The sequence below is a fragment of the Amycolatopsis sp. NPDC043887 genome (assembly GCF_056435665.1).
In genome coordinates this window covers 1-55,990 of the sequence record NZ_JBWKEB010000024.1, presented here as the reverse complement: position 1 = coordinate 55,990, position 55,990 = coordinate 1, and the positions used below count along the sequence as shown (strand labels likewise).

The following is a 55,990-nucleotide window of genomic DNA, read 5'->3' as shown; positions in this document are numbered from 1 at the left end:
CGGACCCTGGCGAGCAGCTCGCCGAGCCGGATGGGTTTGGTGAGGTAGTCGTCGGCGCCGGCCTCCAGGCCGACGACGACGTCCATCTCCTCCTGCCGCGCGGTCAGGATGACCAGGACGGCGCCGGGAAGCTCCGCCCTCAGCCGACGGCAGACCTCGACCCCGTCCAGATCCGGCAGGCCGAGATCGAGCAGGACGAAGTCGATGCCGCCGTCCGCCGCGGCCGCGAGCGCGGTGCGGCCGTCCCGCTGCCAGGAAACCTCGTAGCCGTGCAGGCGGAGAGTCGATTCGAGGACACCGCCGATCGCGTCGTCGTCTTCCACCACCAGCAGTTTCGGCATGCGGGGGAGCTTAACCGTTGAACACTGTTCTTTTCGGGTATGACGTTAGGAACACCACGCATTCCGTAACGGGGCGCTAACGGTTCCTTCGATATGTCCATAAAGGACAGAGCGCGGCCGCGACGAGGCACAGCCAGGCGAACACGTCACCGACACGGCTGTACACGGTCTGTGTTCTCGGCTGCACCGGCAGATCGGCGACGAGCGTCTGCTGATCCGTGCGGTAGTAGTCGGCGTGCCCGAGTACCCGGCCCTGGCTGTCCACAGCTGTGGAATTCCCGTGGGTGGAGTGCCGGAAGAGGGAGTAACCGTTTTCCACCGCGCGGAAGCCCGCCTTCTCAGCGTGCAACGAGCCGAAACCCGGCCAGTCGTTGGCGGGGACGAGCATCAGCGAGGTCCCCTTGTCCGCGGCTTGGCGCATCAGGCCGGGAAAGTCGGCGTCGTAACAGATCACCGCCGCGAGCCGTCCGTACGGCGAATCCGAGGTCGGGACGTTCCCCGGGCCAGGGGTCATCGGCTCCATCGGCGTCGGATGCGTCTTGTCGTAGGTCCACAGCACCTCGCCGGACGGCCCGACGAGCACGGCCACGTTGCGGATGTAGGGAGCCTGCGACGTGTAGAGCGCGTACGCGAGCCCGACGTGGATACCGGCTTGTTTCGCTTGGTCGCCGACCCGCTTCAGCAGCGCCGCCTGATCCCGTTCCAGGACGCGAGCATGAGTTTCCGGCCAGAGCACGATCTTCGCCCCCGCCGACGCCTGCTGCCCAGTCCTCGTCACGAGATCGTCGGTGACCGGCGCGAACGCCGTACCTACCGCGACCGGGTCGGCGGCGGCGACTTCCTCGGCACGCCAATACTTCACGCCGATGCGCTCCAGCGCGTCGGAACTCGACCGGTCCGCCTCGGACGACGGGCTGATCCCCGCGATCCGCACGGTCTCCGTCGTGGGAGCGTCGAACAGCAACCGCGCGCCACCGGCGGCGAACACCACGCTGAGCAGGCACACGTGGACGAGGACCGTGCGCTTGACCGGCTGCCATCCCTCCGACCAGACGGTGTTCGCCACCGAGGCGAACCACGCGAGGACGAAGGTGAGTCCGTACACGCCGGTCACTGACGCCGTCTGGAGCAGGGGCAGGTTCGTGGCCTGGGTGCTGCCGAGCGCGCCGAAGTCCCCGAAGCCGGTGATCACCGTGAAGAGGTACTCGCCCGCGACGAGTGTCACCGGGAAAACCAGTGTCCTCACCGGCCCGGCACGGTCGGCGAGCAGCCGATCGGCCAGGAACGCCGTCGTCTGAAGTACCGCGAGCACGGTGAAGGCGAGCAGCGCGGAGAGCACGAACAGCAGGCCGGTGACCCCGAGCCAGAACAGTTGCCCGATCAGCAGGGACAGGCCGACCATCAGGATCGCGCGCCGGAGCGGGACCAGACGGGCGTAGTGGAGAAGGAAGACCGGGAACACCCATGCCGCGAGCGGGACGTTCCAGTCGGTGTGGACGGCGAGCAGGAGCAGCGCTGTGCCCAGCCACCAGAGCAGCCGTGGTTTCATACCGCGAACGCTAGGAAACCACGGCCGCCCGGACAGCGGACCAAGGGCAGCGAGGGACCCTTACTTTCGTCAGGAGACGTGGTCCCGGTAGGCCTGGACGGTCTCCGCGAGCACCTCGCCACCGGGGCGGCGCCAAAGGTCGGCGTCGAACACCTCGACCTCGATCGGCCCGGTGTACCCGGCGGCCTCGACACACGCCTTCAGATGCCGATGGTCGATCGGGCCGTCACCGGGCAGCGCCCTGCCGAGCAGGGTGTCGGTCAGGGGCACCTTCTGGTCGCAGACGTGGAATCCGGCGATCCGGCCCGCCGCCGCGGCGATCGACTCCTCGATCCGCGGGTCCCACCACACGTGGAACTCGTCGACGATCACGCCGACCTGGTCGGCCGGATGTTCCCGCGCGACCGCCAGTGCCTGGTCCACTGTGGACAGGACCGAGCGTTCGGCGCACTGCATGGGGTGCAGCGGTTCCAGGCCGAGGCGGACCCCGCGCTCACCGGCGTATGGCGCCAGCTCGCCGACCGCGTCCGCGACCCGCTGCCTCGACGACGCCAGGTCGCCGTTCACCCCGCCGACGACCAGGACGAGGACGTCCGCGCCCAGTGCGGCGGCTTCGTCGATCGCCTCCCTGGTCTGCGCGACACCGTCCACAGGGGACCCTTCCGGGGTGATCCCGGTGAAGAAACCACCGCGGCACAACGACGACACGCCGACGTCGTACTCCTTGAGCAGCCGGGCGGTCTCCTCGACACCGGTCTCGGCGACCTTGTCCCGCCACAGGCCGATCCAGCGGACGCCCGCTTCGGCGCAGCCCGCCACGGCTTCCGGCAGCGACCAGGCCTTGGTGGTGATCTGGTTCAGGCTCAACCGGTCCATCAGAGCACCCCCGCCGCGGCCAGCAGCGGCCGCATCCGCGCGACGGCGAGATCCGGGTCGGTGAGCACCCCCGCGGCGTCCGCCAGGCGCAGCAGCTCGGCCAGATGCGTGATGGAGCGGGCCGACTCGCGGCCGGCGACCATGCGGAAGTGGTCCTGGTGCCCGTTGAGATAGGCGAGGAAGACGACACCGGTCTTGTAGTTCCTGGTGGGCGCCCGGAAGATGGCCCGGCTCAGCGCCACCGTCGGATCCAGCAGGCCGTGGAAGCCGTCTTTGTCGCCTTCGTCGAGCCGGGCGAGCGCGGCGCCGGCGACCTGCGCGACAGCGTCGAAGATGCCCAGGAGCGCCTCGCTGTGCCCCTGGTCGTCCCCGGCGATGAGCTCCGGGTAGTTGAAGTCGTCGCCGGTGTAGCACTTGACGCCGTCGGGCAGCGCGCGGCGGAATTCGGTCTCGATCGAGGCGTCGAGCACCGACACCTTGACCCCGGCGATCACGCCGGGGTGCCCGGCGCAGAGCCTGCCCAGTTCCTTCGCGGCCGCGCGGACGTCGCCGTGGCCCCAGTAGCCCGCCAGCGCCGGGTCGAACTGCTCGCCCAGCCAGTGCAGCAGGACCGGGCGGTCCGCGCCGGAGAGCAGTTTCCCGTACGCGGCATGGTAGTCCGCGGGCCCGGAGGCCGACGCGGCGAGCGCCCGGCTGGCCATCACGACCGGGATCGCGCCCGCCTCGCCGACCAGGTCCAGCTGCTCGCGCCAGGCGTCCACAATGGACCCCGCGGTCGCTTCGCCGTCGGGAAGCTGGTCGGTGCCGACGCCCGCCACCCACGGCCGTCCGGCGGCGAGTGCCCCGGTGCGCCGGATGAGGTCCTTGGTGGTGGCCCAGTCCAGGCCCATCCCGCGCTGCGCGGTGTCCATCGCTTCGGCGACACCGAGACCGCAGGACCACAAGTGCTCGCGGAAGGCGAGCGTGGTGTCCCAGTCCAGCGCCGCGCCTTCTTCGGGATCGGCGAGGGCGAGCGGGTCGGCGACCACGTGCGCGGCCGCGTAAGCGATCCGGGAGTTCGGCGGCGTCGCCGGTTTCGCGGGCGTTTCCGCCCCTCGGGGCGTCCACTCCGCCAGTCCGCCGTCGGCGGTGGGCAGGGCGATCAAGGTCATCGGGTCTCCGTGGCGCGGGGGTGAGAAAGCGCTTTCTCGGGCCACGGTAAGTCACCTCGTGGGCCGCACACAAGGGTTTCAGCGAGCGGGGGCGGCGGTGCTGCGGCGCAGGACGACCTCGCCGGACATCCGCACCATCCGCGGCCGGGTGCCGGGGGAGGCCTTGAGTGCCAGGTCCATGGCCCGTTCGCCCAGCTTCTCCAGCGGTAGCGCGACCGTGCTCAGCGCGGGCGTGAGATCGCGCACTACCGGGATGTCGTCGAAACCGGCGATCGACATCTCGCCGGGTACGGAGACGCCGGCGTCGCGCAGCGCCGACATCGCGCCGATGGCCATCACGTCGGTCACCGCGAACACACACGTCGGCCACTGCTTCCGCGGCCGGGAGAGGACCTTCTCCATCGCCTCGTAGCCGCCGTCGCGGGTGAACGCCGCCTCGAAGACGTCGTCCTCGGCCAGCTCGACACCGTGCTCCAGCAGTTCCGCCGCGAAACCGTCGAGACGGTCCACGACGGTCGTCAGGCCCTTCGGCCCGGCGAGCACGGCGAATCGCCGGTGCCCCAGGTCCAGCATGGCCTTCGCCAGTTCGGCGCCCCCACCGCGGTTGTCGGGCTGGACGGTGTCCACCTTGAGCCCGCGATGCCTGCTTACCGCGGCGACGTGCCCGCCGCCGCGCCGGTACGGCTCGAGTTCGGCGGCCATCGCCTTTTCCCACGCCTTGTCCTCGAACGCGGAACCGATCAGCAGAATGGCCGACGCGCGCTGGGCGCGCAGCGTCGAAACGTAGGCGACCTCCTTGGCCGGATCGCGGAACGTGCTCGCGAGCATCACCAGAAGATCGTTTTCACTCGCCACGCGCATGACCCCGCCGGCGATCGCGGCGAAATACGGATCGCCGACGTCGTGGCAGATCACCCCGACGGTGGGCTGTGAGCCACCGGCCAATGCCTGAGCGTGAGCATTGGGGGTATAGGACAGGTCGGCCGCCGCGGCGATCACTCGTTCGCGGAGATCTCCCCGGACGGTGGCGGTGCCGTTGAGTACGCGGGACGCGGTCGCGAGCGACACGTCCGCGGTGCGCGCCACATCTTCCAGCGTCACGTGGGGGCGGGCCTTCATCGATCCTCCAAGCTGGCGTTTGGGGCATAGTGGCGGGCATGCTCGGCCTTTATCCGGAAATCGAACCTTACGTCCAAGGGATGTTGCCTGTCGGTGACGGCAACGAGATCTATTGGGAGGAGTGCGGCGATCCCGAGGGCAAGCCGGTGATCTTCCTCCATGGTGGCCCCGGTGGCGGTTCGACTCCGAGACATCGCAGACTGTTCGACCCCGACCGATACCGGATCGTCCTTTTCGATCAACGCGGTTGCGGGCGCAGCACGCCGAACTGCGCCACCCCGGAGGCCGATCTTTCGGTCAACACGACGTGGCATCTGGTCGCCGACATCGAGCGCTTGCGCGAGCATCTGGACATCGAACACTGGATGGTCTTCGGCGGCTCGTGGGGGAGTGTGCTCGGGCTGACCTACGCGGAAACCCACCCCGGCCACGTCACGGAACTCGTTCTCCGCGGCGTCGCCACTTTGCGGGTGAAGGAACTGCAATGGCTCTACGGCGGGGGAGCGGCGTTCCTCTTCCCCGAGGCGTGGTCGCGTTTCCTCGCCCCGGTGCCGTATTCGCGCCGCCAGGAGAACCTGATCGAGGTCTACCACGAACTGCTGAGCCATCCGGATCCCGCCGTGCACGGCCCCGCCGCGATCGCGTGGAGCCGCTGGGAGGGGGAGACGGTCAAACTGCGCCCTCAGGACGAAGTGATCGACGCGTTCAGCGATCCTTCGTTCGCCCTCGCGATCGCACGGATCGAGAACCACTACTTCCGGCATGGCGGCTGGCTGGCCGAAGATCAGCTGCTGCGCGACGCCGGGAAGCTCCGGGACATCCCGTGCGTTCTGGTCCAGGGACGCTACGACGTGGTCACCCCGGCCATCACCGCGTGGGAGCTCAGCCAGGTGCTGCCCACCGCGGAACTGAAGATCGCGGGCGACTCGGGTCACGCGTTCGACGAACCCGGCATCCTGCACGAGTTGATCAGCGCGACCGACCGGTTCGCGTCAGACTGGCAGGACGCCGGTATACGCCAGGACGAGAGGAACTCAGACATGCTTTTCGGTGACGAGCACGTCCGTCGCTACGAAGAGACCGACGGCGAGGTGGGCCACGACTGGGAGAAGGGCGCCCCTTGCCTCATCCTCACCACCAAGGGCCGCAAGACCGGCGAGGACCGCAAGTTCGCGCTGATCTACCAGTTCGACGACGACAACAACCCGGTGATCGTGGCGTCCAAGGGCGGCGCGCCGGAGGACCCGGGCTGGTACAAGAACCTGCAGGCCAACCCCGAGGTCAAGGCCCAGGTCAAGGCGGACAAGTTCACCGCGCGGGCCCGGACGCTGGAGGGCGAGGAGCGCGCGAAGCTGTGGGAGAAGCTCGCCGCCGTCTGGCCGGACTACAACGAGTACGCGAAGAAGACCGACCGTGAGATCCCCGTGGTGGTGCTCGAGCGCGTGTGATCCGCGCCGCGTTCGCGCGTGGTTTCAGCCGAACCCGGGCGGGTTCGGCTACGAATTACGTCCATGGTGCTGAGACCCCGTGAACGCTGGACCGCGCTGAGCCCCGCTTCGGGTGACCTGCTGACGTTCCGCCAGATGATCGCCTTCGGCCGGCGCTTCGCCCGCGCCGGCCGGGGCGCCTGGTTCGCCTTCGCGATCAACGTCGTGTGGCCGTTCCTGGTGCTGTTCACCCGGTTCAGGGTGCGCGGCGGGGAGCACCTGCCCTCGTCGGGCGGTTTCCTGGTGGCGTCGAACCACCTCTCGTTCGCCGACCCGACGACGGTGACCGCGTACTGCCTGGCCCACGGGCGCGTGCCGCGGTACCTGGCGAAGGCGAGCCTGTGGGACGCGCCCGTCATCGGCTCGGTGATGCGTTCGGGCAAGCACATCCCCGTCTACCGCGGCGCGGTCACGGCGTCCGACGCGTACCGCGACGCCGTCAGCGCCGTCCGTGAGGGTGAATGCGTCGTCATCTTCCCGGAGGCGACCTTCACGGATCACCCGGACGGGTGGCCCATGCGCGGCAAGACCGGGATCGCGCGGATCGCGCTGGAGACCGGTGTCCCGGTGATCCCGCTGGCGAACTGGGGCACGCACCACCTGCTGCCGTCCGACGCCGTGCTTCCGCGCGCCTTCCCGCGCAAGACGGTGAACCTGGTCGCCGGTCCGCCGGTGGACCTCTCGGACCTCATGACGCCCTCGCCGTCCCGTGAGGTGCTGGAGGAGGCCACGAAGCGGATCATGACCGCGGTGACCGACCTGCTGATCGAGATCCGCGGCTCGCGCCCCGAGTAGGCAGTCTCACCCTTCGGACCGTCCCGGTGAGGGGTAGGTTTCGGGGTATGAGTGCACACTATGACGTCGTTGTCCTGGGGGCCGGAGTCGGCGGTTACGTGGCGGCGATCCGGGCGTCGCAACTGGGGCTGAGCGCGGCGGTCGTGGAGGAGAAATACTGGGGCGGCGTTTGCCTCAACGTCGGCTGTATCCCGTCGAAGGCGCTGCTGCGCAACGCCGAACTCGCGCACATCGTGACCAAAGAGGCGAAGTCGTTCGGGATCCAGGTCGAAGGGAAGGTCAGCTTCGACTACCAGGCCGCCTTCGACCGCAGCCGCAAGGTCGCGGACGGGCGCGTCAAGGGCGTGCACTTCCTGATGAAGAAGAACAAGATCACCGAATACGACGGGCACGGCACCTTCCTCGACGCCAACACCATCGAGGTCAACGGCGAACGGGTCACCTTCGACCACTGCGTGATCGCCACGGGCGCCACCGCGCGCCTGCTGCCGGGCACCACGCGCAGCGACCGCGTGGTCACCTACGAACAGCAGATCATGGAAAACGAGCTGCCGGAGAGCATCATCATCGCCGGCGCGGGCGCGATCGGCGTCGAGTTCGCCTATGTGCTGCACAACTACGGCGTGAAGGTGACCATCGTCGAGTACCTCGACCGGATGGTCCCGCTCGAGGACGCCGAGGTCTCCGCGGAACTCGCGCGCCGCTACCGGAAGCTCGGCATCGAGGTGCTGACCTCCACCAAGGTCGAGTCGATCGACGACACCGGCTCCGGCGTGCGCGTGACCGTGTCGAAGAACGGCGAATCCCGCGTTCTCGAAGCGGGCAAGGTGTTGCAGGCCATCGGTTTCCAGCCGCGGGTCGAGGGATACGGCCTGGACAAGACCGGCGTGGAACTGACCGAGCGCGGCGCCATCGCCGTCGACTCGCGCGGCCGCACCAACGTCCCGCACATCTTCGCGATCGGCGACGTCACCGCGAAACTGATGCTCGCGCACGCGTCCGAGTCCATGGGCGTCGTCGCCGCCGAAACCATCGCGGGCGCCGAGACCATGGAGCTCGACTTCGTGATGATCCCGCGCGCGACCTACTGCCAGCCGCAGATCGCCAGCTTCGGCTGGACCGAAGAACAGGCCCGCGAAATGGGCTTCGACGTCCAGGTGGCGAAGTTCCCCTTCACCGCCAACGGAAAAGCGCACGGCCTCGGCGAGGCGGTCGGCTTCGTGAAGATCCTGAGCGACGCTACGCACGGCGAGCTCTTGGGCGCGCACCTGATCGGCCCCGAGGTGACCGAACTGCTGCCGGAGCTGACTTTGGCGCAGCAGTGGGACCTGACGGTGCATGAGATCTCGCGGAACGTGCACGCTCACCCGACTTTGGGTGAGGCGGTCAAGGAAGCCGTGCACGGACTCGCGGGCCACATGATCAACATGTAAGCGTGAACCTGCCCTGACCTGCGGGTTCGCCGGTCAGGGCAGGTGTCAGGCCGTGGCCAGGCCGTCATGCAGCCTGGTCGCCGAGCGTGTCGTCGAAGAAGCCGTCGACGGCCTTCCGCGTCCGAGCGTGGCTGCTCGGCAGGAGATGCGTGTACACCCGGAGCGTGAAGCCGGGGTCGGTGTGACCGAGGTACTGAGACAGCGCCTTGATCGACTCGCCAGCATCGAGCAGGACCGAGGCGTAGAGGTGCCGCAGCGCGTGCACGCCGTCCGCCCTGGTCGGCTTCTCCACCCCGGCGTCCTTGAGCGCGGGCAGCCAGAAGTTCACCCGGAACCGCTCAGCTATGAGCACCTTCCCGTATCCGGTCACCATGAGCAGGCGGACCGTGGTGGGTTCGCCGCCTGGATGCGACCAGGGGAGCGTGACTTCGGTCGCCGGGAACTCCTCGGCGTACTCGTCGAGGAGGCCGAGCAGCTTCCGCCCGATCGGCACCTCACGCGACTTACCGCCCTTCGGCGGAGCGAACACCGGTTTCCCGGCGACCACTCGAACCTGCCGGGTGATGTACGCCAGGTCCTTGGTGCGGTCGACGTCATCGAGCGAGAACCCGAACAGCTCACCCTTCCGCAGGCCCAGACCGGCCGGGACGTCGACAGCGGGCTTGTACCGCCTTGGGAGGTTGTCCCGCACCGCCCGAGCCCGTTCGCGGGACCAGGGCACGACCTGATTCCGGCTCGCCCTCGGCCGCGAGATCACCTTGGACAGCGCCGGATTCTCCGCGATCTTCTTGTCCGCCATCGCGAAGTTCAGGATCGACACCAGGTGCCCGAAGTAGAGCGCCCGCGAGGTCTCCGAGGCTTCATCGTCCTGGAGCTTCCGTAACCACGTCTGGAAATGACTCGGCCGGATCGACCCGACCGCCTTCTTGCCGAAGTACGGAAGCAGGTGGACATTGACGCGCGTCGCGAAGCGCTCCCGGCTGGTGTAGTCGACCGTCTGGGAGTCCAGCCAGCTCTGTGCGACGACCTCGAACAGCACCAGGCCCGCGCGCGGGTCGATGTACTTGCCCTCGCGCTTGTCTGACTCCATTTCGATGAGGAAGTCTTCGGCGCGCTTCTTTTGCTTGTCCGGAAAGGACTTCGACCGCTCGCTACCGTCCGGGTCGAGGTAGCGAACCTTGTACCGCATTCCGACGCCGTACAGCTCGGTCTTCTCCAGAACGGGTTTCCCGCGAGCGTTGAGCCGCAGGTTCCCCTTGGCGTCCTTGGCGGGTTTGTACCAGCGATCTTGGATGTGTCCCATCAGGCGGCCTCCTCGGCAACCCAGGCCCGGACCTTGGTCGGGTCATAGCGGAGGTGACGGCCGATCTTCCGTACCGGCGGCCCCTCACCGAGCCATTTCCATTGGTAGAGCGTCTTCACTGGCACGCGGAGGTAGTCCGCGACGTCTTCGACCGACCACAGCCGATCCGTGCTGTCCATGTCGTCCCCCTTAGGCCGCGAGCGGAGTTGCCGAAAGATTCGGTGGACTCTGCGCGGCTAGTAGTGCCTTGTCGTACTCGGCTTTCCACGTGATCCGTTCCGAGATCGCGTGCATCACCAGGTGGTCCCGAGGCGGCACGGAGGGGTCGCCGGAGTCGACCTTGCGCCAGACCAGACGGGCCGGATCGGGTGCCGGTTTCTCGATGCCCACGGCCGCCAGCGCTTGCAGGACGAACGCCTTCCGGTCCGCTTTGTGGTCGACGAGCGTCTTCCCGGACCACTTGCGCGACACCAGCACCCGACGCCCCGGCAGGCCGAGCGTGGTACGGCGGTGAGCCCGTCCCTTGCAGTGCCCTGGTGTGGTCTTTCCGTTGGCGCCCTTGGGGTTGATGCCGTAGAGCAGCCACACGGCGCAGCGAGGCGAGCAGGGTGTCACCGACAGTTCCGCGTGCAATCGGTCGTGGTGGTCCTTCTGTCGCGCCGTGTCGGCCTCGACCACCTCACCCGTAGACTTGGTGAGGTACTTGGTCAGGTAGCCGATGTGCCGCCCGGCCTCTTCCGTCCCGCCGAGGATGCCCTTCGAGTGGACCTGCCGCCCGAACGTGACCACGTGCGCCGGGTCCTCCACGGCCTCTACCGCGTCGTCCCACTCGGTCAGCGGTTCGCGGGTGTCCGGGTCAACGAACACCCTGGCGTCGCCGTCCCACAGCGGCATCCGGTCGACGTAGACCACTTCGTCGTGGTTGGGCCACCACACCTGGTGATAGGTCGCTTCGGTGACCTGCCGGATCACGTCGTGCGGCACCGATCCCCGGATAGCCGCGTGCAGGTGCGGGGCGGCCCGTCGTTGGGGTTCGACGGTGGCGAAGTACTGTGCGTCCCAGCCGACGACCCGCCGAAGGTTCTGCCACCACCTGTCCACTAGCGCCGAGAAGTGCACCGCGTCCCGAGCGGCCCGCCGGTAGTCATAGGTCGACGGGTCGACCGGTGCGCCGTCGGAGCGGACCGGGCCGTAGGTGTCGCAGGTGAGCGTGACGAACATCGAGGGCCGGAACCGTCCCGCGTACTCCCGGCCCACGGTGGTCTTGGCGACCTTCCGTCGAGGAAGGTTCGGCGCGTCCTGCCGCCGTTTCGTCGAGCGCTTCACCACCTTCTTTGTGGGCAGGTCGATCGACGGGAGACGGCCCCGCATCCCGAGTTGCCGAAGTTCTTCATCGACACTCTGGATCTCCTCCCGCAGCTCATCCGCTTCGGCCTGGTTCGTCTCTTGCCGGTAGGCCGCGACGAGGTCAGCCCGGAACGCCAACAGCTCCGTCTGGACCTCGGACGGCGGCTCCGGGGTGAAGTCCGGTTCGGTGTCCATGTGCCAGCCCTCACGGCACTGGACCTGCCGCAGCGCCTTCGCTTTCCGAGCACACGGCAGGCACACCGATTCGACGGTGGAGCCGCAGGGGACGGGGACGTAGCGGAGTTCGCCGGTATCGGTGTCGCCGACTTCCATCGTGAACGGCCGGACACAGACCCCGTGCTTCTCAGCGGTCGCCTTGACCACGTCCGAGACGAGGGGTTCCCGCATCCGGGCGGCCCGAGTTTTGGCCGGCGGGGTCACCGCGGCTTCCTTGGTGCTCGTCACGCTGCCACCTCCCCAGGTGTGTCCCACTGCCGCAGCACGAACACCGGCATCTCCTGCCGCATACCGGAAGGCAGGTCCGGGAACGTGGCTTCGTCGAACCAGACGCCGCCGTAGACGACCACGGGGATGCCGCAGGGAGTCCGGCCGCTGAGTTCCAGGTGCACCGAGGCGCCGCCCTCGGGACGCCACAGCGACGTCTTTACATCCTCCAGGGAGTCAGCCCAGGCGAGCAGGCCACGCGCGACGTCCTCAAGCCGACGCGAATCGAGCTGCACAGTGATCGGATCAGGACCCACCCCAACCCGCACGGACGCGGCCGGAGGAAGCGCGAACGAATCAAGGTGATCGCGGATCGCATCGAGGAACACCAAAACGCGATTCACGCCGCCACCCCCTCAGGACCGCGACGGGTAGCCAGGTCGACGACATGAGCACCGCCGTTGGTCACGTAGGTCTCCAGCGCCTTGACCGTCTCGTCCGGCACCCAGCCAGCCCGGACCCGCAGCGGTTCGCGGATGCCTTCACCCCAGATGTAGCCAATCCCCGCAGCCGACTCGTCGATGCGATTCGCCCACGCCCCGCGCTCATAGGCACCGTCACCGAGGACCATCCCGACATGCGTCTTCGACGTGACGCGCAGACACACCCGGCGCGGGAACAGTTCCCGCACGGGAACGGTGTCCTTGGTGGGTTCCTGGACATACCCGCGCACCGTGTAGCCGAGTGCCCGACCTTGTGTCGTCAGGATGGCGACCCGTTCCACGATGGCTTCGCGGGTCTTGCGGTCGGTGTACTTGGTCAGTGCTCCGATCTCGTCGAACTCCAAGATCTCCAAGGGGTGATCGGTGGAGATCGGGACGTTGCGGGTGTGCCCGGCGAACTCGCGTTTGCGGGATTCGAGGCCGTCGAGCAGGTCGTCCAGGACCTCGATGGCTTCCTTACCCGCAACCCCGTAGCGGGCAAAGATCCCGCGTCCGTAGGCGAGTTCCATCCCCTTCGGGTCGATCCCCGAGACCCGCACGGTCCCGGCCCGGATCGCCGACGCCGCCGACACGAGCGGGCACCACATGACAGAGTTCTTTCCGGCTCCGGTGGCGCCGGCGACGAGCATGTGCGCGCCCGGACCGGTCAGCGGCAGCCGCCAGTCCTGGCCGTACTCGGTACGTCCGGCGAACACCCGCCGCAGATCTACCGCGTCGACGGCTGCTAGGTCGGACAGCTCTGCGCAGTCCACCGACGCGGTGAGCAGGTCGCGGCGCTGAAAGTCCAGCGAAACGACGTTGGGGTTCCAGCTCCCGCACCTGGCACCGGGTGACCTTGCGGGCAACGGCCAGCGCACGGGCGGCGTCGTCGAAGTCCTCCGGCTTCTGACCTGGCACGAGCCGAACCCGGACCTCATCCCACGAGGGCCCCGACTTCACCCCGAGCACCTTCGGCACCTGCACCGCAGCACCACCAGTAGCGCGAGAGACCGCCTTCCGGCGACGGCCGACCAGGTTGACTGTCACTTCCACCGGCACGGTGCCGTCAGAGATGGACAGGCCGCAGGCGTGCAGCCAGCCCGGCAGTTTCCGGGCGTAGGTGAACCAGCGCAGCCACCACGCCCGCAGGAACCGGCCACAGCACCGGTCGAACGACACCACGTCGAGCAGCCGCCACCCCACCAGCACCACGCCGACCGAACCCGTCGTGATCGCGAGCGACGGCCAGTCGAGCCACTGCCACCAGGCCACCGCAGCGAGCACGCCGAGGCTGGTCCGCCAGTGTTGGAAGACCTGCTTTCCCAGCCACCCCAACAACTTCACCGCCGACCACAGGGCGATGAAGACGACCATAGCGGCGGCGAGGACTTCCGCGATCGTGGCCAGGGCGCGGCCGAGCTTGTGCAGCAGCCACACCACCACACCCAGCACCCCGCCGCCGATGAGGAGAAGACCGATCCCGTTCGCGTTCATCGACGACCACCGCCGGTCAGATCCAGCGGCAGCATTCCCCGGCAAGGAGCACATTCCGTCTCGCCGGGCAGAAGCTTCGCGAACCGCTTACAGACTGTGCAGCGCGTTCGGGTGACCCCGTCTAGCGGACGCTTGTTGCCATCGTTTAGCGTTGTCATTGTTCACTTCCAAAGGTTGTGGACAGCGCAGAACCGGCGAGGTTCCTAGGCCAGTTACCGGTTCTGCGCCTTACGAGACGAGGGAAGCGTGCGAGGACGTGTTTGTACGCCGCACGTCCCCACGCGCGTTTTTCGCTCTGTCATTCAGTTTCTAGCTGGCTTCCGACTTCCCCTTCTGGATCTGCGCGGCCACCTCCTCGGCCTTCCGCTCCTCATAGCCCACCCAGTAACGAAGTTCGTGATGATGCCCTCGGTCCACATCGGACACCGCGCGATACATGCGCGCGTTGGCCTGATGGAACGTCAGCCACGCCGACAGATTCGACCCCGGCTTCGGCCGACGAGCCGAGGCAACGGCGTGCGCATCCTTGAGAGTCTGCGGCTCATTCCGGTCGAGAGTGGTCATCCCGCACCGCCTTGTGCTTGTCGAGGAACACCGCCAGTTCGTCCGAGCCGTCGCGGATTTGGCGAAGGAGCCGGATGAACTCCGGCCACTCGGCCGGATCGGACGGCGGCAGAATCGCCAGACTGTCCGGATCCAGGTAGATCACCAGGGCCGGGTTCGCCGAACCATTGCCCTGCATCCCCGCGACCGCCTGCCGTCCCGGCTTCCACATCGCGTTGAACGCCACGACCCTGCCCCTCCTCGCTGTAAGCGCGTATCTCCCACGACTGCGCGTTGTCCTCGAACCCCTCAGCCGCCGCCGTCACGGCCGCGAGCACCCACCAGGGCAACCGGCTTTGAGTCGCCAGCTCTCGCCAGGCGGCCGCCACCGCCAGGGATGCCACGGCCATGTCATGCGCCGCCAAAGCATCTGCGCCGCGCGCGGCCTGTTGCGTCATGGCGCTGTAGTGGCGATACGCCGCCTCCCACGCCTGGACCAGGTGCGGGGAAACCACAGCAACCCGTTGGCTCCCCGGCGCCCCGCCCGTCATCACGCAGCCTTGGGCGTGGACTCAGCAGCGGCCGAGGCCCGGCCAGACTTCGACCCGCCACCGGATGCCGCAGCCTTGAAGCCGGTCGCGCGGAACGTGTAGGACTGGTACTTGAACTCGCCCTGACCAGCCACCTTCGGCTCAGCCGTCAGGCCCTCCAGCTCGATCGGCCGCATACCCGGCAGCACCTCCGACGTAGTCGGCACCGGCTGCACATCGGCCAGCAACGTGATCTCGAACGACGCGCGCTTGGCCTTCGTCTCGTCCGGGTCGGTCACGGTGACCTTCCATTGACGCTTGCCCGTCACCTCATCGACCCGCTGCCGAGCCGGACGACCCGCAGCCCGGTCCTCACGTGACTGGTACTCGTTGTCCGGCGAGACTTCGCCGACCATCACGAGGCCCTGCGCGAACGCTTCGTCGAAGTCGATGGCGAAGCGGTGTCCTTTGTAGATAGCCATGTCGTTAGTTCCCTTGCTTGTCTGTGTCTGTCGGCACTTGGTCGCCGTCTTTGCCCCTTGCGGCAGCCGCGCTCAGTGCGGCCTGGACCTCTGCGAGTTCTCTCCCCAGCACCGCTATCGCGTCGGAATCGACGAGCAGGACCACGGGGAACGCCTTGCCGAAACGGATCTCCGCCCGGTTGGCGTAGGTGAGCGCGCGGACGCGGATCGGCAGGTCTGCCGTGACGTGGATCTGGACCGTGTCGCGCATCGGGCGCTCAGATCACGAACCGGCGAGCTGTCCACGTTCCCGAGCCGCGTGCGGACGCTGCCTGACCGGCGATTGGAGTCGTCATGCCTGCCTCCCTCTTGGTGTCGAGGTGCTGGGGCGAGTCCCCGGCAACCTGGCACCTAATCTCCGCCAAAACGCGGGACGTGATCACCACGTGGCGGGACATCTAGGGACGTCCCTGGTACGGTCGAAGACGTCCCTACAAGTCCCTAGGAGGGCGGATGCCGAACGAACGCCTGCGGGACGCCCTGCTACGCAACGGCCTCACGCCGAAGCAGGTCGCCGACGCCACCGGGGTCGATCAGAAGACCGTGGAACGGTGGATCACCAAGGGGCGGACGCCGTACCCGAAGCATCGTCACAAGATCGCCGCGATGGCGCGCGAGTCCGAGACCTACCTATGGCCGGACTCGGTGGCCCCGGAGCGCAAGGCCGAGACGGCCGCCGCCGAGGTCGTGCGCGTGTTCCCGCACCGCAACGCCATCCCCGTCGAGTTGTGGGACCGGCTGATCAAGGAAGCGTCGGACTCCGTCGAGGTGCTGGTCCACGCCGCGCTGTTCCTGGTGGAGCGCCCGCGGTTCATCAAGGACCTGGCAGCAAAAGCTCAGGCCGGGGCCAAGATTCGGCTGATTTTCGGAGATCCCGACGGGGAGAGTGTCGCTCTGCGCGGCGACGAGGAGCAGCTAGGCGACGGGACGCTTGCGGCGCGCATCCGCAACGCGCTGGCGTTCTACCGGCCGCTGATCGGGGTAGACGGGGTGGAGATGCGCTTCCACAACACGACGCTCTACAACTCGATCTTCCGCTTCGACGACGAAATGATCATCAACACGCACGTCTACGGCTTCCAGGGAGCCCACGCCCCATCCCTGCACCTCCGCCGGCTATCCGCCGGGGATCTCTTCGAGACCTACTCGGAGAGCTTCGAAGCAGTCTGGAACCTCGCCAAGCCCGCCACCTTCTAGGAGGCCACACATGGCACGCGTCGACTACTACAACGACCCGAACGCCCCCAAGGCGAACAGCATCGCGGTCGCCGTGTCCGCGTTCATCCAGGACGACGAAGGCCGCATCCTCATGATCCGGCGCACCGACAACGACCTCTACTCGATCCCCGGCGGACAGCTCGAACTCGGCGAGACGTTGTCGCAGGCCGCTGTGAGGGAGGTTCGTGAAGAGACCGGGATTGAGTGCGAGGTGACCGAGGTGATCGGGCTGTACTCGAACCCCAACCACGTCATCGCGTATGACGATGGCGAGGTGCGGCAAGAGTTCTCGATCTGCTTCCGGGCTCGACCCGTTGGAGGGGGCGTGCGTACAAGTAGTGAAAGTCGAGAAGTGGTCTGGGTTAGTCGGGAGGATCTTGGCACGCTGACGATCCATCCCTCAATACTTCTTCGTATCAACGATGCACTCCAAGGCCGAGAAGCGGCGACTTTTAGTTAGATAAGTTCGGCCCCTTCCACTTTGAGCGTCTTTCCTCTTGCTTTGCCTTGCTGGTTCGACGAAGTGCATCGTTCGATAACTTCAGTACATCCGGGATTCCCAGCGCGCGGGCGGCTTCGCGCAGCTTGCTTCTGTGAAGCCGTTCGTCGTCGATAAAATCTAAGGCGCGTCCTGCCCAAACGAGCGAATATGCAAGGAAATGGACCCACATGTTGGCATCCATCTGTTCGGGTTCCTGTCGTAAGGAATCTACTTTTGTCATATCTTCGCTCGGTTGAATATATAGATCAATAAGACGTGCAGTTGGATGTGTGTACCAACTCATAAGTCGGTAGTAAGCATAGGCGTCAGCGCCAGCGGGCTCCAGGTCGTTGCACAGCTGCTCAAAGTGCTTCGCCTGAGTCTGCGATGACGTCTTCAAGAATTCCCTGTCTGCGCCCGGAAAATTCTGTGCACCTGAGCGCAATATCTCAGATCGTGTCTTGGCTAGAGTTGTCACGGCCGCTTTCCTGCCTTGAACATCTTTATTTAGCAGTGCTTCGGCGCCGTCTGAGTTCTGTGCTAGCCAGTGTGCGGTTAGTGCTGACTCGTAGCACATGCGCAAGAGGGGGAAAGCTTCGATCACGAGGCCTGATTCGTACATTTCTAGAGCATGTGATCCAATTCTATAAGTATGCGCGACGAGTCCGTATACAGAAAGAAACTTCATAAAGTTGGGGCGAGACCCGCGCTCTCGAAACTGTGTTTCTCCATCTTGTCGACTTTTCCAAAGTTCGATCAAATCGTGACATATCTCAACGGCGCTTTTTGCGCTCAAATTTCCCGTCATGTCCTATGCGCCTACCTGTCGAGCCACAACCTCCGCCAGTGTCTTCGTGAGAATTTCTTTCGTCGCTCCTCCCAATGTCTCACCAAGCCGTTTCAGTCGACTTTTGGTTTCTGGGTCAGAAGCCCGATCTGCGGCTTCATTGATCGTCTCAATCACTCTCTCGGTGAGGTTCTCGGGTGTTGGCCATTGGCCCACTGCGCGACGCGCCGGTCCGTGGACACGCTGTACCCATAAGGAGGTTGGTTCGTCGCCTCCAGTTCGACGTATGTCGATGTACTCGCCGTCGAGTGCGAGCAACGCCTTGGCGATATCAGCAAATTCCAGTCCAGTCATGGCAATTAAGTCTCCGCCGTCTGGCAGAAGATCTCGATCGTGCTCCTCAAAGAATCGCACTACTGCTTCCAGGACTGGTAGGTCCCGAGAGAACCAAGTGTCTTCCACGTTCGAACTTCCTTACAGCATCGCAGTGTCCTGGCCGTTGGTCGACTCGCTAGTGAGTCGTTGCGACAGTGCCTGCCGAATTTGGCTCTATGGGATCAAGGCGCGCCGCCGTCGGCGGCGCGCTGGTCACCTTGCGTCCGCGTCTCGCCTGCGGGCGCACCTTGCCCGACACGGCGGGCTGCCGCTCCGCTCCGCCCACCGGCCGGGCGGTGCGCCCGCTGCCGCCGTGGACAGGTGTTGCCGCCGCCAGCGGCGCGCAGGTACGCCAAAGAGCACGTCGGCCTCCTCGTTGAGACATTCGTGCCACCGATGTCGCAGACGGACCAACGGCTGTTACGCGGAGCCATCGCCCCGATGCCAGATCGTCACAACGGCCGTCACGCCGCGTCAAGGCGGGAATGCGTGCCTTGACCCGACGAGACGGCCGCGTGGATGGCTTCGTATCGGGGAGATGGGGGAGGAGTGGTCAGGCCGTCTCCAGGCCGTCAGACGTCGGGTAGGGGTGAGAACACGCGAGAAGTGTCCAGCCCCGTCCGCGCAGGTCAGCGGCCAAGAACGGTGATCATCCCGAGGTCAGTGAAACCCCGGCATCAAAAGATCAACATGTAGCTGGCCTCGTGAGTGGTAAGGATGGTTCTAACCGTCCTTACCACTCACGAGCACCTGTACCGCACCGGCGGTCTCACGTGCTTGTTGGGACGACACGTGTGATCCGGGGGGCGACGCGCGTGACTGGATGGACGACACGCGCGCGACGGGTGTTTCGCCGCGAGTCGTCCGCCTGAACACGCGTGTCGTCCCGTCAATCACGTGTGTCGTCCGTCCAATCACACGAAACGGCCACCCGCGCACTCGCGAGACGCAGGCGACCAGCGTTGCGAAAGCCACAGCGCAACACCCGGGGCAGCAGGGACCAAGATCGGCCAGGTGGGTCGTGAGTGGCAATCAGGGTTAGAACCCGAATCGCCACTCACGACCCACCGGACCCAGCGCCCACCGCAGTCCGGCCCAAACAAGTAGGTGACTGCTTAGAGCGTGTGGGTGGCGATCAGTTGCCCGATGGCCCGGATGTCCGAGCCCCGGAACTCCAGCCGCACGTTCCCCAGCCCGCTGAACCAAAGGTCCAGCTCGGCATCGAGGTCGAAGGTGCCCGCGGTTTCGATCGAGAAGGCCTGGATCCTGTTGTAAGGCAGCGAAGTGAAGTCCTTCTTCTTGCCTGTCATGCCCTGGACGTTCACCGCGATCAGCCGCTTGTTCGTGAACACCACGAAGTCGCGCACCGCCTTGAACGACGAGATGATCTCCTCTCCGGGGATGATGATCGGCTGCACCGTCGGCGCGATGTCCTTCGGCTTGCACGGCGTGAGTTTGAAGACGGTGTCCTTGGAGAAGTCAATCATGTAGTCCAACATACGGACGAACGCGACATCGGGACCCGTCCCCGGCGGCGTCCCTCATAATGCCGGGCAACAGGAGGAGGCACGATGAAGCGGCTCACGACGACGCACGAGAGCCTGGCGCTCGGCGTGCCGCCGTCGGCTCCCGGCGCGGTGTTCGCGCTCACGCTCGCGGGCGGCGTGTCCGTCGACCCCGGCGAAGGCGGCGAGATCACTTTCGGACGCAATCGGCCGCAGGTCGACGTCTGTGTGGGGGAAAACGACCTGCAGGTCAGCCGCAGGCACGGGCTGCTGAACTTCACCGACGGGCAATGGTGGGTCAGCAACACCGGCCAGCTGCCCATCCGCTTGCCGAATTCCCGCTGGCTGTCCCGCGGCGAGGAGCCGATCCCCCTGTCGGACGGCTATACACCGCTGTTCGTGCGCGGTTCGGGCAGGCGGGAGCACCTGCTCGAGTTGTACGTCGCGGGGCCCGAGGGAGGGCAGCCTGTCACTCGGCACGACGACGTCACCGTGCCGCCCCGCCGCTGGCGCCTCAGCGCGGATGAACGCCTGGTCCTGGTCGTCTTCGGGCAACGGTATCTGCTGCACGACCTCAATCCGCAGCCGTTGTCCCGTCAGCAGACGGCCGAGGTGCTCGCCGAACTCCGGCCCGGCGAGACGTGGACCGCCCGCCGCGTCGAGCACGTCGTCATCGACGTCCGGGCGCGGCTGTCCGCCGGCGGCGTTTTCGGGCTGCGGCGGGAAGAAGTCGGCGAGCCGGTCGGCAACGCGTTGAACGACAACCTATTGCGAGAGCTCGTGCTGTCCACGACCCTCGTCCCGCCGGATCTCGCCCTGCTCGAGGCGCTCGACTGAATGTGTCCATAAAGGACAGTCAGCTCACGCCTTCCATCGCCGCCTTCGCGACGTCGCTTCCCCTGTCCGCCTCGCCCGCGACCTTCACCAGCGCCGCCGTCGCCTGATCCCGGCTCTCTTCGGCCTTCACGCGTCCCGCCGAGGCCGCGTTCACGCCGAAGAAGGCGCCCACCACGGTGCCGATCACCGTTCCCGCCGCGGTGATCACCGCCGTGACGTCGGAGGTGTTCGGGTACCGCCAGACCGCCGCGACCGCGATCACCGCGAGCGCGCTCAGCCCCGCCAGCACCGTCATGAATCCGTAGTTCTTGCTCATGGCCCGCTCCCTTCAGGCTCTTTGGCGGCTGCTTCGCCCGAACGGCGCCCATCGTTACGGCGAAAGGCCGGACTGTTATCCGCCGATGCCGAAACGGACGTCGTGTGCCGAGCCCGGCGCTACGAATTCCAGGAGCCGTGTGCCCTCTTCGGCGATCGAATCCTGATCTCGCAACGGCTTCCGCGATTCGATCGTCAGGGTCGCCCCTTTGATCGCCCAAATGGCCAGGAATTCACCATCGACGAGCAGGGTGCCCCGTCGGCCGCCGTTACCCGGTGGCAAGGGCACGCGACGGCCATCGGGGATCACTCGGACGCGGTCGGCGTGGGAGAGCAGGACGTTGTCGTACTCGGGAAGAAACCGAGTCGGCGCCGGGGTTTCCGGGTCTGGCCGCGGGGCGTCGGGAAGGTCGAACAGTTCCTTTCCCTCGGTGTCGCGGAAGGTGATCAGCCGTGGCCGGAGTCGCTCGAAGACCTCCTTGAGCCTGGTGAGCCCCGACCAGACCTGCGCGTCGCGGACGGTCGCCGGGCCGAACGCCTTCAGGTAACGCAGCACCAGGTCGTCGAGGGAGATCCCGGACGTGACCGGCTCACCGACCCACTCTTCGAGCAAGGCGAACGCGGCCGGGCCGGTCTGGCCCCACAGGCCACGCGGGGTCACGTGCGCGAGCGGGAGCAGGCTGTTGACCGCGTACGCGAGAGTCTGCGGGTCGGCGTCGGGCCATCGAGGCGCCAGCGCGGTCCGGATTTCGGCGCGTGTGCGGGGCCGTCCGGCCAGCAGTGCCCGTCCGGCTTCGGCGATCGCGGCGAGGTCGAGTCCGGCGATCTCCCGCGAGTAGTGGCCGAGGAAACCGCGCTCGACCACTGATCTGACGGTCGGCCACAGGGCGAGGCCGTCTGCGGCCGTGACCAGGTGGACCGTGCCGCGCATCAGCGTCGACCGGACGACCTCGCGGGCGGCCAGCGGTTTCGCCAGCTCGTCCACCTGGAAATCCCGCAGTCGTGACCACAGCCCGACATAGGACGAGTCGGGGGCCTGCGCCTGGAGGCCGGCCAGCCGCTCGATCGCGGTCACGGCGGGCAGATCGGCGCGATCGAGCAGGAGCTGCCTGGCCAGTGTCGCGCGGTTGAGGGCCCGTGGGCTCAGCTGGTCCATGGTCAGACGCACTTTCTCAGGAAGGAACGGAGGTCTTCGGCGAACAGACCGGGGACCTCCATCGCCGGGAAGTGGCCGCCGGTGTCGTACTCGGACCAGTGTTCCACCGGGCCGTCCTGCAGGCTCCGGATCGTGGTGTCCCCGGCGAAGACGGCGATCCCACGCGGCGGACCGGCGGGCGCCTCGCCCCAGCCGCCTTGCGACATCTGCCGGTAGACCTCCATGCCTTCGTACACGGCGTGCGCGGAGGAGGCGCCCGCGCCGGTGAACCAGTACAGGCTGACCGCGGTCAGCAGGTGGTCGCGGTCGACGGCGTCGTCCGGCAGTTCCTTGGCCGGATCGGTCCATTCGGCGAACTTCTCCACGATCCAGGCGAGCTGGCCGGTGGGGGAGTCGTTCAGCGAATAGGCAAGCGTCTGCGGCCGGGTGGCCTGCAAGTGCAGGTAGCCGAGGCCGTCGGACTGGAACCGGTTGAAGCGTTCGCCGCGCTCGCGGTCCTTGTCGTCGAGGCCGTCCAGGTCGACCGCGGGTCCGAAGGGCATCCCCGCGCTCGTCCCGGTGAGGTGCACGCCGACCACACGGTGCGGGGCAATCATCGACAGGATGCCTGCGACCCCGGCGCCCGCGTCCGTGCCGTGGACGCCGAAGCGCTCGTAGCCGAGGCGGTCCATCAGCGTGGTCCATGCCTGGGCGACGCGGAACAGGTTGCCCCAGCCGGGGCCGCTCACCGGGTTCGAGAACCCGTAACCGGGCAGGGACGGGATGACCAGGTGGAACTCCTCGGTGAGCTCCTCGACGACCCGCCGGAATTCGAACGGCGAGCTGGGCCAGCCGTGCGTGAGGAGCACCGGCAGCGCGTCCGGGGCGGTCGAGCGGATGTGCAGGAAGTGGATGGTCTGGCCGTCGATCTCGGTGGTGAACTGCGGGAACTCGTTCAGCTCGGCTTCCTGGGCGCGCCAGTCGAAGCCGTCGGCCCAGTACTCGGCCAATCCCTTGAGGTAGGCGACCGGGACGCCTCTGCTCCAGTCGCCGGTGACCTCGCGGGGCCAGCGGGTGCGGTGCAGGCGGTCCTTGAGGTCGTCGAGTTCGGCCTGGTCGATGGCGAGGCGGAAGGGCTTGATTTCGGTCATGGGGCTAGATTAGGAACGATTGCGGAAAGGTTCGTTCCGCGATTGCGGACAAGGTGGAATCCATGGCGGAAACTTCGGCGAGACTGCTGCGACTCCTGTCGTTGCTGCAGGCCAGGCGTAATTGGACGGGGCCGGAACTGGCGGACCGGCTCGACGTCACCACCAGGACCATCCGGAACGACATCGAGCGGCTTCGCGGCCTGGGCTATCCGGTCGACGCCACTCCCGGCGTCTCCGGTGGCTACAGCCTGGGCGCCGGCGCGGCGATGCCCCCACTGCTGCTCGACGACGAAGAGGCCGTCGCGGTGGCGATGGGCCTGCGCACGGCCGCGGGCGGCACGATCGCTGGGATCGAGGAGACGTCGGTGCGCGCGCTGGCGAAACTGGAGCAGGTGCTGCCGTCGCGGCTACGGCACCGAGTCGCGGCGCTGAATTCCGCGACGCTCGCGGTGCAGGGCGGAGGGCCCACGGTCGACGCCGAGGTGCTCGCGGCCATCGCTGCCGCCTGTCGTGACCGCGAGACCCTGCGCTTCGACTACGTGGGGCACAGCGGATCCGAGACACGAAGGCAGATCGAGCCGCACCGCGTCGTGCACATGAGCCGCCGGTGGTACCTCGTCGGCTGGGATGTCGACAAGCAGGACTGGCGCACGTTCCGCGCCGATCGGGTGCGGCCGCGGATGCCCAACGGCCGACGGTTCGAGGAACGCGAACCACCCGAAGGCGGCGTGGTCGCCTACCTCCAACGTGGCGTCGGCGCCGCGTTGTGGCGGCACCACGCGACGATCCGGCTGCACGCCCCGGCCGCCGAGGCCGCGGCGAAGGTGCCGCCCGCCGTCGTCGTCGAAGCCGTCGACGAGCGGACCTGCTTGCTCAAAGCCGGCGCGGACACGCTGGAGTACCTGGCGCTCTACCTGGGCCTGCTCGACAGCGACTTCGAGGTCGTCGACTCCCCGGAATTCGCCGGGCACCTGCGCAAACTGATCGGCCGGTTCAGTCGTGCGGTGGATGCTTGACGTCGAAGACCAGTTCCGGGCGCTCCCAGGTGATCTTCGGCGGGCTGGGCGGTACGACGCCGACGCGGCGGGCGCCCATCCGCTCGTAGAACCCGGCCGCCGGCGGATGGGAGACGACGCGGAGCTCGGTCATGCCGAGGTCCGCGGCCTGCCCGAGCATGTGCTCGATCAGCCACGCGCCGATGCCCGTGCCCTGAGCCGAATCGGCGACGAACAGCAGGTCCAGCTCGGCCGGGTACTCGATCAGGCTGTAGAAGCCCACCACATCCCGCTGCGCGTGGGCGACGAACGCGGGATGGGTGGCGAGGTAGTCCTCCGTGACCTGGTAGTTCTCGAGGATCGACGCGTACTCCCCTTGGTAGGCGGCCGATTCGTGCATCAGCGCCGTCAGCCTGCCGGCGTCGGAAGCGCTTGCCCTGGAGATGCGGTAGCTCGTCACGAGCGCAGCTTAGAACTTCACACCGACAATTCTTGACCTCCAGCTATCTGGAGGTATGAGGCTGGGTTCCGACAGCAGGGACGAACTGGAGGTACAAGATGAAAGCGGCCGCGTTCACGGAAGCCGGTGGCCCGGAAGTGCTCCGGGTGCTGGAGCTGGAGGAGCCGCACGCCGGGGCGGGGGAAGTCCGGGTGCGGGTGAAGGCGGCGGGGGTGCAGCCGTACGACGCGGCCGTGCGGGCGGGATGGGAACCCGCGGGGCTCGAGCTGCGTTGGCCGCGTGTCCCCGGGAACGAGTTCGCCGGGGTCGTCGACGAGGTCGGTTCCGGGGTTACCGGCCTCGTCGCGGGGGCCGAGGTGCTCGGCTTCACCGCCGTGCAGGCATACGCCGAGTACATCGTGGTGCCCGCGGAGAACGTCACGCCGAAGCCGGCGGAGATGCCGTGGGAGGTCGCGGGCGGGTTCACGGCGGGGACCCAGACGGCGTATCTGGCGCTGGACGCTCTCCGGGTCGCCCGCGGCGAGACACTGCTGATCCACGGAGCGGCGGGCGCGGTGGGCACGGCAGCCGTCCAGCTCGCCGGGCTGCGCGGGGCGAAGGTGATCGGGACGGCGAGCGAGGCGAACCAGGACTACGTCCGTTCGCTCGGCGCCGAACCGGTGGTTTACGGCGACGGCCTCGCGGACCGGGTGCGTGGCCTCGCGCCGTCCGGCATCGACGCGGCGCTGGACGGCGCGGGCGGGGAAGCCTTCGACCTTTCCCTGGAGCTGGTCGGGAATCCGGACCGCGTGCTCACCCTGGTCGAGCACGGGCGCGCGCCCGAGGCCGGGGCGCGAGTGGTCACCGGGACGCGGTCGGCCGAGCGGCTGGGGATGCTGGCGTCGTCGTACGTCAAGGGGGAGTTGCGATTCCTCGTCCGGCGGACGTATCCGTTCACCGAAGCCGCGGCGGCGCACCGGGAGATCGAGACCGGGCACGGGCGGGGCAAGGTCGTGCTGACCTTCCCGTAGAGACCTCGTGAGTGGTAAGGACGGTTAGAGCCAACGGTGTCTTGCGTACCTACCGGAGGTGACTGCCGGTCGATCGCGGGTCCGTGAAGGCCTCCTTCCCTACGCTCAAGGTAGGGAAGGAGGCCTTCACGGACACCAGAACGCCGGCAACGGCACGTTCAGGCTGGTCCAGGTCCCCTCGTGAGTGGTAAGGACGGCTAGAACGACCCGAAACACTCACGAGCCCCAAGATCCCCGCAGCTTCCTCACCACTCCGCGCACCACGAGCGGCGTCACGATCGCCACGAAGAGCACCAGCGCCGCCCAGCCCCCGAAGCCGCCGAACCCGCCTTCGTCGTAGGCCGCCGGTGCGGCTTCCCGCCAGTTCTTCGAGCCGCCGCCCGCCGATTCCTCGTCGGGGCTCGCCGTCGCGGTCGCGGTCTTGTCGCCGGTGGCCGGACCGTTGGCGGGCCCCGCCGACTTGCTCGGCCCACCCGCACCCGGCCCGGCCGCGGGTTTGCCGTTCGGGGCGATGATCCCGGCGGTCACCAGCGGGTCGGGCGGGCTGGTGGCGCCCGCGCCGAGACTGCCGCGGAAGGTCGGGTTGGCGCAGTTGCCCGCGTTCAGCTGTTTCGGCGGCTGCCCGGTGAGCCGCGCGTTGGAGTTCATGATCTCCTGCGACAGGTTCGGCGGCAGCGGCGAGTAGCCGATACGGGCCATGTTGATCTGGCCGTCGCAGGCCACGTGTTCGAGGAACGCGGTCATCGTGTCGGTCTTGCCCTGGTCGCCGTAGCCACCGCGGCAGGTGTCACGGCCGCTCGTACAGGGCATCATGATGTAGGAGTACGCCGAAATCGGGTAAGTCTTCGGGTCCGCGTTCGAGTAGACCTTGTCGAGTTTCTGGCTCAGGTCTGGGCGGAGTTCCGCGAACTTCAGCGCGGAGGCGATGTTCTCCGCGTAGGGCTGTGTGTACTGACCCGCGCCGTTCTGCACCCAAGCCGACGGCACGTTGTGGCGCTGCGCGTAGGCGAATTCGTCGTAGGCGATCGAGAACGGGATGGTCGCTTTGCCGATGGCCTGCGCGATCTGGTCCGAGTCCGCGAGCAGCCGGTACCAATCGGCGTCCGGTCCTCGTTCGGGCAGCTGGATCGGGCGCACCCCGGCGGGCAGGCTGCCCATCCCGTTGCCGACGTTGCGGGAGACGAAACGCTGGTAAGCGTCGGGTGCCGCGTGCGCGACGAAGTCGTAGAACAGTGCCGTCGTCCCGGATTGCCCGGTCCGCCCGACGAGGGTGATGGGCTGGTCCGGCAGCGACTTCCCGCCGTTGGTCGCGGTGATCGCCGGATCACTCCAGCGGGTGATTTCCCGGCTGAAGATCCGGCCGATCACCTCGCGCGTGAGGTGCAGGTAGTCGACCCGCTTGCCCGCCTGGTCGGTGACGTTGTACATGACGGCGACCGCGCCGGCGACGTCCGGAACGTACTGGTAGCCGCGGGTCTGCGCGGTCACGCCGCCACCGCCGGCCGCGAGGAGTGAGGAGACCTCGGCTTCGGTCCCGCCGAAGTCGACCGTCCGGTCGCCGTACTGGTTGACCCCGGCGGGTGAGTTGGTGGCCGAGTAGTTGACCGGGATACCCCGCGACGTCGCGCCGTTCTGCCAGTCGGTCATCGCCACACCGACGTAGCTGGACCCCGAGCCGGTGACCCTGCTGAGCGCCGCCGCGCCGGGCGCGCCCGCCACGGAGATCGAGAGCAGCAGCGCCGAGATCCCGGCCAAAGCGCCCACCCCGCGCAAGGTCGTCATCCGAACCGCCCGTTCACGTAGTCGAAGGTGCGTTCGTCCGACGGCGCGTTGAAGATCGTGTCGGTCGGACCGTGTTCGATCACCCGGCCCGGTTCGTTCTCGGCCGCGAGGAAGAACGCGCAGTGATCCGAAACCCGTTGGGCCTGCTGCATGTTGTGCGTGACGATCACGACGGTCACCTCGTGCCCGATCTCGGCGATCGTCTGCTCGATCCGCCGGGTGGACGTCGGGTCGAGGGCCGAGCAGGGTTCGTCCATCAGGAGCACGTTCGGCTGGACCGCGAGCGAACGGGCGATGCAGAGCCGTTGCTGCTGCCCGCCGGACAGGGCGCCGCCGGGCGAGCTCAGCCGGTCGCGGACCTCACGCCACAGCCCGGCGCGTTCGAGACTCTGTTCCACGAGCGCGTTCTTGTCGTCGCATTTGACCCCGGCGAGTTTCAGCCCGGCGAGCACGTTGTCCCGGATGGACATCGCCGGGAACGGGTTCGGCTTCTGGAACACCATGCCGATGCGCAGCCGGACCTGCTGCGGCCGGGTTCCGTCGGCGTAGATGTCCTGGCCGTCCAACAGGACTTCACCGGTCAGCGAAGCGGACGGGACGAGCTCGTGCATCCGGTTGAGGATGCGCAGGAAGGTCGACTTGCCGCAGCCCGACGGACCGATCAGCGCCGTCACCTCTTTGGCTGGCATCCGCAGCGACACGCCTTCGAGGACCAGCCGGTCGCCGAACCAGGCGCCGATCTCGCGCGACTCGAGTTCCGCCGCACCGGGCGGCGGGCCACCGGTCAAGGTGACCTGAGGCCTGCCGTCCACAGTGGACAAATCGATGGTGTCGGTCACCGGTTCTCCTTCGTTCTTTTCGCCTTGCGCTTCGACCGGTCGCGTCCGACGATCCTGGCGATCGCGAACAGGCCGAAGATGAGCAGGATCAGCACGAGCGCGCCGACGTAACCGCGCTGCTGGACGTTTTCCAGCGGCTGCTTGATGAAGCGGTAGATGAACAGCGGGATGCTCTCCTGTGGAGCGGAAAACGGGTTGGCGTTCATCGCGAGCGAGCCGAACGAGGTGAACAGCAGCGGTGCCGTTTCGCCCGCCACCCTGGCGATCCCGAGGATCACAGCGGTGGTGACGCCGGTGCGCGCGGTGGGCAGGACCACCGACCACACCGTCCTGGCCCGGCTCGCGCCGAGTGCCAGCGACGCCTCGCGCAGCCCGTCCGGGACCAGCCGGAGCACCACGTCCACGGTCCGCGTCACCGTCGGCAGCATGACCATCGTCAGCGCCAAGGTGGCCATCAAACCGTTGTAGCTGAACAGTCCCACCCCCGCCTGGATCCCGGGGATGATCAGCGCCGCGTAGATGAACAGACCGGCCACGATGGACGGGAGCCCGCTCATCGCGTCGACCATGATCCGCACCGGGCGGCGGAACCTCGACCGGGTCTCGTTCAGGAAGATCGCGGTGAGCACGCCCAGCGGAACGACGAACACCAGGGTCAGCGCGGTCTGCTGAAGGGTGCCGACGACCGCGTGCAGACCGCCGGTCGCGGTGACCGGATCGGTCGGCGCGACCGCGGACATGTCGTGGGTGAAGAAGCCGAGACGCAGGTACGGGGCGCCCTCGATCACGATGTAGGTCAGCAGGAACAGCAAGGGGACGAGCAGGGTGAGCGCCCCGGAGACCACGATCGTCGACACGAGCCGGTCCGACGCGGCCAGTTTGCCCAAGCGGTCGCGGGTGACGAGGTAGAGCATCGCCAGGTACAGCAGGTAGGCGACGATCAGATCCGCCAGCCAGCCGGGGGAATCCAGCAGCAGGTGCATGACGAACCAGGTGAGCAGCGTGGCCGACACCGCGCAGCCGAGCGCCGCCAGCCGGTCCTGCCGCGTGGTCTCCGACGGGCGCCGTTTGACGAGTTCGCGCGGGCCGGACGCGACCGGAGGAGTCAGTGTCGTGGTCATCAGGCATCCACTCCCGCACCCGACCGGCTCTTCGAGATGATCACCGACGCGGTGAAGTTCGTAGCGAGGGTGAAGACGAACAACACCAGGCCCGCCGCCATCAGCCCGGACAGCGAAAGGCCTGAGGCTCCGGAGTTGTTGGCGATGAACCCGGAGATGGTCGCGCCGCCGAACTGGAGGATGTGCTGCGTGATCTCCGGAACCTGGGGCAGCAGCAGGGAAACGGCGATCGTCTCGCCGAGCGCGCGGCCGAGCCCGAGCATCGAACCGCCGATGATGCCGCCCCGGCCGAAGGGCAGCATGACCGTTTTGACCATCCCCCACCGCGTACTGCCCAGAGCGAGCGCCGCTTCCTTTTCCCCGGGCGGAGTCTGCGCGAACACCTCACGGATCACCGAGGTCGTGATCGGGAGGACCATCAGGGACACCACCAGCCCGGCGATGAACATGGACTGGATGTACAGCGTGTTCTCTTTGGACGCGAACAACGGGAACCAGCCGAGGTTCTCGGTCAGCCACGTCGAAACCGGGACGATCTGCGGGCCGAGGAAGCTGAATCCCCACAGGCCGTACAACAGGCTGGGAATGGCGGCGAGCAGGTCGACGAGGCCGGTGAGGAAGCCGCGGATCCGGCCGCTGGAGTATTCGGTGATGAACAGCGCCGCGAGGATGCTCAGCGGCACGGCGACCAGGACCGCGATGAGCGCGACCACGATCGTCCCGTAGAGCAGGCCCAGGACACCGAGTACGCCGGAGGCCGGGTCGAACCGGATGGTGGTGAAGAACCCGAAACCGCTGTTGTCGAAGGCGGGCCCGGACCGGTAGACCAGGAAGAAGCCGATGACCAGGAGAATGCCCAGCATGGCCAGCCCGGCGCCGGTGGTGACCCGGCGGAACGCCCGGTCGGCCCGGGAAAGGACTTCGGTGATCGCCCGCCGCACCGGGGCTCCCGGTGAGGACGGGTCGGGCCGGGGTGGCGCGACGGTCACGAGCGGCCTTCCTTCGTATCGGTGGGCAAACGAGTTCAGGGCACACCACGTCGCCCCTCGATGCGGCCAGTATGTGGTGCCCGATACCGCGAAAGGTGTCCAAGCGGGGAACGCCCGACGGGGCGCGTGTGAATCTGTGCCGGGGCGGGTCCGGGGGCGGTTGACCCCGAACGGGCGACTCGGGGACGTTGGTTTCGGCGCGGCTCGTGATCGAGTCCCGCTCTCCGCCGTATGCCCGCGCACCTTGGGAGTCGTCCGTGTTCTTCGTCCGCGCAAGACAAGTCGGGATCTTGCTGATCTGCGGGGTGCTGATGGTCACGGGGGTGTCCGTCCCCGCGGCGCAGGCGCAAGCGCCGGCGAACCCGCCGTACACCCTCAAAACCGAGCCCGCCGATCTGTCGGCGGCCCGGAACGGCGACCCGGTGCGGATCACGGTGTCGGGATTGGCGAGCGGTGCGCAGGCGTCACTGAGAGTCTGCCCCAAGAGCTTGCCGGACAATCTGATCAAGGTCGCCGGTAAACCGCCTTGGGCGCGGGACAGCAGCGTCAGCGCGCGCGTCCGGGCCTACTGCGGAGAGCTGAAGGACGAATTCATCGCGAACGCGGCGCATATGGACAGTGCCACGGGCCGCCGGAGCAGCAGAACCGGCGACATCGTCATCGACACCCAGATCCCGCTCGGTTCCTCCACCCCGAAACCGATCATCTGGGACCCGCTGTACACCACCTTCAACAAGAACGCCGAAGGCCAGCCGGACAAGCCGCCCACGGTTTCCTGGGCGGCCAATCCCGACGTCGTCGATCCGGCGACCGGTGCGAAGACCCGCAACAAGTATTCGTTCCGGTGCGACGAGAACAATCCCTGTTCGGTCGCGGTCACGATCACCGCGAAGAACGCGGACGGCGCGTTCGTGACCTGGATCGACAGCTCGATCGAATTCACTCCGTCGCAGCAGGCGATCGGCGTCGAAGGCTGTAAGGGCGCCGGTCAGAACACGCTCAGCGCCAGTATGCCGGAGCGGCTGGGCCGCACCGCGGTCGCTTGGAACCAGGCGCTCTGCGCGCCCACCCAGGCCGAGCAGCCGGCGAACATCGTGAGCGAGACGGAAAACGCCGGTCTGACCGCGTTCGACAAGGGCACCTCGGATCTCGTGATCACCGGCAGCGGAAACGCGCTCGCCCCCCAGACCGTCCGGGACCGGCAGTACATCCCGGTCGGGATCAACGCGGCCGTCGTGGCCGCGGTCGGCTGGTCGCCGACCGACACCGACGACAACGGGAGTTCGCTCAACGCGAAGTTCACCGGCACCCTGCGGTTCACCCTCGACGAAGTGGCGAACATGGTCACAAAGGGGGGACAGCAACCCGATCTGGACGGCCGGGGCGGCATTTTCCGGAACGGTACCCCGCTGGTCGGCCGTAATCCGGGGCTCGCCGCCGTCACGCGGGAGAACGAGGCGAACGCGGCCAGCGCCAGGGCCGGCGCCGAGAGCCTGGATTTCTTCGGGGTGACCGGGGAATCCGGGCCGGGCACCGTGCCGCTCGCGCTGAGCAGGGTCCTCGCCGGGGCGGCGCCGGAGGCCTGGGTGTTCCCGAAGAAGGGGACCGAGTACTTCGGTGAGCTGAACGGGAAATCGCCAGGGGTGATCTCCGATCTCAACGCGCTCGATCCCGGTGCCCGCTCGCTGCACAACGTCGACGCGAAAACCGGTCAGCTCGCCGTGCGCAAGACGGTGCAGAACGGTGTCGTGGGAACGGGATTCGTCTGCACCGGCGGCTGCATGAGCTGGGTGATCACCGATCTCGCGACGGCGAGGGCCTATGGCTGGGCGCCGGTCGCGCTCCCGGACGGCAAGGGGAACTTCGTCGCGCCGACCAGGGAAAGCCTGCAGCTGGCCGCCGATTCGATGGAGGTCGGCGCGGACGGGACCGTGCAGCCGGGCACCGTGACCAAGGACGGCGCGTACCCGCTGACCTTCGTGGAATACCTGGCGGCACCGGTCAATCCGTTGATCGACGCGACCTGCGAGCCGATGACCGAAAAGCAGGCGCAGCTGAAGGCGGTCGCCGAACTGGCGAGCGGCTACGGCCAGTCGCTGCTCCCACCGGGGATGACCCCGTTGAGCCCTGGCCTGGCGGCCACCGTTCCCGCGCGAGTGGCCAAGATCGGCACCGGGACGGTCCAAGACGCCTGTCAGGAAAGGGAAGAAGCGAAGAATCCGCCACCGGCGGGCGGGAACGGTGCAACGACGGCCGCCGATTCCTCGTTGACCGGTCCCAGCGGGGGAACGGGTTCGCCTGCCGGGACGTCGGCGACGGCGGCCGCCTCCGGTCCCGCCGCCGCGGCCGCGCCGACGCCGGAAAGCGTGCTGGCGGCCAAGAATCTCGCCGAGTCGATCGATATCCCGAAGTTCCCGGGGGCGGGCGTGCTGGGCGCGCTCATTCCCTTGGTGGCGTTGGTGATCCTGGCGACGTTGCCGTCCGCGACGGCGTACGTCGCCGCCGGACGCCCGGTGCCGAGGTGGCTGGTCGTCGCCTTGGCCGAGATCGGGGCCGCGTTCGCGATGCTTTTCGGTCTCCTGCGGCGTAAATCGGCCGGAGGGACGGCGTGAGCACCTCCGTCGAAGAACCGGAAACCCGCTTCCTGAGTTTCGGTCCGGGATGGATCGGCACCGTCCTCGCCGCTTGGCTGGTCACCACCTTGGTGGCGCTGGCCCTGGTCGTCTACGCGCTGGGGCCGATGCTCCAGGCGAGCGACCAGCGGAAGGCACTGGGCGAGATCCGCGGTGAGATCGGCCTGGCGCTGGGGGCCGGCCAAAGCCTCTTCGGTGCCGCTCCGCCCACCGAACCGGTCGAGTTCGGCAAGCCGGTCGCCGTGCTGGAGATTCCCGCGCTGAAACTGCGGCAGGTCGTCGTCGAAGGCGCGTCGAGCGGGGAAACCGCGTCCGGGCCGGGCCACGTGCCGGGGACCGCCGGTCCCGGGCAGCCGGGCAACGCCGCGATCGTGGCGCGCAACGCGGGTTACGGCGGTCCGTTCGGTTCGCTGGAGGCACTGGGGCCCGGTGACGAAATCGTCGTCGCGACGACTCAGGGCAAATCCGTCTACCGCGTGACCGAGAAGGCCACGCGCCCGCTCGACGAGGGTGCCGACTACGGCAAGACCCAGAACGATCGGCTGACCTTGGTGACCTCCGCGTCCTGGTGGCCGCTGGCCTCGCAGGAAGCGACCGTGGTGACCGCGGTCCTGGAGGGCAGGCCGTTCCGGCCCACCCCGCAGAACGGCAAGGCGGACGCGCAGGACGGGCGGACCGGCGACGGCGACGCGTGGGCGGGGCTCGTGCTGGCCTTCGGCGGATTCGTGGCGGCGGCGGCCGGGGCGACCTTCCTCTACCGCCGGTGGCGGCCGGTTTCCACCTACGTCATCACCGGGCCGGTGCTGCTCACTCTGGCGTCGCTGGCGGCTTTGGCACTTTGGCGACTGTTTCCGGCTTGGGCTTAAGAGCGATTTCGGTCTTTTCGGACCGAAATCGGTCTCACCATGTGGCGCTTCCCCCGATACCGACTTTGGTCGGTGGACTCCTCACTGATCGCTCTTTAGATTCTCCCCATTGCACCCGGTCAGGGGTAATTCATTCGGGCGACCGAAGGAATTCCTGTCACGGGCTGTGCCGGTGAAAAACAGGGAGAGAGTTCGATGAGCAGATTCAGCCGGGTGGTCACATGCTCGGTTCCGGTCGCGGTCGGTGCTTTGCTGCTGTCGACCGCGGTTTCCAGTGCCCAGCCGTCGGAAGAGGTGCGCACCCAGGCCGGGATCAGCGCACTGCAGAGCATCAAGAAGAGCCTCACCCCGGCCGAGCGCAAGCAGTCGAGCCAGCTCGTCGTCGAGAAGCGCCTCCGCGCCGACAAGGGCCTGGCCGGCAAGCTGCCCGAGTACCGGACCGGGCTGGGCGTCAGTGACGCCGGCACGGTCGCGGTGGACATCAAGGGCGCCGGACAGTCCCTGGTGGACGCCGTCAAGGCGGCGGGCGGCACCGTCCGCTACGCCTCACCCGCCGGAGCGATCCGCGCCGATCTCCCCCTGACCGCGGTGGACGCGATCGCCGGACGCGGTGACGTCGCCGAGGTCAAGGCCGCTTCCCAAGCCATGACCTGGAACGAATCCGCGCCGCAGGACCGGCGGCAGGCCGCGGCCAAGAAGACCGCCGCCGCGCTGCAGGTCGCCGAGGGCGACAAGGCGCACGGCAACGACACCGCCCGGACCAAGTACGGCGTCACCGGCGCGGGCCAGAAGGTCTGCGTGCTCTCGGACGGCATCAAGTCGCTCCAGGCGTCGCAGACCGCCGGCGAGCTCCCCGCCGTCGACGTCCTCCCCGGCCAGGCGGGCAGCGGTGACGAGGGCACCGCGATGCTGGAGATCATCCACGACATGGCGCCCGGCGCCGCGCTCGGTTTCGCGACCGCCTTCACCAGCGAGCAGAGCTTCGCCGACAACATCCGCGCCCTGCGCGCCACCGGCAAGTGCACGATCATCGTCGACGACGTCTCCTACTTCGACGAGTCGCCGTTCCAGGACGGCCCGGTCGCGCAGGCCGTCAACGACGTGACCGCGGACGGCGCGCTCTACTTCTCCTCCGCGGGGAACTCGGGCAACCTGACCGACGGCACCAGCGGCTACTACGAGGGTGACTTCCGCGGTTCCGGCAGCAAGATCTCCGGGATCACCGGGACGCCGCACGACTTCGACCCGAGCGCCACGACCCAGCTGTACAACGCGCTTTCGCCGAACTCCGTCGGCCGCTACGTCACCCTGTTCTGGTCCGACCCGTGGGGCAAGGCCACCAGCGACTACGACCTGTTCGTCCTGAACTCGTCCGGTGCGGTCGTCGCCTCCAGCGAGGGCGCGCAGAACGGCACCCAGAACCCGTACGAGATCGCCCAGGTCCCGGCCAGCGGCTCGGGCTTCAAGGTCGCCGTGGTCAAGTACAGCGGCGCCGACCGGTTCATCGCGCTCAACGTGATCCGCGGCCGCTTCGTCGCCTCCGGTGACCTGAAAGCCTTCAGCACCAACGGTGTCACCTCCGGCCACTCGGCGGCCGTCAACGCCTTCAGTGTCGCGGCCGCCCCGGCCGCCGGTGCCTTCGGCCGCGCGCTCGAAGCCGGTGACCCGGCGAACCCGGCCGGTCCGTACCCGGGTCTGTTCACCGCCGCCAGCAAGTGGGAACGGTTCACCTCGGACGGTCGCCGTCACCAGTTCTACCACCCGGACGGCTCGGTGATCACCCCCGGCAACGTGTCCTCGACCGGTGGCGCGACGCGGAACAAGCCGGACATCACCGCGGCCGACGGCGTCGCGACCTCGGTGAGCGGCTTCCAGCCGTTCTTCGGGACCTCGGCCGCCGCGCCGAGCGCCGCCGCCATCGCCGCGCTGCTGAAGCAGGGCAAGCCGACCGCGACCCAGGCGGAGATCAGGAACGCGCTCGTGTCGACCGCGATCGACCTCGGTGCCCCGGGCTTCGACCCGGTCACCGGCGCGGGCGTGATCATGACCGACCCGGCGCTCGCCGCACTGGGCGTCGCCCCCAAGTAGTCCCGTTGCGCGTGAAGGCCCCCTTCCCTCGGCTCAGCAGAGGGAAGGGGGCCTTCACGCGCTAGGAGGGTCAGGACTTGACGCAGGACAGGCCGTTCGGGCCCGAGACGGTCAGGAAGCCGTACCGCTTGATGGTGGTGGCGAGCTGGCCACCACACAGCGGGCTGGCGGTCGCGGCGGTGTCACCGGCGGCGAAGCCGACGGCGCGCTGGGCCTGGTCGTAGCTCGGCGTGCGGGTGTCGAGCACGTGGTAGACGCTGCGCGAACCCAGGAACGCCGTGGTGAAGGCCGGGGTGTAGTTGCCCGCCGAACCGGCGACCGGGGACCCGTTGAAGCCGGCGCCGGTCAGCGGGTTCACGGTGAAGCCCGCGCGCTTGTCCGCGGTCACCGCGTTGCCCTGGGCGATCCACTGCGCGATGGAGAACGGGGCGATCGCGTTGGCGCGGTCGGCGGCGAGGATCGAGTTGCCGTCGTGCTCCTGGAACCGCTTGATGGTGACCGGCTTGGTGGTGGGGTCGAAGCCGAGGACGGTGGTGGTGAAGAAGCTCAGTGTGCCGGAGCCGGTCTGGGGCAGGTAGACGACGATGGCGGCGTTGGCGCCACCGACCTGGTTCCAGTTGGTGATGGAGCCGTCGTAGATACCGCGCAGCTGCGCCAGCGTGAGGGACAGGCCCGCGCCCGAGCCGGTCGCCGAGGACGACCAGGTGACACCGTCGGTGGCGAAAGCGTAGTACTCGAACGACGCGGGGTCGGACGAGCCGCGGGGCGACGACGACCGCGCGATGTCGATCTTGCCGTCGCCCGCGTCGCCGGAGGCCTTGAGCGCGGCCTTGCCCTGGGACGAGCCGTTCGGCGGCAGGGTGGTCGTGGTGTTGTAGACGACCTCGTCGGCGTACAGGTCACCGGGAACGGTGAAGGTGCCGCCCGGCGCGAGCAGCGGCGGGATGTTGACGTGGTTGTCCGGGTCGGTGTTCCAGGCGGCGCCGTTGGCGTTGGCCAGGATCGCGCCGGTGATGTCGACGGTGGTGTCCGAGCCCGCCGCGGCCAGGACGTCTTCGAGGCCGTTGGCCGGGGCGACCGCCGAGGCGGTGCCGGTCAGGGTGAGGCAGGCACACGCGGCGATCGCGGTGGCGCCGAGAAACCGAGTGGTACGAGCACGCATCTTGTTTGCACTCTTTCTCTAGTCCCCAAGTCGTCACGGGATTCCGTGACTTGTCACAATCCTCGCTCCGCAACACTGTCCGGCGACGGTGCTTCGCGTTCCCGCCCGACGTCCTGGTGGTTAATCTCCGGGGAACGCACTTTCCGTGAGCGGTCGTCACGGAGAACGATTCGGTGAAATACCGCCGGAATCGCGACGGTATTTCCGGCGCCAATCGGCGATGGTCTCGATGCCTTCGCCGATGGACGCCTCGGTGGTGGCCGAGCGGAATCGGTCGAGGCCGCGTTGCGCCTCGATACGCCGCCCGTAGGCATGGCTGGCGATCGCGACGATGCGGTCTTCCCGATGCAGGCGCCAGCGCCAGCGTCCCCCGCTGAGATGACTGAAATCGCTGGTCAGCTCGGAAACATGGGCGCTGAGCCAGGCGATCGCGGCGAGGCATTCCTCGGCTCGCGGATAGTCGTCGGGCGCCGAACCCAGCGACACGTTGTTGCCGCCGAGCAGCCGCCATCGGATGGTCTGTTCGCCGGTCTGGACCAGCTGGAAGCGCGGATTCTTCTTCACTGTCCACCACTCCGGCGACGAAGTGAACGGTGTGAATTCCCCCTGGGCACATCCGGTGAATCGCCTCGACGCGGTGAAGGGGTTACCGATTTTCGTGAAGGCGCGACGGCCGACGGGTGAACGTTTTCCGCCGACGGCGGCGCGCTAGCCTGAACGGACGCGGGTAATCGGAAAACAATCACCGAGCCGGATCGGTCCGGCACGGTCTGCGAGGAGGTTCGATGGGCAACGGCAGGACCGCGGTCGTCACCGGGGCGGGTTCCGGGCTCGGCAGGGAGATCTCCCGCGCGTTACTCGGCGCCGGTTACCGGGTCGCCCTCGCCGGCCGCCGCGCGGACGCGCTGGTCGAGACCGCCGACGGCGACACGAACGCGCTTCCCGTACCCACCGACGTCGCCGACCCGGAGTCCGTCGCCGCGTTGTTCGAGACCGTCCGTGCGGAATGGGGGCGGCTGGATCTCCTGGTGAACAACGCGGGTGTTTCGGTGGGCGGGACCGTCGACGAACTGTCCTTCACGGACTGGAAACGCGCCGTCGACACCAACCTGACCGGGATGTTCCTGTGCGCGCAGCAGGCCGTGCGGCTGATGAAGGCGCAGGACCCGCGCGGCGGGCGGATCATCAACAACGGTTCGATCTCCGCGCACGCCCCGCGCCCCGCGTCCGTCGCCTACACCGCGACGAAACACGCGGTGACCGGGCTGACGAAGTCGATCTCCCTCGACGGGCGGGCCTGGAACGTCGCTTGTGGACAGATCGACATCGGCAACGCCGCCACCGAGATGACCCTGCGGATGGCCGACGGGATCCCGCAGGCCGACGGCAGCGTCAAGGCCGAGCCGACCTTCGACGCCCGGCACGTCGCGGACGCCGTGCTGTACATGGCCGGGCTGCCGCTGGACGCGAACGTCCAGTTCCTGACCGTCACGGCGACCGCGATGCCGTACATCGGGCGGGGTTAGCGTCAAGCCTCGTGAGTGGTAAGGACGGTTATAGAGGGGTAAGGCAAACGTGGCGTGCCGGAGTCGGCGGCAGGAGCGGGACTCGTCGAAGAGGCACCTTCCTGACTGTCCATAAGGGACGTTTTCCGAGGTGTCAGTGCCCGAGTTGAGCGATTCGCGCGGTTTGGCGAGGGGTCGTGAGTGGCAAAGAGGGTTATTGAGGGGTGAGGCAAACGTGTCGGGTGCGGTGGGCGGTCCGCTCATGGCCGCCTTCGATCGTGTCGCGAAAGCCACGTCGACGGCGTAGCGAAAGGCCCCTTCCCTACCTTCAGAGTAGGCAAGGAGGCCTTCACCACCACCCGGGTCGATCACTTTGAACTGACGGTGCGAAAGTGGCTTTCGCAACACGCCACATTTGCCTTACCCCTCAATAGAAACCCTACTTGCCACTCACGACCCCCTTGGCAAACCGGACATATGCCCTTTGGGTCGACATTTCGTCGCTGAAAAGCGTCCCTTGTGGACACTGGGAGCGCGGTCGACTCCTGTCGGCCAGTTCAGAACCACGCCGCGAAGGCCTCCTCTCTGCCCTTGACCCAGCGAAGGGGTCTTTCATCGCAGAGGCTCGATCACGCCCACAATTGACTTACCGCTCAATAGAACCGTCCTCGCCGCTCACGAGAGCGTCAGGGGATCACCTTCGCCTTCCGGAACTCGTCGAACAGCCGGAAGAACATCGCCGAGGTCTCGGTGTATTCGTGGAAACCGGCCCGCCGGGCCTTCGAGCCGTCCGCGAACATGTCGTAGTCCCAGCCGAACACGAAGTCCGCGAACGCCCACGACGACGAAACGGCGCTGTACGGCACGTCGAGGCCGTACTTCGCGGCGATCGACGTCCAGAGTTCTTCCTTGTCCGCCATGACGACGTCCAGCGACATCGGCAGCGGCGGCGCCACCTCCAGGTCGAAGTACCGCGCGATCCGCGGCCAGAGGTCGCTCCATCGGAACAGGTCTCCGTTCGCGATGTTGTACGCCTCGTTCTCCGAACCGGTGGCCCACACGGTGGCCTTCGCCAGCAGCCCGGCGTCGGTCATCTCCAGGAGGCTGTCGTACGCGCCGGGTTTGCCGGGGAAACGCAGCGGCAGGCCGAGTTCCTTCGAGATCGACGCGTAGACCGCGATGGCCAGCGCGAGGTTCATCGGGTTGCCCAGCGCGGTGCCGCCGACCACCGACGGCCGGATCGCCGACCACGTCCAGGATTTCCCGGCCTGCCGCTTCTCCAGGAACTCCTGCTGGTCCACATTGAACTCGGGCGGCATATGCCCGGCGTCGTCTTCGCGCGCCGGGGTCTTGAACGGGCCGAGGTGGGCGCCGTAGACCTTGTAGCCCTGCATGAGGCTGATGTGGCGCAGTCCGGGCGCGACGGGCTCGATCGCGTCGACGAGGTTGGTCAGCATCGCCAGGTTCGGCGCGACCAGTTCGGCCCAGGTCGGCTTGTCGACATAGGCCGCGTAGAACACGTGCGTGACGTCGTCCAGGCCGCCGAGCTTCGCGCGAGTGTCGTCCGCGTCGAGCAGGTCGACCGCGATCTGGCCCGGGCCGCCGCGGCGCGACAGGCCGATGACACGCCAGCCGGGCAGGGTCTCCAGGTGTGCGATCAGGTTCTTGCCGATGACCCCGTTGGCCCCGGCGACCAGGGCGACCTTGCGTTCTTCGTTCATGTCTTCAAGCCTGGACCCGCCATAGAGATAAGTCCAAGGCATAGATATCACCGCTCCGATAAACTCTCTTCATGACAAGCTTGCGGCAACTCGAGTACCTGGTGACCGTCGTCGACACCGGCTCGTTCACCAAGGCCGCCGAGTTGCTGCACGTGACGCAGCCCGCGCTGTCGCATCAGGTGCGCGCGCTGGAGAAGGGCGTCGGCGGCCCGCTGCTCGAACGGCTGCCGCGCAGCGTCCGGCTCACCCCGATGGGCCGCGCCATGCTGCCGCACGCCCGCGCCACCCTCGCCGACGCCGAACGCGCGCGGTGCGCGGCCCGGCAGGCGTCCGGGCTGGAGGCCGGGGAACTCCAGATCGCGACGGTCTACTCGGTCGGCATCGGGGTCCTGCCCGCGGCGTTGCGGGTCTGGCGCCGGGAGCGGCCGGAGGTCGACGTGCGGCTGGTGGAGTTCCGGCACGCGGACGAGCTCCGGGAGGCCATGGCGGCGGGGGAGGCCGACGTCGCGGTCGGCCCGGTCCCGCGGGCTTGGGAGGGGCCGGTCCGCGAAATCGGTGCCGAGGAGTTCGTCGTGGTCCTGCCGATCGACGGGCCGCGCGAGGACGACGGCACCGGCGTCGTCGATCTGGCGACCCTCGCCGACTGCGCGTGGGTGCACTACGCGCCGGGCAACGGCCTCGCCGACCTCGTCGACCAGGCGTGCGCCGCGGCGGGGTTCCAGCCGAGGGCGGCGGTCCGGACCGAACAGAGCGCGGCGGCCCCGGTACTCGCGGCGGCGGGGCTCGGTCCCGCGCTGGTCCCGGCCAACGTCCTGCCCGCAGGCTTCCACGGCCGCGTCCTGCGGCCCGAACCGGCGATCCGGCGCACGCTCGCCGCCTATTGCCGCGGCACGCCCGACCCGCTGACCTCGGCCTTCATCGACGTCGTCGCGGGCGAGTGCACGCTCGGGTCACCGCACGGAGGCACCTGACAGGTCCACCCCGCCGAACGCCGTCGCCTTGACGTCGCCCACCCTGTCCGCCCAAACGGCGTGCCCGTGCCCGGACCACAGCGGCACGACCGGGAGATCCCGGAGCAACTGGTTCTCCACCAGCCGGTAGACCTCGCCGCTCTCGCCTGCTTCGGTCTCCTCGGCCGATTTCAGCAGGTCGGCGAACCCGTCGCTCTGATATCCGGTCGCCTTCGCGAGCTCGGCCAGCACCTCCTGCGGGCTCGGCGTCATCAGGGCCACGTCGATCGCGAACGGTCCCTGTCCGGGCTCCGCGGCGAGCGGGACGCCGACCGCCGCGCCGACCTGCTCCGCGAGCGGACGCAGCCAGCTCGCCTGCGACTGTCCGAAGTGGACGGGTGTGGCCGGGAACTCCGCCTGGGACAGCAGGGATTTTCCGGCCTCGGCGTCGAACGTGCAGGGACGGCAGGTGCTGCTGCGCTCACCCGGCGCGACGGCGGGCGGCAGCAGCGATTTCGCCGGGTCCACCTGCTTGCCGAGGACGCCGGCCTCCAGCGCCGCGCGGTCGATCCCGAGCGCGAAGCCGTGCCGGACGGTCGCGTCGGAGAAGTGCTGTGCGGTCAGGGGAAACCCGAGGTAGGCGACGGTGGGCAGGGCCCACATCACGTGCCGCCGCGCGAAATCGGCGTGCATGGCTTCGTGGCGATCGCCGGGGACGAAGGTGGAGAGGTCGAGTTTCCCGGCCTTGACCTCGTCGTACTGCGCCGCCGCGTCGCCGGTCTTGAGTTCGATCACGCGCGCCTTGCCCGGCGCGTCCGCCACGCGGATCAGTTTGCCGCCCGACGGCTGCCACGGGCCGTCCAGCCGGAACGGCCCGTTGCCGACGGGACGCTGCGCGAAACCGGTCCAATCACGGGAAGTCAGTGCCGACGCGGGCAACGGGACCAGCGCGGGCGAGGAGAGCAGGGCGGGAACCTGACCGGACGCCCGGTCGAGCACGAGCCGGATGGTCAGCGGATCCGGTGCGGTGATCTCCTTGGCCCGCAAGAGATCCTTGATCACCCGCGACGCCTGCCACTGTTCCGCGCCGATCGTCTTCCAGGTGTCCACATAGGACTGCGCCGTCACCGGGGTGCCATCGTGGAACTTCCCGCCGTCCTTGAGCTTCACCGTCCACGTGATCCGATCGGAGCTGGTGAACGCTTCGGCCGCCCGCGGCGTCGACCTCCCCGTCGCCGGGTCGTAATCGGCCAGCGGCGTCCACAGCGCGCCGGCGAGCATCCGCCCGGACTGGTCGCGGACGTCCGCGGGCAGCAGGGTCGCCGGGGCGGCCAGGCCCACGCGAAGAACGTCCGGTGCGGGCGGTTCGCCGGATTCCGAGCAGCCCGCCGCGACCAGGGCGGCGGCCAGGAGTGGGACCAGAAGACGCAAGCGCATGAGGATGTCATAGCAGTCCCGCACCGAGCAGTCCCACAGACCAATGGCGGTTGTGCGGGCAAAGTGGCGATCATAAGGTGCAGGGACCAGCCTGGGAGGTTTCTGTGCGAGGAAACTGGTTGCTCCGTTCGTGCTTGGCGCTCGCCACGGTCACCGCGACCCTGATCGCCACCGGTCTGCCCGCAGCGGCCTGCGGCGAGGAGGACAAACCGGCCGGCGAGAAGGTCCGGGTCGTGGGTGCCCCCGGCGCGGTGAAGAACGTCAAGGCCGTCGGCAACGTGCCCGACGCGCAAGGCGCCATCGCCATGGGGTTCCTGCAGTACGGCAAACGTGACGTCATGGCGGTTTCCGGCGAGTTCGGCCTGAAGGTCTACGACCTCACGAAGAACCCCGCCGCGCCGAAGCTGATCGGTGAAGTCAGCCTTCCCGGTCTGTGGGAGACCGAGGACACCGAGGTCGACGTCAAGCGCAAGCTCGTCTTCCTCGCGCGCGACCCGCGGGCCTACGGCGGTACCACGCAGACCGGCGAGTCCGGTATCTACATCATCGACCTGAAGAACCCGGACAAACCGGCCATCCTCAGCTATACCAAGGTGCCCGCCGGCCACACGACCAGCTGCGTCGACGACTGCCGGTATCTGTGGACCGGCGGTCCCGCGAAGGCCGCGAACCAGCCCGCGGAGTGGGGCGGCCGCCCGATCTGGGTGACCGACATCCGCGACCCGCGCAACCCCAAGACGTTCCCGAACCCGATCGAACTCGCGCGCAACGACGGCAAGACCGACTACGTGCACGACGTCCAGGTCGACGCCGAGGGCGTGGCGTGGGTGTCCGGACGAGGCGGCGTCCGCGGTTACTGGACCAACGGCCACCACCGCGATCCCGTGCGGGGGAAGGTCCGCCGCGCGACCGCGTTCGACCCGGTGCCCTACGCGGGCGGCGGGATCGAGGAGACGGCGGCGCCGTCGAAGTTCATGCACAACAGCTTCCACCCGGCGGGACACCGCTCGGCCGACGGCGCCGACGCGAACCGCTGGCACGGCCGAGACCTGATCTATGCCACCGAAGAAAGCTTCCTCGACGGCTGCGCCGGTGACGGCGTGCTGACGATCTCGTCGCTGAAGAACTCGTACAACGGCGAGGGCTGGCGCTCGACGCCGGAGAAGCCGTTCCGCCTCGAGTCCGTCGGCACCTGGAGCGTCGCCGGGCAGGAAGGCAGCGACCCGGCGTCGGGTGACTGCTCCGCGCACTACTTCGACATCCGCGGCAAGGTCCTCGTGCAGTCGTTCTACGCGCAGGGCACGCGATTCCTCGACGTCAGCGACCCGACCGACCCGAAGCAGATCGCCTACTTCCGCCCGGCGGACGCCAGCGCGTGGGCGCCCTACTGGCACAAAGGTTACGTCTATGTCGCCGACAACACTCGCGGAATCGACATCCTGAAGCTCACCGCCTGAGGGAAGATGTTCCCCATGCGCACCATGGGGAAGACGTGGGGGATCACGGCCGCGGTCGTCCTGATCGCGGCCTGTGCCCCGGCAGCGCCGGAGGAAATGGCCGTCCGCACCGATCCGGCGCCGGTCGCCGAGGACTTCCCCGACGTCGGCGAGATCGTCGAGGCGTCCTGGGTCGAGGAGAGGATGGGCACCTCCGAGGGCCGGATCGAGGCACCCGGGCCGTCCGACCTCCGGCTGTCCGCCGTGGTGAAGCTTCGGCCCGCGGCCGTGTCGAAGGTGATCAGCGATCTCAAGTGCGAAGCCGGGGTCCCGGAGGTGCCGAAACAGCTGAAGGGGCTTCTGACACCCGGCGTGGCATGGCTCTCCTGCGAGCTGCCCACGACCACCAAGTCGCGGACCGCTTTCGTGGTCGACGGCTCCGAACAGGCCTTCTTGAGGTCGACGACGATGTAGCGGGCTGAGTTCGCGAACGGGGGGAACGATGTCGGCCGAGGTGGGGAACGATCCTGCGGGTGAGCACGCGTCCGGTCACTTCGGATTCTCCGATGTGGCGGTGATCGCGGCCGGTGCGGTGTCCGGTGCTGTCGGCGCCTACGCCTACTACAGCGAGCCGCTTCGGCCACTGGCGCACAGCTTCACCCTTTGGATCGTGCTGATCGTCGCCGTCGTCCCCGGGATGCCGAGGCGTCGGGCAGTGGTTCGAGCGGTTTGCGCGCTGATCGCGGCGGTACTCGCGTTCTATCTCGGCAAGGCGGTGATGTACGGCGTCAAGTACGCGGGCATGCCCTACCGGATCGACCTGCCGACGCTCGTACTGTGGTGTGGTCTGGCTGTTGCCGGTGGCCTCGTCGCCGGACTCGTGCTCGATGCCGTCGGGCGGACCGACCGGCGCGGCACCGTGGCCACCGCGGCGGTCGTGGGTCTGCTGGTCGCCGACCTCGTCCGGCGGTCCGACCGGTCCGGAGTCGGAACCTTGGCGGTCGTGACGGCCCTCGCGATCGCCTTCGTGGCTTGGCGGGGAATCCGCTCGCGCCGGCAGGCCGCCCAGGTCGCCTTGGCCGCTCTGCCGATGGGACTTGCCGGTCTCGTGGTCGTGTCAGCGCCGGACTTCTTCGAGGGCTTGTTCGGCAACCTCAGTTTTTGAGCTTCGGGTTCCAAGCCGTCAGCGTCAGCTTGCCCGTGGTCCCGAGGTCGGTGTCGACCGTGATCCGCTGCTCCGGGTCACCCTTCGCGGCCGCGACCGTCACGTAGGCGCCCGCTTCCGGCGAACCCACGGTGACGGTGTTCGACCACGAGACGACCGAGAGCAGTGTCCCGCCGGGCTGAACCGTCTGCGCGCTGACACCGGGATCGATCGCCATGTACGACGTCCCGTGCTCGACCTCGACCGCCATCGGCCGCTTTTCCTTGTCCAGCAAGCGGACTTCGGGATAGCCGGTGAGCGTGCGCGGTGTCGTGCCGCAGTTGGTGAGGGTGAGCACGATCGCGCGATGGCCCAGCGCGGCCTCGACCGGCCCGGATTTCACCGTCACCCCGGTGCCGAGACAGCCCGCCGGTTCGACGGTGCCCGGCACCGGCGTGGGCACGGGCTGAGGGACCGGCGCCGGGGGCGGGGGCTCAGTGCACCCCGCCACGAAGAGCAGTAGTCCGCCCAGCAACCCCAGTTTTCCCAGCACGCCGGAACCCTATCGATGTCCGTGAAGGCCTCCTTCACTACCGTCAGGGTAGGCAAGGAGGCCTTCACGGACACGCCATGGTTTGCCTTACCCCTCAAGAAGCCAGCAACTCCTGTAACTCGCGGATGGCGTTGGCCAGTTCGGTCGCGAACAGCTCCATCTCGTGTGCCACGTGCTTCGGCGTGCACAGGTACAGATTCAACGACTCCGGCAGCAGCACGTACGCGACACCGATGCACTGCGGGCTGGTCGACCCGAAGCCGAAGTACTGGATGTTCACCGACGGCGCCGAGCTCGTGCTCAGGTAGTCGTCGCGCATCTTCAACCAGCCGGGTGACGAGTACAGCGCCGGAGAGTCCTCGACGCCGCGCCGCTTCTGGATCAGCTGCAGCTCCCACAGGTGCTGCTCCGGCGCGTCACCCGCCTGACACTCCTTCGCCCGCGTGACGTGCTTCGCGGCCGCCGCGCGGAAGGCCGCCTGACGCGTCTGCCGGTCGGCCTGCGGGTCGTCCATCACCTGGACGAACCACTGCACCTCGGGCGTCACCACGCGCATCGCTTCGGTGCGCCCATTCTGGTACTGCCGCGTCGCGATCGACTCGTACGTCGCGCCGGTGATCCCCTTCGCCCGCTTGTGCGCAAGCTGGTACGCCATCTGCGCGAAGGCGTCCGGGGACATCCCCAGCTCCTTCGCCCGCTTCGCGCCGAAGTCGGTGAAGGACACCGTCTTCGTAGCGGTCGCCTCGGCGTACTCGGCGAAGGACGCGGCAGCGGCGCGGGCGTCCTCGCGCAGCGCCTCACCCAGGACGAACTCGATGAGCTCGGACGCCGGGACGCCGTCGGCGGGCGGCCGCTCCAGCCGCGTTCCGCTCAGCAGCGCGTCGGTGAACCCGAGGATCGTGGTCCCGTCCAGTTCACAGTGCTCGACGTTGATCCCCGCCGTGCCGTCCTCGAAGACGATCAGCGAAACGGCCTTGTCGAACCAGCGGTTCCCGCTGTCGCCGTGCAGCAGGTTGTCGCACGCCTCCTGCGTGTTCGCCGGCGTGAAATCCTCCAGGCACAGGCAGAACAACGCCGTCTCGATGTCGTCGAGCGCGGCCGCGTTCCCGGCGGCGAGCAGCGCTTCCCGCGTCGCCGCCCACTCCGCCCTGGCCTTGGTGGTGAAATGCCCGGCGGCGGTCCGCGGGTCTTCGATGAAGTTCCCCGACTTGACGATCACCTGCAGGCCCGCGACCAGCTGTTCGGGGGAGTACGGGCGGCCGTCCGGCGCGATGACGTCCATCCGGAACGGGGTGTCGCGGTGGAAGACCACGATATGCCGCGCCCTCGACGGCCCCGGCCAGTCCTCGCGGTACGGCGTGCGCGCGGTGTCCTGCACGGCGCCGGGGATCCGCGTCGCCGAGAACAGGTACTTGTGCTGCACCATCGACTGCGGCTGCCCGCGCAGCACGATCGGCGGCACCAGTTCCTCGTCGAGCTTCAGCTTGTAGTCCACCGCCGACGCCGCCAGTTCGGCCGCGCGCTCGAGCTGTCCCAGCGGGGATTCGGTGAACAGGAAGAAGAAGTTCGCGTTGAGCGCGATCCGGTCGCGGCGGCCGAGGTAGCGGTACGGCCAGAAGGTGTCGAGCCAGCTGCGGACGCCTTCCCGCTTGTCGTAGGCCTCGAGCGCGCTCTGCAGTTCGTGCGCCGGGCTTCCTGCCGCGAGGAACTCGGCGACGGCGCCTTCGGTCTCCGCGAGCTCCCCGGGGGTGAGCAGCGGCGAGCACCACTCGAGAAACCGGCGGCAGGTGTCGTCCAGGCTGGGGACGGGGACCCGCGGCAGGATGTCCTCGTTGCCGAACGTGCGGGTGGACGGTTCCGGACTGCTCACGATCATCCTTGATCTCGAAGGGGAAGGGCGTTCAGCGCGGAGGCGAGCTCGCCCGCCGCGCCGTTCGGCCGGGAGACGAACAGCCGCGCGTACAGCCGGCCGTCGGCTTCCAGCCCACGCGGGTCGACGCCCGCGACGGAAAGATTGTCCAAGATCTGCGACTGTTCCTCAGCCGAAGCGAATCTCCGCTGCCGGAAGAGGCCGTCGACCCCGGTCGTCTCGTACTCGAATTCGGCGAGGCTCTCGGCGACCGGCCCATAGGAGAACATCCGGAGGACGAAATGCGCCATCCACGGCCGGTTTTCCCGCGCGATCCGGACGAGGGTCTTCTCGGTGACGTAACCGACGCAGCCGGTCGAGATGACGATGTCGACGTCGGCCAGCAGCGCGCGCTGCTCCTCTGTCGGGTCTTCGCTCTCCAGATCCGCGTGGATCGCGTCGTCGATGAAGCCCGCGGCGAGCGCGTAGTCCAATGCGGGCGCGGAGGCGTCGAGGCCGATGAAGCGGACACCGTCGCCGACGGCGAGCTTCTCGACCATCCGGCGATCGCGCGCGATCAGCTCGTCCCGGCTCAGCGACTCGCCGTCCCGGTAGTGGTCGTACAGCCGGTCCATCGAGATGTCACAGCGATGCAGCGCCGCGTTGACGCCGTAGGAACAGCCGAGGTCGAGCACCGTCGGGACCTTGACGTCGGCCTCCGCGCGGTACTCGTCGATCAGTCTCGCGAAGTACGCCTTGGCCTGCTGGGGGATGTCGTAGTCCAGTCTGCGCAAGGTGCCGAAGAACGCGCGAGGATCGGGCTCGGTGTAGATGTCGTCGAAATTGATCTTGCCGGTCGAATCCAAAGGCACGGCCATGCTCCTGACTTAGTCGAGCAGCTGATCGCCCCGGACCGCCGCGGAAGCGACGTGTTCCGGCAGGACCCGGCCGAACAGCTGTCTCGTCCGTTCCGGACTGCCGATGACCCCAGGGCGCTCGCTGTACGCGAAGATCGCGGAATGGCGGGCGACTGCCCCTTGAACCCTACTCACCCGGTGCAGCGCGAAGCGTCCGCGAAACAGCTGAAGATCGCCAGGACGCAGAGTGAGCCGCTTGATCAGATGATCACGTTCGCCCGCCAGCACGGCGCGGACGTCGTCGAAGTTCTCCGCCGTTTCGGAGCGGATGTTCGGGCAGTATTCGAAGACTCCGCCGTCGGCCGCCTCCTGGGTGAGCATGCTGACCGTGTACTCGTTGGTGTCGAAATGCCACGGATGTGAGCGGCCCGGCTCGATCACGTTGAGCACCAGGCCGGACAGCGGATCGGCGAGTTCGTGCAGCTCGGGGAGTTCGAAGCAGTCGGCGACGAACCGCTGGAACTCACGGCTCGAGTACAGCTGCTGGATCACCGCGGTCGCCGGGATCCGGTCGCGCGCCACGAAGGCGTTGCCGCGTTCCATGATCGTGCGGCCGGGGTGGTCTTCCGGCAGCGGAGTGTCGATGGCGATGTTGTAGGCGTTGACGCGTTCGACCTTCGCGTACGCCTCCGGAGCGATCTTCGCGCCTTCGTCGCGAAGGACGTCACGCAACTCCGGACGGATGAAGTCGGCCAGCACACTGCAGCCCGTTTCCCGCAGTTCGGCGCGGGTCCGGGAAACGATTTCGCGCCACGCGGGGCTTCCCGGCTCGGACAACGGATAGCGGGCGGTATCGGCCACCTGGACTGCGCTCGCGGTCATCGACGTCCTCTCGGCTGCCCGGAAGTGAGTCTCGGGTTTAGCACAGAAAACGCCCGCGAACCCCGCGCCTTGTGAGCGGTGCCACACGGAACGTGACGGCCCCCTTGCCCGCGGTCGTACGCGGGTAAGGGGGCCGTCAATGACTTTTCGTCAGCTGGTGACAAGCGGCAACAGCGGCCGCCGCACCGCCGTCGCGACGCCGTCGGATGCCTGGGCCGCGGCGATCCGCTCGGCCGTCGGCGTGCCGTACTCCGTGGTCCGCTGCCGCAGCGGACGGCCCAGCGGTTCGACCATCGCGCGCATGTCGCTGATCGTCTTGTACGACCCGTTGGCCGCCCCCGCCATCCGGCTGATCGTCTCCTCCATCAGCGTCCCGCCGATGTCGTTGACCCCGCCCTGGAGCACCGCGCGGCTGCCTTCCTCACCGAGTTTCACCCACGAACTCTGGATGTTGTCGATCATCCCGTGCAGCAACAGCCGGGACAGCGCGTGCACCGCGCGGTTCTCGCGCAGCGTCGTCCCGGCCCTGGCGAGCCCGGCGAGGTAGATCGGGGAACTCTGGTGGATGAACGGCAGCAGCACGAATTCGCTGAAGCCCCGCCGTCCGTTGCGCTCCAGGCCCTCCCGCTGCAGCTTCGCCAGCAGCTTCAGGTGCCCGACCCAGTGCGCCGGCGTGTCGACGTGGCCGTACATCATCGTCGACGTCGTGGTGATGCCGAGTTTGTGCGCGGTGGTGACGACGTTGATCCATTCCGACGTCGGCAGCTTGCCCTTCGTCAGCACCCAGCGGACGTCGTCGTCGAGGATCTCCGCGGCCGTGCCCGGCAGCGAGTCGACGCCGGCCTCCTTCGCGCGCGCCAGCCAGTCCTCGATCGAGAGGTTCGTCCGCGAAGCGCCGTTGACGACCTCCATCGGCGAATACGAGTGCAGGTGGATGTCCGGCTGACGGCGTTTCACCTCCGCCGCGAGGTCGAAGTACGCGGTGCCCGGCAGATCCGGGTGGATGCCGCCCTGCATGCAGATCTCGGTCGCGCCCGCGGCCCACGCCTCGTCGACCCGGTCGCCGACCTGCTCCAGCGAGAGCGTGTACGCGTCCGCGTCGGTGCGCCGCTGGGCGAACGCGCAGAACCGGCAGCCGGTGTAACAGACGTTGGTGAAGTTGATGTTCCGCGTGACGACGAAGGTGACGTCGTCGCCGTTCACCTCGCGACGCAGGTCGTCGGCGATCTTGGTGAAGGCGTCAAGCTCCGGCCCGTCGGCGTGCAGCAGAGCCAGAGCCTCGTCGTCCGAAAGCCCGGCGGGGTTCTTTTCCGCGCTGCGCAAGGCATCCCGGATATCGAGGTCGAACCGCTGCGGCGCGGTCTTGATATTGCCCTTGATCTCGGCCCAGTCGCCGTAGACCGAGTCGAAGTCGCTGCGGCGGTCTTCCGTGCGCCCGACGGTGTCGACCTCGACGTGCAGATCGGTACGCCCGGCCTCCTTCCAGCCGCCGTCCGGCTCCTGCCACGGGATGCCCACCGGGATCGCCTCTTCGATGGCGAGCCCGGTCTCGGTGTCGGTCAGCGGCGCGAGATGCGCGTTCATCCGCGGGTCCAGCCACGGCTCGCCGGCCTTGACGTACTCCGGGTAGATCGGCAACCGCTCGCGCACGGTGAAGCCGAGCGCCTCGGTGCGGCGTTTGAGCTCGTCGATCTGCGGCCACGCGCGTTCGGGGTTCACGTGGTCGGGGGTCAGCGGCGAGACGCCGCCCCAGTCGTCGATACCCGCGTTCAGCATCAGTTCGTACTGCTGGCCGATCAGGTTCGGCGGCGCCTGGATCCGCATCCGCGGCCCGAGCACGAGACGCGCGACGGCGATGGTCGCGGCGAGTTCTTCGAGATCGGCGTCCGGGGTCGCGCGCATCTTCGTGTCCGGCTTCGCGCGGAAGTTCTGGACGATGACCTCTTGAATGCCGCCGTAGGTCTTCGCGACCTTGCGGATCGCGAACAGCGAGTCGGCGCGTTCCTCGAAGTTCTCGCCGATGCCGATCAGGATCCCCGTGGTGAACGGCACCGAACTGCGTCCTGCGTCCTCCAGCACCCGCAGGCGCACGTCGGGGTCCTTGTCGGGCGAGCCGTAGTGCGGGCCGCCCTTCTCCGTGTACAGCCGCTTCGCCGTCGTCTCCAGCATCATGCCCATGGACGCCGAAACCGGCTTGAGCCGCTGGAAGTCCTGCCAGCTCAGCACGCCCGGGTTGAGGTGCGGGAGGACACCCGTCTCCTCGAGAACCCGGATCGCCATCGCCCGGACGTAGGACAGCGTGTCGTCGTAGCCGTGCGCGTCGAGCCAGTCCTTCGCCGCCTTCCAGCGGTCTTCCGGACGGTCGCCGAGGGTGAACAGCGCTTCCTTGACCCCCATTTCGGCACCCTTGCGGGCGATGTCGAGGACCTCGTCGGGGGAGAGGAACGGCGATTCGACGCGGCCGGGGACGGTCGCGAAGGTGCAGTAGCCGCATCGGTCCCGGCACAGCCGGGTCAGCGGGATGAACACCGAACGGCTGTAGGTGACCACGCCCGGACGGCCTGCCGCGACGAGTCCGGCGTCGCGGACCCGGGAGGCGTGCTCGGACAGCGTCTTGAGATCGTCGCCGCGCGCCTGGAGCAGGATCGAGGCCTCGGTGAGGTCGAGGGTCTTCCCGTCGCGCGCCCTGGCGAGTGCCCGGCGCATCGCCGAGGTGGTGGGGGCGTTCGCGTCAGCAGGGGATGCCATTCCCGCACGCTATGGCCGGACCCGCTCCACCTGCCAGTGTGCATCCCGCCACCGCGTCACCCACGTGGGTGTGATCACTGTTCTCGCTGGTCAGGGCGCGATCTTGGTTGCCGATCGATGGGTCGGAGTGTATTACCTAAAGTGTGGCTTCGGTGATCGGCAAGAAGGTCGGCGGGCGGACGTACTACTACCTCGTCACCTCCGCGCGGGTCGACGGCGAGCCGAGGGTCGTGTCGCAGCGCTACCTCGGGACGGCCGAAGAGATCGGGCGCGCGATGGAGGGCGATGTCTCCGCCCCCGGCGAAGCGCGTCACCGGACCTTCGGTGACGTCGCAGCGGTGTGGGCCACGCTGCGACGGCTTGACTTCGTGCGCCGGGTCGACGAAGCCGTCGGAGCCCAGCGCGCCGCGACCACTCTCGGGACGCATCTCGCGCTCGCCGTTCTGCACCGGGCGACAGCGCCCGAAACGCAGTTGGCCGACTGGTGGCGTGAGTCCGTCGCCCGGGAATTCATCCAGGCAGACCTTCCGAATCACTGGCGGGCGCTGCACCGTCTCACCGGCGAACGGATCGCCAGGATCGAGACCGCCGTCGCCGACGCGGTGCTCTCCTGGCTGGGGACGGGCGACGCCGCGCTCGCCGTGGACGTCGCGCAGTTCGCCACCTTCACCACGGCAGACCCCTGCCGCTGCGAACTCGCCGGACTCGGCCTGGTGGTGACCAAGGACGGCGCGATCCCGCTGGCGTCACACGTGTACCCGCGGGAAGAGGCGCCGCCGTTCGCCGCGCTCGCCGAGCGACTCCGCTCGCTGTACCCCGTCACGCTGGTCTTCACCGCCGGCCAGGCCGCGCAACTGGACCTCGGACGGCACTTCGTCGGCGCGCTGCCTCTTTCGGAGCATCCGGAGCTGTTGGCGAAACCGCCGTCCGCGCGCAAGCCCGTCGACCCGGAGCGCTTCGCCGGGCTGACCGCTCTCGACACCAGAGCCGTGGTCGCGGGCGTGCGGCGGCGAGTGATCCTGACCCATTCGGAGACCCTGCACAACGCGCAGGCCCGCGCGTTCGGCGAGGAACTGGGCACCGCGACGCGGGAACTCGCCGGCCTCGACGCCGCACTCGCGTCGGGCGTCCACCGGGGTGACCGCGGCCAGGTGAACGCCGAAATCGCGCGGATCACCCGCGGCCGCCGCGTCGAACGGGTGCTCTCCCCTTCCCTGACGGGGACGAAGCCGGGGGAGATCCGGCTGACCTGGAAGGTCGACGATGCCGCCGTGTCGCGGCTGCACGACGAGTTCTTCGGCAAGCAGGTGCTGGTCACCGACCACGACTGGCCGGTGTCCGAAGTCGTCACCGCGTACCGGGCCCGGACCCACCTCGACTCGACGTTCCGCTGGCTGACCGGTCCCGCCGTCACCGGCCCGGCCCCGCGCTGGGAGTGGACGCCGCATCGGATCGCGGTGCACACCCTGGTCACGGTGCTCGCGTCCACGGTCACCCACCTCATGCGGCGCGAGGCCGACCGGGCCGGGATGAACCTGTCGGTCCGTGAGCTGATGGACAGCCTCGCGGGGATAGGGGAGACGGTGCTGCGGTATCCGTCCACCGGCGGCCGCCCTCGGACGCGGCGCCTGCTGACCGAGCGGAGCCCGGAACAGCAGGCGCTCTTCGACCTCTTCGGTCTTAGCTCTCTCGGTGAATATGAAGCGCGGAGAAGCTCTGCACCACCGGCATCAACTCGATGACGTTGATGTTCACGTGCTCCGGCTGCGAAGCCGCCCAGAAGACGGACTCGGCGACGTCGGCGGCCGTCAGCGGCGTCGTGCCCTTGTAGACGTTGTCGGCCTTGCTCTGATCACCCTCGAACCGGACGACGGAGAACTCCGTGCCGCCGACCAGGCCCGGCTCGACGTTGGTCACCCGGACGCCGGTGCCCTGCAGGTCCGCGCGCAGGTTCAGGCTGAACTGGTGGACGAACGCCTTGGTCGCCCCATAGGCGTTGCCACCGGGATAGGGGTAGGAGCCCGCGACCGACCCGATGTTGATCACGTGTCCGCGGCCGCGCTCGACCATGCCGGGCAGCAACGCGCGGGTGAGGTGCGCGAGCCCCCTGATGTTCGTGTCGATCATCTGGTCCCAGTCGTCGAGCTTCGCCCGATGGGCGGGTTCGAGTCCTTTCGCGAGGCCGGCGTTGTTGACCAGCAGGTCGACTTCGGCGAATTCGGCGGGCAGCGTGCCGGGGAGCGCGGCCACCGCGTCGGCGTCCCGGACGTCGAGCTCGAAGGGGAGGACGTTCTCGCCCAGCTCGACGGCCAGCTTGTCGAGCCGGTCCTTACTCCGCGCGGCCGCGACGACCTTGGCGCCGTCGGCGGCGAACCGGCGGACGATCTCGACGCCGAATCCGGCGCTGGCACCGGTCACGAAAACGGTCTTCTGGGACATGGAAGGCATCACTCGATCTCTTTCAAGAACTGTGCGAACACGGTGTTGAACTCGGCCTCGCGCTCCAGGTTAGGCATGTGAGCGGCGCCCTCGATCACCGCCAGGGTGGAGCCGGGGATGAGGTCGTGCATGAGCTCGGCGTCCGCGACCGGCGTGAACTCGTCCTCAGTCCCGACGACGACCAGGGCCGGCACTTCTACGCGAGTGAGGCTGTCCCGGTAGTCCGGACGCTCGGCGCGCCCCCTGAGTGCGGCCGCCGCTCCTTCCTTGGGCGTCGTGCGCATCATCCCCAGGACGTGCGCCGCCACGTCCGGCATCGTGCGGACGTTCTCCGGGGAGACCATCTTCGTCAGGACTTCCTCCGCGTACGGGTTCAGTCCCTCCGCGAGGATCCGGTCCGCCATCTCGTTGCGGACGCGTTTGCCCTCTTCTGTCTCTTCCTGGGGAGAGGTGTCGGCGAGCAGGAGCCCGGCGACGCGGTCGGGGTAGGTGCGGTGGAACTCCATGACGATCTGCCCGCCCATGGAGAGGCCGCCGAGGACGAAGCGCCCGAGGCCGAGTCGATCCGCGAGACGCGCGATGTCCTTGGCGAAGACGTCGAGCCCGGTCTTGCCCGGGACCACCGTTGTCTCGCCGTACCCGCGGAGGTCCGCTGTGATGACCCGGTAACCCTCCTGACTGAAGCGCTCGGCCTGGGGACGCCACATCGAACGGTTGAAGGGGTGGCCGTGGACGAGGACGACGGGCAACCCGGTGCCGAGGTCGTCGTAGGCGACGGAGATGCCGTCGAGTTCCGCAGTGCTCATGAGCCCGACGCTAATCGGAGCAATCATCAGGATCAATACGGTGCAATGTACTCGGAGCAATATTCTTCGCCGGAAGTTCGCCGGGTGGTTCCCCGGCCGCCTGTGGGGCGATCGCCGGCTTCGACCCTGTATATGGCCTCTGACCTGCGTAAACGCCGTTAAGGTACCCCCCTGTTTTCGGGGGTTTCCGGACGTGTAATCTTCTCTTCGTCGCCAGGGAGACCGGGTGGCCGACCGGGACACGAACCAAGCTCTCGCTCAGTGCGATTGAGTGGGTGTCTCACCAAAAACTGCTAGGAATGACTGCTTCGGATAAGGCCGTGTGACTGCGGTGCGATCTGGGGTGTGTTGCTTGAGAACTCAACAGTGTGCTAGTGAACTAAGCCAGTAGAGCTTATGTTTTTTGAACCTCGTTTTGGGGTTCCTTTGAGAGCATTAGATTGCCTCGATCAAATTTGACATTGTTGGAGAGTTTGATCCTGGCTCAGGACGAACGCTG

The 55,990-nt window shown here is 67.9% G+C and carries 52 protein-coding genes and 2 pseudogenes (1 of these 54 cut by a window edge); 18 read left to right on the top strand and 36 right to left on the bottom strand.

Annotation, left to right across the window (positions count from 1 at the left end):
- From AC069H_RS39190 to AC069H_RS39170, 5 genes are all read right to left on the bottom strand, one after another.
- A protein-coding gene (locus AC069H_RS39190) for a response regulator transcription factor (RefSeq protein WP_478226457.1) crosses the window boundary here: on the bottom strand, positions 1–341 show its beginning. It extends 361 nt beyond the left edge of the window; the window shows 341 of its 702 coding nt (coding positions 1–341); the start codon lies at positions 339–341; the stop codon falls past the left edge of the window.
- Positions 342–417: 76 nt separating this feature from the next.
- Complete coding sequence (locus AC069H_RS39185; RefSeq protein ID WP_478235684.1) at positions 418–1,890, bottom strand: apolipoprotein N-acyltransferase; 1,473 nt, start codon at positions 1,888–1,890, stop codon at positions 418–420.
- Positions 1,891–1,959: 69 nt separating this feature from the next.
- A complete protein-coding gene (locus AC069H_RS39180; protein WP_478235683.1) occupies positions 1,960–2,766 on the bottom strand; it encodes a sugar phosphate isomerase/epimerase family protein in 807 nt (268 codons plus the stop codon).
- Complete coding sequence (locus AC069H_RS39175; protein ID WP_478235682.1) at positions 2,766–3,917, bottom strand: dihydrodipicolinate synthase family protein; 1,152 nt, start codon at positions 3,915–3,917, stop codon at positions 2,766–2,768. The genes AC069H_RS39180 and AC069H_RS39175 overlap by 1 nt, the downstream gene beginning before the upstream one ends.
- Positions 3,918–3,995: 78 nt before the next feature.
- The gene (locus AC069H_RS39170; RefSeq protein WP_478235681.1) at positions 3,996–5,036 is read right to left on the bottom strand and encodes a LacI family DNA-binding transcriptional regulator; all 1,041 of its coding nucleotides are present in this window, start codon (positions 5,034–5,036) and stop codon (positions 3,996–3,998) included.
- 38 nt (positions 5,037–5,074) lie between these two features.
- Here AC069H_RS39170 and pip point away from each other — a divergent pair.
- The 4 genes and pseudogenes from pip to lpdA form a co-directional block, all read left to right on the top strand.
- Positions 5,075–6,013 (top strand): annotated as a pseudogene (gene pip / locus AC069H_RS39165) (prolyl aminopeptidase); the annotation flags it as partial.
- 63 nt (positions 6,014–6,076) lie between these two features.
- Positions 6,077–6,484 (top strand): nitroreductase family deazaflavin-dependent oxidoreductase, encoded by a 408-nt coding sequence (locus AC069H_RS39160; protein WP_425342037.1) that lies wholly within the window; start codon positions 6,077–6,079, stop codon positions 6,482–6,484.
- Positions 6,485–6,547: 63 nt separating this feature from the next.
- Complete coding sequence (locus AC069H_RS39155) at positions 6,548–7,318, top strand: lysophospholipid acyltransferase family protein (RefSeq protein WP_340686494.1); 771 nt, start codon at positions 6,548–6,550, stop codon at positions 7,316–7,318.
- Between the two features lie 47 nt (positions 7,319–7,365).
- Entirely contained in the window at positions 7,366–8,751 is a 1,386-nt protein-coding gene (lpdA, locus tag AC069H_RS39150) for a dihydrolipoyl dehydrogenase (RefSeq protein ID WP_478235680.1), read from the top strand.
- A 64-nt stretch (positions 8,752–8,815) separates the two neighbouring features.
- Here lpdA and AC069H_RS39145 read toward each other — a convergent pair whose 3' ends face one another.
- The 9 genes and pseudogenes from AC069H_RS39145 to AC069H_RS39105 all read right to left on the bottom strand — a co-directional run bounded on the left by AC069H_RS39145 (position 8,816) and on the right by AC069H_RS39105 (position 15,626).
- Complete coding sequence (locus tag AC069H_RS39145; RefSeq protein ID WP_478235679.1) at positions 8,816–10,054, bottom strand: tyrosine-type recombinase/integrase; 1,239 nt, start codon at positions 10,052–10,054, stop codon at positions 8,816–8,818.
- Positions 10,054–10,233 carry a helix-turn-helix transcriptional regulator gene (locus tag AC069H_RS39140; RefSeq protein WP_478235678.1) on the bottom strand — a complete coding sequence of 60 codons (180 nt, stop codon included), beginning with the start codon at positions 10,231–10,233 and terminating at the stop codon, positions 10,054–10,056. The genes AC069H_RS39145 and AC069H_RS39140 overlap by 1 nt, the downstream gene beginning before the upstream one ends.
- A gap of 10 nt (positions 10,234–10,243) precedes the next feature.
- A complete protein-coding gene (locus tag AC069H_RS39135; protein WP_478235713.1) occupies positions 10,244–11,809 on the bottom strand; it encodes a replication initiator in 1,566 nt (521 codons plus the stop codon).
- Positions 11,810–11,862: 53 nt separating this feature from the next.
- Entirely contained in the window at positions 11,863–12,249 is a 387-nt protein-coding gene (locus tag AC069H_RS39130; protein WP_478235677.1) for a hypothetical protein, read from the bottom strand.
- Positions 12,246–13,821: pseudogene (locus tag AC069H_RS39125) on the bottom strand (FtsK/SpoIIIE domain-containing protein). Before AC069H_RS39125 ends, AC069H_RS39130 begins: the two are co-directional and overlap by 4 nt.
- Before the next feature lie 309 nt (positions 13,822–14,130).
- On the bottom strand, positions 14,131–14,385 hold the full coding sequence (locus tag AC069H_RS39120; protein ID WP_478235676.1) for an AMED_5909 family protein: 255 nt from the start codon (positions 14,383–14,385) through the stop codon (positions 14,131–14,133).
- Positions 14,363–14,611 (bottom strand): hypothetical protein, encoded by a 249-nt coding sequence (locus AC069H_RS39115; protein ID WP_478235675.1) that lies wholly within the window; start codon positions 14,609–14,611, stop codon positions 14,363–14,365. Before AC069H_RS39115 ends, AC069H_RS39120 begins: the two co-directional genes overlap by 23 nt.
- 303 nt (positions 14,612–14,914) lie before the next feature.
- A complete protein-coding gene (locus tag AC069H_RS39110) occupies positions 14,915–15,376 on the bottom strand; it encodes a hypothetical protein (protein WP_478235674.1) in 462 nt (153 codons plus the stop codon).
- A gap of 4 nt (positions 15,377–15,380) precedes the next feature.
- The gene (locus tag AC069H_RS39105; protein WP_478235673.1) at positions 15,381–15,626 is read right to left on the bottom strand and encodes a hypothetical protein; all 246 of its coding nucleotides are present in this window, start codon (positions 15,624–15,626) and stop codon (positions 15,381–15,383) included.
- A 242-nt stretch (positions 15,627–15,868) separates the two neighbouring features.
- On the opposite strand from AC069H_RS39105, the gene AC069H_RS39100 reads away from it, so the two are divergent.
- Positions 15,869–16,612, top strand: coding sequence for a DUF5919 domain-containing protein (locus AC069H_RS39100; protein WP_478235672.1), 744 nt, complete (start codon positions 15,869–15,871; stop codon positions 16,610–16,612).
- 10 nt (positions 16,613–16,622) lie between these two features.
- The gene (locus AC069H_RS39095; protein ID WP_478235671.1) at positions 16,623–17,093 is read left to right on the top strand and encodes an NUDIX hydrolase; all 471 of its coding nucleotides are present in this window, start codon (positions 16,623–16,625) and stop codon (positions 17,091–17,093) included.
- Here AC069H_RS39095 and AC069H_RS39090 read toward each other — a convergent pair.
- The 3 genes from AC069H_RS39090 to AC069H_RS39080 all read right to left on the bottom strand — a co-directional run bounded on the left by AC069H_RS39090 (position 17,086) and on the right by AC069H_RS39080 (position 19,763).
- Positions 17,086–17,802: a DUF5677 domain-containing protein gene (locus tag AC069H_RS39090; RefSeq protein ID WP_478235712.1), complete on the bottom strand. Its 717-nt coding sequence runs from the start codon at positions 17,800–17,802 to the stop codon at positions 17,086–17,088. The two genes, AC069H_RS39095 and AC069H_RS39090, sit on opposite strands and share 8 nt — an antisense overlap.
- A 123-nt stretch (positions 17,803–17,925) precedes the next feature.
- Complete coding sequence (locus tag AC069H_RS39085) at positions 17,926–18,255, bottom strand: hypothetical protein (protein WP_478235670.1); 330 nt, start codon at positions 18,253–18,255, stop codon at positions 17,926–17,928.
- A gap of 1,136 nt (positions 18,256–19,391) precedes the next feature.
- On the bottom strand, positions 19,392–19,763 hold the full coding sequence (locus AC069H_RS39080) for a PH domain-containing protein (protein WP_026467493.1): 372 nt from the start codon (positions 19,761–19,763) through the stop codon (positions 19,392–19,394).
- 84 nt (positions 19,764–19,847) lie between these two features.
- Here AC069H_RS39080 and AC069H_RS39075 point away from each other — a divergent pair, with 84 nt between their 5' ends.
- Positions 19,848–20,618, top strand: a complete 771-nt coding sequence (locus AC069H_RS39075; protein WP_478235669.1) for an FHA domain-containing protein — start codon at positions 19,848–19,850, stop codon at positions 20,616–20,618.
- 19 nt (positions 20,619–20,637) lie between these two features.
- Here the strand turns inward: AC069H_RS39075 and AC069H_RS39070 are convergent, their stop codons facing one another.
- From AC069H_RS39070 to AC069H_RS39060, 3 genes are all read right to left on the bottom strand, one after another.
- Complete coding sequence (locus tag AC069H_RS39070; protein WP_340686479.1) at positions 20,638–20,934, bottom strand: hypothetical protein; 297 nt, start codon at positions 20,932–20,934, stop codon at positions 20,638–20,640.
- 75 nt (positions 20,935–21,009) lie between these two features.
- Positions 21,010–22,089, bottom strand: a complete 1,080-nt coding sequence (locus AC069H_RS39065) for a winged helix DNA-binding domain-containing protein (protein ID WP_478235668.1) — start codon at positions 22,087–22,089, stop codon at positions 21,010–21,012.
- A gap of 2 nt (positions 22,090–22,091) precedes the next feature.
- Positions 22,092–23,219: an epoxide hydrolase family protein gene (locus tag AC069H_RS39060; RefSeq protein WP_478235667.1), complete on the bottom strand. Its 1,128-nt coding sequence runs from the start codon at positions 23,217–23,219 to the stop codon at positions 22,092–22,094.
- A gap of 62 nt (positions 23,220–23,281) precedes the next feature.
- Between AC069H_RS39060 and AC069H_RS39055 the strand changes: the two genes are divergently transcribed.
- The gene (locus AC069H_RS39055; protein ID WP_478235666.1) at positions 23,282–24,235 is read left to right on the top strand and encodes a helix-turn-helix transcriptional regulator; all 954 of its coding nucleotides are present in this window, start codon (positions 23,282–23,284) and stop codon (positions 24,233–24,235) included.
- Here AC069H_RS39055 and AC069H_RS39050 read toward each other — a convergent pair.
- Positions 24,213–24,674: a GNAT family N-acetyltransferase gene (locus AC069H_RS39050; protein ID WP_340686475.1), complete on the bottom strand. Its 462-nt coding sequence runs from the start codon at positions 24,672–24,674 to the stop codon at positions 24,213–24,215. The genes AC069H_RS39055 and AC069H_RS39050 overlap by 23 nt on opposite strands.
- Before the next feature lie 98 nt (positions 24,675–24,772).
- Between AC069H_RS39050 and AC069H_RS39045 the strand changes: the two genes are divergently transcribed.
- Positions 24,773–25,684, top strand: a complete 912-nt coding sequence (locus AC069H_RS39045; protein WP_478235665.1) for an NADP-dependent oxidoreductase — start codon at positions 24,773–24,775, stop codon at positions 25,682–25,684.
- Positions 25,685–25,900: 216 nt separating this feature from the next.
- Here the strand turns inward: AC069H_RS39045 and AC069H_RS39040 are convergent, their stop codons facing one another.
- The 4 genes from AC069H_RS39040 to pstC are packed head-to-tail and all read right to left on the bottom strand — an operon-like array spanning position 25,901 to position 30,415.
- Positions 25,901–27,466 (bottom strand): substrate-binding domain-containing protein, encoded by a 1,566-nt coding sequence (locus AC069H_RS39040; protein ID WP_478235664.1) that lies wholly within the window; start codon positions 27,464–27,466, stop codon positions 25,901–25,903.
- Entirely contained in the window at positions 27,463–28,278 is an 816-nt protein-coding gene (locus AC069H_RS39035) for a phosphate ABC transporter ATP-binding protein (RefSeq protein WP_378440308.1), read from the bottom strand. The genes AC069H_RS39040 and AC069H_RS39035 overlap by 4 nt, the downstream gene beginning before the upstream one ends.
- A 23-nt stretch (positions 28,279–28,301) precedes the next feature.
- Positions 28,302–29,426, bottom strand: a complete 1,125-nt coding sequence (gene pstA / locus AC069H_RS39030; RefSeq protein ID WP_478226442.1) for a phosphate ABC transporter permease PstA — start codon at positions 29,424–29,426, stop codon at positions 28,302–28,304.
- On the bottom strand, positions 29,426–30,415 hold the full coding sequence (gene pstC, locus AC069H_RS39025; RefSeq protein ID WP_478235663.1) for a phosphate ABC transporter permease subunit PstC: 990 nt from the start codon (positions 30,413–30,415) through the stop codon (positions 29,426–29,428). The genes pstA and pstC overlap by 1 nt, the downstream gene beginning before the upstream one ends.
- Positions 30,416–30,672: 257 nt before the next feature.
- On the opposite strand from pstC, the gene AC069H_RS39020 reads away from it, so the two are divergent.
- The 3 genes from AC069H_RS39020 to AC069H_RS39010 all read left to right on the top strand — a co-directional run bounded on the left by AC069H_RS39020 (position 30,673) and on the right by AC069H_RS39010 (position 36,002).
- The gene (locus AC069H_RS39020) at positions 30,673–33,027 is read left to right on the top strand and encodes a hypothetical protein (protein WP_478235662.1); all 2,355 of its coding nucleotides are present in this window, start codon (positions 30,673–30,675) and stop codon (positions 33,025–33,027) included.
- The gene (locus AC069H_RS39015; RefSeq protein WP_478226439.1) at positions 33,024–33,914 is read left to right on the top strand and encodes a sortase; all 891 of its coding nucleotides are present in this window, start codon (positions 33,024–33,026) and stop codon (positions 33,912–33,914) included. Before AC069H_RS39020 ends, AC069H_RS39015 begins: the two co-directional genes overlap by 4 nt.
- Positions 33,915–34,109: 195 nt before the next feature.
- The gene (locus AC069H_RS39010) at positions 34,110–36,002 is read left to right on the top strand and encodes a S8 family peptidase (RefSeq protein WP_478235661.1); all 1,893 of its coding nucleotides are present in this window, start codon (positions 34,110–34,112) and stop codon (positions 36,000–36,002) included.
- Between the two features lie 70 nt (positions 36,003–36,072).
- Here the strand turns inward: AC069H_RS39010 and AC069H_RS39005 are convergent, their stop codons facing one another.
- Positions 36,073–37,164, bottom strand: a complete 1,092-nt coding sequence (locus AC069H_RS39005; RefSeq protein ID WP_478226437.1) for a substrate-binding domain-containing protein — start codon at positions 37,162–37,164, stop codon at positions 36,073–36,075.
- 156 nt (positions 37,165–37,320) lie between these two features.
- Positions 37,321–37,728: a YegP family protein gene (locus tag AC069H_RS39000; protein WP_478226436.1), complete on the bottom strand. Its 408-nt coding sequence runs from the start codon at positions 37,726–37,728 to the stop codon at positions 37,321–37,323.
- Between the two features lie 221 nt (positions 37,729–37,949).
- Here AC069H_RS39000 and AC069H_RS38995 point away from each other — a divergent pair, with 221 nt between their 5' ends.
- Positions 37,950–38,690, top strand: coding sequence for an SDR family oxidoreductase (locus AC069H_RS38995; RefSeq protein ID WP_478235660.1), 741 nt, complete (start codon positions 37,950–37,952; stop codon positions 38,688–38,690).
- 665 nt (positions 38,691–39,355) lie between these two features.
- On the opposite strand, the gene AC069H_RS38990 is transcribed toward AC069H_RS38995, so the two are convergent.
- Entirely contained in the window at positions 39,356–40,390 is a 1,035-nt protein-coding gene (locus AC069H_RS38990; protein ID WP_478235659.1) for an SDR family oxidoreductase, read from the bottom strand.
- Positions 40,391–40,461: 71 nt separating this feature from the next.
- Here AC069H_RS38990 and AC069H_RS38985 point away from each other — a divergent pair, with 71 nt between their 5' ends.
- Positions 40,462–41,361: a LysR family transcriptional regulator gene (locus tag AC069H_RS38985; protein WP_478235658.1), complete on the top strand. Its 900-nt coding sequence runs from the start codon at positions 40,462–40,464 to the stop codon at positions 41,359–41,361.
- Here the strand turns inward: AC069H_RS38985 and AC069H_RS38980 are convergent.
- Positions 41,341–42,777: a peptide ABC transporter substrate-binding protein gene (locus AC069H_RS38980; protein ID WP_478235657.1), complete on the bottom strand. Its 1,437-nt coding sequence runs from the start codon at positions 42,775–42,777 to the stop codon at positions 41,341–41,343. The two genes, AC069H_RS38985 and AC069H_RS38980, sit on opposite strands and share 21 nt — an antisense overlap.
- Before the next feature lie 119 nt (positions 42,778–42,896).
- Between AC069H_RS38980 and AC069H_RS38975 the strand changes: the two genes are divergently transcribed.
- From AC069H_RS38975 to AC069H_RS38965, 3 genes are read left to right on the top strand one after another with little or no spacing between them, the layout of a single operon-like run.
- The gene (locus AC069H_RS38975) at positions 42,897–44,234 is read left to right on the top strand and encodes an LVIVD repeat-containing protein (RefSeq protein ID WP_478235711.1); all 1,338 of its coding nucleotides are present in this window, start codon (positions 42,897–42,899) and stop codon (positions 44,232–44,234) included.
- Between the two features lie 15 nt (positions 44,235–44,249).
- Complete coding sequence (locus AC069H_RS38970; RefSeq protein ID WP_478235656.1) at positions 44,250–44,687, top strand: hypothetical protein; 438 nt, start codon at positions 44,250–44,252, stop codon at positions 44,685–44,687.
- Positions 44,688–44,715: 28 nt separating this feature from the next.
- Entirely contained in the window at positions 44,716–45,378 is a 663-nt protein-coding gene (locus tag AC069H_RS38965; RefSeq protein WP_478235655.1) for a hypothetical protein, read from the top strand.
- Here the strand turns inward: AC069H_RS38965 and AC069H_RS38960 are convergent.
- The 5 genes from AC069H_RS38960 to AC069H_RS38940 all read right to left on the bottom strand — a co-directional run bounded on the left by AC069H_RS38960 (position 45,368) and on the right by AC069H_RS38940 (position 52,204).
- The gene (locus AC069H_RS38960; RefSeq protein WP_478235654.1) at positions 45,368–45,910 is read right to left on the bottom strand and encodes a DUF4232 domain-containing protein; all 543 of its coding nucleotides are present in this window, start codon (positions 45,908–45,910) and stop codon (positions 45,368–45,370) included. The two genes, AC069H_RS38965 and AC069H_RS38960, sit on opposite strands and share 11 nt — an antisense overlap.
- Before the next feature lie 94 nt (positions 45,911–46,004).
- Positions 46,005–47,786: a choline/carnitine O-acyltransferase gene (locus AC069H_RS38955; protein WP_478235653.1), complete on the bottom strand. Its 1,782-nt coding sequence runs from the start codon at positions 47,784–47,786 to the stop codon at positions 46,005–46,007.
- Positions 47,783–48,637, bottom strand: coding sequence for a class I SAM-dependent methyltransferase (locus AC069H_RS38950; protein ID WP_478235652.1), 855 nt, complete (start codon positions 48,635–48,637; stop codon positions 47,783–47,785). The genes AC069H_RS38955 and AC069H_RS38950 overlap by 4 nt, the downstream gene beginning before the upstream one ends.
- A gap of 9 nt (positions 48,638–48,646) precedes the next feature.
- On the bottom strand, positions 48,647–49,498 hold the full coding sequence (locus AC069H_RS38945) for a HalD/BesD family halogenase (protein WP_478226423.1): 852 nt from the start codon (positions 49,496–49,498) through the stop codon (positions 48,647–48,649).
- 150 nt (positions 49,499–49,648) lie between these two features.
- Positions 49,649–52,204, bottom strand: a complete 2,556-nt coding sequence (locus AC069H_RS38940) for a bifunctional FO biosynthesis protein CofGH (protein WP_478235710.1) — start codon at positions 52,202–52,204, stop codon at positions 49,649–49,651.
- Between the two features lie 185 nt (positions 52,205–52,389).
- Here AC069H_RS38940 and AC069H_RS38935 point away from each other — a divergent pair, with 185 nt between their 5' ends.
- Positions 52,390–53,988: an IS1634 family transposase gene (locus AC069H_RS38935; RefSeq protein WP_478235651.1), complete on the top strand. Its 1,599-nt coding sequence runs from the start codon at positions 52,390–52,392 to the stop codon at positions 53,986–53,988.
- On the opposite strand, the gene AC069H_RS38930 is transcribed toward AC069H_RS38935, so the two are convergent.
- The gene (locus AC069H_RS38930) at positions 53,927–54,685 is read right to left on the bottom strand and encodes an SDR family oxidoreductase (RefSeq protein ID WP_340688535.1); all 759 of its coding nucleotides are present in this window, start codon (positions 54,683–54,685) and stop codon (positions 53,927–53,929) included. The two genes, AC069H_RS38935 and AC069H_RS38930, sit on opposite strands and share 62 nt — an antisense overlap.
- Positions 54,686–54,693: 8 nt before the next feature.
- Positions 54,694–55,491: an alpha/beta fold hydrolase gene (locus AC069H_RS38925; RefSeq protein WP_478235650.1), complete on the bottom strand. Its 798-nt coding sequence runs from the start codon at positions 55,489–55,491 to the stop codon at positions 54,694–54,696.
- Between the last annotated feature and the right edge of the window lie 499 nt (positions 55,492–55,990).

Excerpts from the sequence above, each read along its gene's own strand:
- AC069H_RS39160 (WP_425342037.1), top strand. The coding sequence starts at position 6,077 with ATGCTTTTCGGTGACGAGCACGTCCGTCGCTACGAAGAGACCGACGGC.
- AC069H_RS39105 (WP_478235673.1), bottom strand. The coding sequence starts at position 15,626 with ATGCGCGACACGGTCCAGATCCACGTCACGGCAGACCTGCCGATCCGC.
- AC069H_RS39140 (WP_478235678.1), bottom strand. The coding sequence starts at position 10,233 with ATGGACAGCACGGATCGGCTGTGGTCGGTCGAAGACGTCGCGGACTAC.
- AC069H_RS39155 (WP_340686494.1), top strand. The coding sequence starts at position 6,548 with ATGGTGCTGAGACCCCGTGAACGCTGGACCGCGCTGAGCCCCGCTTCG.
- AC069H_RS38965 (WP_478235655.1), top strand. The coding sequence starts at position 44,716 with ATGTCGGCCGAGGTGGGGAACGATCCTGCGGGTGAGCACGCGTCCGGT.
- AC069H_RS39135 (WP_478235713.1), bottom strand. The coding sequence starts at position 11,809 with ATGCGGGAACCCCTCGTCTCGGACGTGGTCAAGGCGACCGCTGAGAAG.
- AC069H_RS39145 (WP_478235679.1), bottom strand. The coding sequence starts at position 10,054 with ATGGGACACATCCAAGATCGCTGGTACAAACCCGCCAAGGACGCCAAG.
- AC069H_RS39080 (WP_026467493.1), bottom strand. The coding sequence starts at position 19,763 with ATGATTGACTTCTCCAAGGACACCGTCTTCAAACTCACGCCGTGCAAG.
- AC069H_RS39060 (WP_478235667.1), bottom strand. The coding sequence starts at position 23,219 with ATGACCGAAATCAAGCCCTTCCGCCTCGCCATCGACCAGGCCGAACTC.
- AC069H_RS38930 (WP_340688535.1), bottom strand. The coding sequence starts at position 54,685 with ATGTCCCAGAAGACCGTTTTCGTGACCGGTGCCAGCGCCGGATTCGGC.
- AC069H_RS39040 (WP_478235664.1), bottom strand. The coding sequence starts at position 27,466 with ATGACGACCTTGCGCGGGGTGGGCGCTTTGGCCGGGATCTCGGCGCTG.
- AC069H_RS39185 (WP_478235684.1), bottom strand. The coding sequence starts at position 1,890 with ATGAAACCACGGCTGCTCTGGTGGCTGGGCACAGCGCTGCTCCTGCTC.
- AC069H_RS39100 (WP_478235672.1), top strand. The coding sequence starts at position 15,869 with ATGCCGAACGAACGCCTGCGGGACGCCCTGCTACGCAACGGCCTCACG.
- AC069H_RS39180 (WP_478235683.1), bottom strand. The coding sequence starts at position 2,766 with ATGGACCGGTTGAGCCTGAACCAGATCACCACCAAGGCCTGGTCGCTG.
- pstA (WP_478226442.1), bottom strand. The coding sequence starts at position 29,426 with ATGACCACGACACTGACTCCTCCGGTCGCGTCCGGCCCGCGCGAACTC.
- AC069H_RS38945 (WP_478226423.1), bottom strand. The coding sequence starts at position 49,498 with ATGACCGCGAGCGCAGTCCAGGTGGCCGATACCGCCCGCTATCCGTTG.
- AC069H_RS39065 (WP_478235668.1), bottom strand. The coding sequence starts at position 22,089 with ATGGACCAGCTGAGCCCACGGGCCCTCAACCGCGCGACACTGGCCAGG.
- AC069H_RS38950 (WP_478235652.1), bottom strand. The coding sequence starts at position 48,637 with ATGGCCGTGCCTTTGGATTCGACCGGCAAGATCAATTTCGACGACATC.
- AC069H_RS39045 (WP_478235665.1), top strand. The coding sequence starts at position 24,773 with ATGAAAGCGGCCGCGTTCACGGAAGCCGGTGGCCCGGAAGTGCTCCGG.
- AC069H_RS38970 (WP_478235656.1), top strand. The coding sequence starts at position 44,250 with ATGCGCACCATGGGGAAGACGTGGGGGATCACGGCCGCGGTCGTCCTG.
- AC069H_RS39075 (WP_478235669.1), top strand. The coding sequence starts at position 19,848 with ATGAAGCGGCTCACGACGACGCACGAGAGCCTGGCGCTCGGCGTGCCG.
- AC069H_RS38955 (WP_478235653.1), bottom strand. The coding sequence starts at position 47,786 with ATGATCGTGAGCAGTCCGGAACCGTCCACCCGCACGTTCGGCAACGAG.
- AC069H_RS38995 (WP_478235660.1), top strand. The coding sequence starts at position 37,950 with ATGGGCAACGGCAGGACCGCGGTCGTCACCGGGGCGGGTTCCGGGCTC.
- AC069H_RS39010 (WP_478235661.1), top strand. The coding sequence starts at position 34,110 with ATGAGCAGATTCAGCCGGGTGGTCACATGCTCGGTTCCGGTCGCGGTC.
- AC069H_RS39175 (WP_478235682.1), bottom strand. The coding sequence starts at position 3,917 with ATGACCTTGATCGCCCTGCCCACCGCCGACGGCGGACTGGCGGAGTGG.
- AC069H_RS39055 (WP_478235666.1), top strand. The coding sequence starts at position 23,282 with ATGGCGGAAACTTCGGCGAGACTGCTGCGACTCCTGTCGTTGCTGCAG.
- AC069H_RS39095 (WP_478235671.1), top strand. The coding sequence starts at position 16,623 with ATGGCACGCGTCGACTACTACAACGACCCGAACGCCCCCAAGGCGAAC.
- AC069H_RS38940 (WP_478235710.1), bottom strand. The coding sequence starts at position 52,204 with ATGCGCCGGGCACTCGCCAGGGCGCGCGACGGGAAGACCCTCGACCTC.
- AC069H_RS39170 (WP_478235681.1), bottom strand. The coding sequence starts at position 5,036 with ATGAAGGCCCGCCCCCACGTGACGCTGGAAGATGTGGCGCGCACCGCG.
- AC069H_RS38985 (WP_478235658.1), top strand. The coding sequence starts at position 40,462 with ATGACAAGCTTGCGGCAACTCGAGTACCTGGTGACCGTCGTCGACACC.
- AC069H_RS38925 (WP_478235650.1), bottom strand. The coding sequence starts at position 55,491 with ATGAGCACTGCGGAACTCGACGGCATCTCCGTCGCCTACGACGACCTC.
- AC069H_RS39120 (WP_478235676.1), bottom strand. The coding sequence starts at position 14,385 with ATGACCACTCTCGACCGGAATGAGCCGCAGACTCTCAAGGATGCGCAC.
- AC069H_RS39110 (WP_478235674.1), bottom strand. The coding sequence starts at position 15,376 with ATGGCTATCTACAAAGGACACCGCTTCGCCATCGACTTCGACGAAGCG.
- AC069H_RS39070 (WP_340686479.1), bottom strand. The coding sequence starts at position 20,934 with ATGAGCAAGAACTACGGATTCATGACGGTGCTGGCGGGGCTGAGCGCG.
- AC069H_RS39090 (WP_478235712.1), bottom strand. The coding sequence starts at position 17,802 with ATGAAGTTTCTTTCTGTATACGGACTCGTCGCGCATACTTATAGAATT.
- AC069H_RS38980 (WP_478235657.1), bottom strand. The coding sequence starts at position 42,777 with ATGCGCTTGCGTCTTCTGGTCCCACTCCTGGCCGCCGCCCTGGTCGCG.
- AC069H_RS39085 (WP_478235670.1), bottom strand. The coding sequence starts at position 18,255 with ATGACTGGACTGGAATTTGCTGATATCGCCAAGGCGTTGCTCGCACTC.
- lpdA (WP_478235680.1), top strand. The coding sequence starts at position 7,366 with ATGAGTGCACACTATGACGTCGTTGTCCTGGGGGCCGGAGTCGGCGGT.
- AC069H_RS39005 (WP_478226437.1), bottom strand. The coding sequence starts at position 37,164 with ATGCGTGCTCGTACCACTCGGTTTCTCGGCGCCACCGCGATCGCCGCG.
- AC069H_RS38990 (WP_478235659.1), bottom strand. The coding sequence starts at position 40,390 with ATGAACGAAGAACGCAAGGTCGCCCTGGTCGCCGGGGCCAACGGGGTC.